Below are 57,671 nucleotides of genomic sequence, written 5' to 3' on the forward strand. Positions count from 1 at the left end.
TGACCAGGCATGCCCGCCGGCGACCAGTCTTTCCATCGTTCTGATCAACAACCCCGCCCCGGTGGCGAGGTTCGACGTGCTGACGTAACGACAGGGGGAAAAGGCGTGGACATCGAAGTACTGGGCACCCTGGCCGTGAAGGAGAACGGAGTCTCCATCACGCCCACCGCACCGAAGTCACGACAGGTACTCGCCCTGCTGGCGCTGCACGCCGACCAGGTCGTGCCCGTCTCCGCACTGATGGAGGAACTCTGGGCCGACCGGCCGCCGCGCAGCGCCCGCACCACCCTCCAGACGTACGTCCTCCAGCTCCGCGAGCTCATCACGGCCGCGCTGCCCGAACCGGCACCGGGCGAGGAGCCCGTATCCGCCAAGGACATCCTGATGACCTGCCCGGGCGGCTACCGCCTGAACACCAGGGGCGGCACCAGTGACGTGCGGGAGTTCGAGCGGCTCGCCGGCCTCGGCTACCGGGCCATGGACGCGGGCGACCACCCGGGCGCGGCGCGGCTGCTGCGCGAGGCCCTCGCCCTGTGGAGCAGGGCGCCGTTCGCCGACGTGCAGGCCGGCGCCCAACTGGAGATGGAGGCCAAGCGGCTGGAGGAGAGCCGGCTGTGCGCCCTCGACCAGCGCATAGAGGCAGACCTACGGCTGGGACGGCACCGGGAGCTGCTCGCGGAACTCACCGTCCTGGTCAACCGGTACCGCACCCACGAGAGCCTGTGCGGACAGTTCATGCTCGCCCTGCAGCGGTCCGGGCGGCGGAGCGAGGCCCTGGACGCCTTCCGCAAGCTGCGCGACACGCTCGTTCGCGAGTTGGGGCTCGAACCCTCCGCGGCGCTGCGCCAGTTGCAGCGCGCGATCCTGCTGGCCGGCTCGGAGAAGGCGTCCGGAGCCGCCGAGCCCGCGCCCGTCTGACCGGCGGGGCCAGAGCATTTCCGAGGGGTCGCGGCCGGCCGCGGCGTCTGCAAATCCCTTGTGACCATTGCGTCTTACGCAACCGATATGCCCGCGGACGACGACGGGCGGAGCCGGGGTGGAGACGTGCTCGACAAGGGCTCAAGGAACCCGGGGTGGCCGTTTCCCGGCAGCTACGGTGGCCGAAGTCGTACATATCTTCGGGCAAGGATTCGAGAAGACTTCGACGAGTCAAAGGGGGAAACAGCCATGAGAATTCAGGCTCTGGGTCAATTGAATGCCGAGATCAATGGTGTCTCCATTGTTCCGACGGCGGGAAAGCCGCGGCAGATCCTGTCACTGCTCGCGCTTTACCCGGGTCGTGTGATGCCCGTTCCGACACTGATGGAAGAGATCTGGGACGCCGATCCCCCGAACAGCGCGCTCACCACGCTGCAGACCTACATATTGCAGCTGCGGCGCAGGCTCGGCACCGCCATGGGGCCCGATTCCCCGTGCACCGCCAAGGACGTACTCGCCACCCGGCACGGCGGATATGTGCTGCAGATACCGCCGGAGAGCACCGATGTGCACCAGTACGAGCGGCTGGTGGCGGCGGGCCAGGCGGCCTTCGAGGCCGGCGAGGACGGACGTGCCGCCGACACCCTGCGCCAGGCCCTGGACCTCTGGCAGGGCACCGCGCTGGTCGACGTACGCGTGGGCCCCGTTCTGGCCATCGAGGTGCTGCGTCTGGAGGAGAGCAGGCTGGTCACCGTGGAGCGGCGCATCGACGCCGATCTGCGCCTGGGGCGGCATGCCGAACTGATCGTGGAACTCATGGACCTGATCGCACGGCACCCGCAGCACGAAGGTCTGCATTCCCAGGCCATGGTGGCGCTCTACCGGTCGGGCCGGCAGGCCGCGGCCCTCGACGTCTACCGCAAGCTGCGCATGCGGCTGATCGAGGAGCTGGGGGTCGAACCGTCGCCACAGTTGCAGCGACTGCATCAGGCGCTGCTCACCGTGGATCCCGCGCTCGACGTGGCCGCGAGCCCCCGGCGCAGCTCGACCTTCGACCTCTACGCCGCCTGATCCGTCCCGCTGTCGTGATCGCTTCGAGCCCGCCTCTAGGGCCGTCGGCGAGCCTGATGAGGCCCGCGCAACGACAGGGGGCCGAGGAGGGCGGAGATGGCGGACACAGCACCACCCGTACGGCTGTACTGCTTCGCGCACGCGGGGGCGGGAGTCTCCGCGTTCCGCCGCTGGGCGCACAGCACAGGGCCGGGTGTCGAGCCGGTGCCGGTGCTTCTGCCGGGCCGTGAGGGCCGGCGCCGCGAACCGCGTCTGACGGACCGCGAAGCGCTGGTCGCGGATCTGCTGGAGCGCGTCCGTGCCGAGGACGGGCGGCCGTTCGTCATGTACGGGCACAGCCTCGGCGCCCTGGTGGTCCACACCCTCGTGCGGGCCATGCAGGAAACGGGACGGCCGCTGCCCGCGCTCGTCGCCGTCGGTGCCTGCCCGCCACCCGACGAGGCCAGTGAGCTCTCCGATGCCTGCGAGAGCTTCGACGAGGAGCTGATGGACCTGCTCCGCACCCTGGGGGCCTCGCCCGAGGGGACGGTGCCCGACGGGTACTGGCGCCGGGCCGTGCTGCCCGTGCTCCGCGACGACCTGCGGCTGGCACACGCACTGCGCGCCGCCGCCCGCGGAGCCGCGGCCGCGCACGGGCCGCTGCCGGTACCGCTGCTCGCGGTCTCCGGGGACCGCGACCCGCTGGCGCCGCGCGCGACGGTCGCCGGCTGGCGCCGGTGGAGCGCCGGACCGGTGGTGACCCGCACCGTGCCCGGCGACCACTTCTTCGTACGGGGCACCGCACTGCCCCGCCTGCTGGGCCGCGCCTGCCGTGTCGTACAGCGGTCGGGGAGCGGCCAGGAAACCCGCGAACCGGCCCTGATCCCAGGAGCACGGCGGTGAGCCGCGTCGACACGGGCGACGCGACCTCACCGGACCGATCCACCGCCCGAACATGCCGAGCACGAAAAGAGAGGCATCACATGCAACAGATCGACATCACCACCCTGGTCACCCTGCTGCGCAGCAGCGCGGGCGACAGCGACACCCATGACCTGGACGGTGACGTGCTGGACGTCCCGTTCGCCGAACTCGGCTACGACTCCCTGGCGCTGCTCCAGGTCACCGGGACCGTCGAGCGTGATTCCGGCGTCCCGCTCGACGAGGAGGCGCTGGACGAGGCGGAGACCCCGCGCCAGTACCTCGAGGTCGTCAACCGGGTGCTCTCCGCCCGCACGGCAGCCTGATCTCCGGCATCCGCAGGGATGCCCGCGTCATCGGGGGCGGGTCCGTCGGGCCCGCCCCCGCGTGTCGTTCCACCGGACCACGTGCGGGGCCTTTCCGGGTCGTCGCACGTGTCAGAGAAGAGGGGTGAACCGCCGATGCCCGTAACGGCCCTGCACCGCACATCGCATCAGATCGACGTGGCCGCGCCCGCCGGAGTCGTCTACGGACTCATCGCGGACGCGGTGCGCTGGCCGCTTTTCCTCGCCCCGAACGTGCATGTGGAGCCGCTGGATCTGGAGGGCTCCGAGCAGCGCCTGCGGGTGTGGACGCTCGCCAACGGCCGGGTCACGTCGTGGGTCACCCGGCGCAGACTCGACCCCTGCGCCCGTCGGATCGACTTCCGCCAGGAGATGTCCGCGCCGCCCGTGGAGAGCATGTCCGGCACCTGGAGCGTCGAGCAACTCCCGGACGGCTCCGCGCGGTTGACCCTGCTGCACGCGTTCTCGGTGGCCGGCGACCGGGCCGAGGACGTCGCCTGGGTGGAGCGCGCCCGGGACGCCAACACCCGCGCCCAGCTGGCGAACCTCAAGGAGTTGGCCGAACGCTGGACCGTCCTCGACGACCTCGTTCTCACCTTCGAGGACGCGGTGCGCGTGAACGGACCCGCCGAACTCGTCTACGACTTCCTGTACCGGGCAGGGGACTGGCCCGAAGTCCTGCCGCACCTGAAGCGCGTCGACCTCGTGGAGGACGTGTCCGGCATCCAGATGCTGAGCGCCGACACGGTCATGGCCGACGGCCGCGAGCACACCATCAGGTCCGTGCGGGTGTGCTTCCCGCACGGGGGCCGGATCGTGCACAAGCTGACCGAGCCCCCCGCGCTGATCGCCGCGCACGCCGGGGAATGGTCGGTCGAGCCCGACGAGACGGGTGTGACGGTCATCGCGCAGCACCATGTCGTGCTCCGCGAGCAGGACATCGCACCGGTGCTGGGCGAGGGCGCCGGTCTCGCCGCCGCCCGCCGGTATGTGCGCCACACGCTCGGCCGTGCGAGCACCACCATCCTGGGCCTGGCCAAGCGGCATGCGGAGAGCGCCGTCCGCCTGCCGCTGCGGGGCTGACCGGAGCCGCCATGACCCTCACCGCGGACACCGGCGCGGACGAGTGCACCACCGCACGACGCCGCGCCACGCGCCTCGACGCGCTGCTCGGTGACCCGTACGACCCGGTCAACCCGCACGGTTTCGCGGCGTTCGCCGCCGCCGACCGGGACCGCCGCCCGCCACGGGACACCGAGCTGCTGCTCGCCGAGGCGGGGCTGGCGGCCGAGTTCGTCCCCGCCCGGTACGGTGGCGCGCTGACCCGCGCCGACCTGCTGATGCGGGTGCTGCGGCCGGTCTTCCGGCGCGATGTGGCCCTCGGCTTCGGGTGCGGCGTCACCTCGCTGTTCGCCGCCTCCGCGGTGTGGACCGCCGGCAGCGACGCACAGCGGCGCGCCACCGCCGGGCTGCTGCTGCGCGGCGGCCGCGCCACCGTCGTACACCCCGGGCTCACCACGGGCGGCGGAGTCCTGCGCGACGGGTTCACCGTGCGGCGGCCGGCCGGTGGGGGCCTGTCGCTCAGCGGCCGCAAGGACGTGATCATCGATGCGGGGCGGGCGGACGCCTATGTCGTCCACGCGCGCACCGCCGCCCCCGGCCCCCGCGACCACTCCGTGCTGCTCCTCGACCCCGCCCGGCTCCCGGACGAACGGGCGCACCGGCTGCCCCGGGTCGCGACCACGGGGATGCGCGGCGCGGTCTTCTCCGGGCTGCGGTTCGCCGACTGCCCGGTGCCGGACGACGCGCTCGTGGGCCGCCCCGGCGAGGGCGCCACGCTGGCCCTGCGCACCAACCAGGTCAACCGGTGCCTCGTCGCCGGTGCGGTGCTCGCGGCCGTCGACCCGGTGCTGCGGGCCGCCGTGCGCGCCGCCACCGAAGGACGCACCGGGCCACCGGCCCGTCGCTGGCACCGGCCGCTCGCCGGGGTCTTCACCGACCTGCTCGCCTGCGACGCCATGGCGACGGTGTGCCTGCGGGCGACGAGCCTGCTGCCCGACCGCGCCCATGTCCCGGCCGTGGCCGCCACGTACGTGGTACCGACCCTGCTGGCGGACGCACTGGAGGAGCTCTCCACCCTCCTCGGCGCACCCGGCGGTCGGGCCGGCGACCTCTCCCACGGCACGCTCGCCAAGCTGGTGCGCGACCTGCCGGCCGCGGGTCTCGGGCCCGCCGGCGCCGCCGCCTGCCAGGCGGTGATCGTCCCGCAGCTGCGCGCCCTGGCGACCCGCTCCTGGTTCGCCGAGGCCGAACCGCCGCCCGGACTGTTCCGCGCCCTGGCCGAACTGCCCCCGCTGGACCACAGCTTGCTGACGTTCGCGGAGGGCGGCGACTTCCTGGCCGCGTCCCTGGCCGGCTCCGCCGAGCGGCTCGCCCGCGCCCGGTCCGCCGGCGGCCCGATCGCCCTGCTCGGGCGGCTCGCCGACGCCTTCCTCGGCGAACTGCGCCTGCTGCGCGAGCAGTGCGCCGCGCTGCCCGGACGCTTCGGCGCCGCCCTGTCGGGACCGGCGGCCAGTGCGCTGAGCGACCGCTACGGGCTGGTGGTCACGGCGGCCGCCGTCCTCGGCGTCTGGGAAGGGCAAGAACAAGAAGGGGATGCCCCGTTCCTCGCCGACCCCGGCTGGGCCGTGCTGGCCCTGTCCCGGCTCGGCCGACGGCTGGGAATCGCGGTGCCGGACGTGCCGGCGGACTGCGTCGCAGGCGTCGTCGACGAACTGCTGCGGCGGCACCGCACAGGACGTGGCCTCGACCTCGACGGCATCGAACTCGCCCGGTGACGCGGCAGGAGGGGGCCCGGATGACGCAGGCGCGGCGGATCACACCGCCCGTGCACGTCGGCGGTCCCGCCGGCCCCTGGCACGGCGTCCGCGACGGCATGGCACGGTGCGGCAACGCGGTCGTGTTCACCACCTGGGGGGAGTGGCTGACCGCTGTCGTCACCGAGCCCCGGCTGCGGCTGCTGCTCGGCCGCGACTGGCAGCGCTACCGGCGTACCGCCCATCCCCTGGTGCGCCACCGGTTCGCCGCCGCCCGGCTCGTCCTCAAGTACACGGCGGCGGCCGCGCTGGGCACCGAGGCCGCGGAACTGGACCTCGCGTACAAGATCGGCGGGCGGCCGCATCTGCGCGGTCTGCGGCAGGTCGAGGTGAGTCTCACCCATACCGGTGACCTCATCGTGGTGGGCGTCAGCCGCACCGGAAGGATCGGCGTCGACACCGAACCGCTGTCCCGCGGCCTCTCCTTCGACGTGCTGCGCGACCGCATGTGCACGCCCGCGGAACAGGCCGCGCTGGACGGCCTCGACGGCCCGGAACAGACGGCCGCCCTGCTGCGCCTGTGGACCCTGAAGGAGGCCTACACCAAGGCGCTGGGGCAGGGACTGCGGCTGGCCTTCACCGAGTTCGGCTTCGCTCCCGGCGCCGAGGGGGAGATGCCGCCGGGCCGGGACCACGGCCTGCTCGCACCGGACGGCACCCCGGCCGCCCACGGCGCCTGGGCCTTCGGCACCTACCGGGCACTGGGCCGGTATCTGGTCAGCGTGGCCTGCCACGGCACAGGTCCCGGGCCGGGACCCGGGGCCGCCGCCGGCGACCTGTGCGACGAGCGGTCCATGAGTCTGGTGTCACAACTGTTACCGCGGGAAACATTCCTGCCGTAGAGCCGCATCAGCGCCGCTCAGAGGCGGCTCCAGGATGTCTGGAGGCCGCGGGCGCCGGCTCGGGCACGCGACTAACGTGCCCGATGCACACATCTGCGATCGGGAGCGCGAGGAGGTACGCCGGGCTTCCGCGCACAAGACAACAGGAGGGAGCGCCCATGACGAGCAGCCACTCCACAGACGGGTCGATGACCGTGGTCGCCGCAGGCCCGGTCCTCCAACTCCACGGCACCCTCGACCCCGCCGCGCTGGAGACCGCACTGGCCCGCTTCGTCGCGCGCCAACGGGACCTGCACACCTGGCGGATCGGCACCGACAGCGCCGAACACGCCGAACACCCCGAGGCGGAGGGCGTGCTGCGCGCCCGCCTCGAACGTCACGGCCCCGCGCACCACACCCTGCGCCTCACCGTCCAGCCCGCCGGAGAGCCCGCACGACCGGGCCAGGACCTGCCCGCCGGGCTCCTCGCCGACCTGCTGGCCGGGCCGGCAGGACCGGTACCGCTGAGCCCCTGCCAGCGCGACATCCTGCGTGCCGCGCCCGGCGACACGGCCCGTGCGCACCACGGCGTGCTGCTCCGGCTGCCAGGACCGGTCGACGGGGACACGCTACGGCGCGCCCTGCGCTCCGTCGTCGCCGCCCACCCGATGCTGTCCGCCCGCATCGTCCCGGCGCCCGGGGAGCGGATGCTGCTCACCGCCGAAATGGCCCGCGAGGCCGGACGGTACGACCCGCTGCGCACCGCGGAGTTCACCGACCGCGCCGCATTCGACCAGGCCGTCGCCGAGACCCGGCGCGGCCTCGACCCGCACGCCGGGGTGCTGCTGCGCGCGCTGCACGCCCGGGGCGGCGGTGCCGGATTCCCGGCCGGCGACCTGCTGTTCCTCGCCGTGCACGACCTCGCCGCCGACACCGCCTCCTGGCCCGTCCTCCTGGAGGACCTGGAACGGGCACTGGACGCGCTCACCGCCGGCACGCCGCCCCGCCTGACGAGCGACGCGGGCCGGTTCGAGGAGTGGACCGAGCGGCTGCGCGCGATGACCGCGGACGCCGACGAAGCCGCCCACCGGCGCGGTGCCGCCGGCGACCGGTCCGCCGCCGGGCCGCGGCCGCCCGCGTCCGGGCCCGACGGGCCGCAGGTGCGCCACACCCGCTTCGCCCTGCCGGTGACCGAGACCAGCATGCTCACCGGAGTCCTCCCGGCCCGCTACGGGCTCTCCGTCGCCGAACTGCTCGCAGGGGCGGTCGGCCAGGCGCTGGCCCGCTGGCGCGGGACCCACGACCTCGCCTTCGACCTGCGCACCGACGGGCGCGACGGCCTCCCCGGATACGCGCGCGCCGTCGGCCCGTACACCCGCGTCCGCCGTATCCGGCTCGACAGCAATCGGCATCTGACGCCCGACCGCTATCTCGCCGCCGTCGCGCCCGCGCTCACCGGTGACGCCGACCCCGCGCCGCCCGGCGGGCCGCGCGCGGCGGCCTGCTTCACCCACCATCCGTCGGCCGAACTCCTGCCGGGTTCCAGCCGTTTCACCCTCGCCGGACCCGCCCCCAGCAGACTGCCCCAGCCGGCCGGCGGCGCCTCCCCGTACGGGGTGCAGGTCCGCAGCCATATCGAGCACGGCAGGCTGCACGTACAGGCCGAGTGGTGCCCCGGTGCCGCCGACGGCGTCGACGAGACCTCCGTGGACGCGCTGTGCGGCCGGCTGCGCTCCGTACTGGAGTCGTTGGCGGACTCGGGCGCGGACGACACGCCCGTACCGTCCGCCGGGCCGACCGTCGCCGCCACGCCCCGCCAGCGTGAACTGCTCGCCCAGTCGCCGGCCCACCCCGGCGCCGGACACCACGTCGAACAGCTCCACTGGACCTGGCACGGGCCGCTGGACAGCGAGCGGTTCACCGCCGCGTGGCAGGCGGTCTTCGAGCGGGAAACGCTGCTGCGCGCCGCCTTCGACCGCCACGACCACTCCCGGATCGTGCTGCACGACCGGGCCACCGCGCAGGTCGTCCGCCTGGCGCACACCGACATGAGCTGGGCCCGGCTGCGGGAACGCGACCGCCGCCGCGGCATCGACCTGTACCGGCCGGGAGCGCTGCGGGTCACCCTGCTCGACGGCCCCCCGGGCGACGGCGAAGCGGCGGACACCACGCGGGTCCTGCTCACCTACCACCACGCCCTCGTCGACACCTGGAGCGTCCGGGTGCTGCTGCGCGAGTTCTACCGCGCCTATCTCCACGACGGCTCCCTCGGGGGCGGCGAGCGCCGCCCCGACCTGCGCGACTACACGAGCTGGCTGGGCGACCAGGACCCGTCCCCGGCACGGGACTTCTGGAGCCGCGCGGCCGCCCGTCCCGGCACGGCACTCCAGCCGGCCCGTCCCGGCGCGCCCACCCGGCTCACCGGTTTCGGACGCACTTCGAGACGGCTGCCACAGCCCGAAGCGGCCCGGCTCGTCCACTGGGCGGCGTCCTGGGGCGTCACCGAGAGCACGGCGGTGCAGGCCGCCTGGGCCCTGCTGCTGCACCGTGCCACCGGCGCCACCGGTCCGACCACGGTGACCTTCGGCGTCTCCGTCGACGGCCGGGGCATCCCCCTGGAAGGCGTCGAGCGGCTGCCAGGCCCGCTGTCCGGCGTCCTGCCGATGACCGTCGACGTCGATCCGGCGGCCACCGTGCCCCGGCTGCTGGCGGCACTACGGGACAGGACCCTCGACATGGCCGCGCACGACTGGATCGGCGCGGAGCACATACGCGCCTGGAGCGGCCGCCCCGCTGACGAGGCGCTCTTCGGCACCGCCGTCGACTTCGAGCCCCGCAAGCCCCCGCCGGACGATCTGGTGGCACAACTCGCCGCCCGGGGCGTCCGGGTCGATCCGCCGCAGAGCACCGGCGCCACCAGCACGCTGCCCGTCAGACTGGTCGTCCGCTACGACCACCTCGGCGGCCTGCTGCTGACCGCGGTCCACGACCGCGGGCGCCTCGCCGACGCCGAGGCGGCGAAGATCCTCGCGCAGAGCAGACAGCTGCTGCGCGCGTTCGTGGACGGTGCCGACGCCACCAGGCCCGTCGCCGAGGTGCTGAACGCACTGCCCGGCGCCGACGTGCCGAGGATGGCGGCGGAACCGGGGCCCGACCGGGGTGTGCTGACCGAGTTGCGCCGGGCCGAGCGGCCCGACGCCGGGGCCGTGTGTCTCGTCCCGCCGCCGGGTGCCACGCCCGCCGGCTACCGCGCCCTCGTGGCGAGCCACACCGGGCCGGAACAGCTGCTCGCCGTGCGCTCCGCCACCGAGGCGCCCGACCGGGCGGCACGCGAACTGCGCACCGCATGTGCCCTGGGCCACCGCCTCGTACTGGCCGGCTGGTCGGGCAGCGGACGTCTCGCGCACGAGATCGCCCGGCGCGTCGGCAGCGACGACGGGACCTGCCCGCTCGTGGTGACGCAGGGCGCGGGACCCGCCGACGCCGACGGCCTGGCCCACACACTCAGCCACCTGGGCAGCGGGCCGGACGAGGAGGTCCGACCGGACGACCGCGGCCCCGGTCCGTCCTCGGTCGAGCATCTCTCCAAAGACTCTTGAGGCCGCCGTGTGACCGTGTGCCGATCCGCATCACGTATCGGGAAGTGAGGAGGACGGTCCATGCCCGTACAGACGACCAGGTCCTCGGTAACAGGGGGGCACGTGGATTCCTGGCCCAGAACCACCGCATTTCTGCGGTGGGTCGGCCGGTCGCTGATCGCGGTCGGCGCCATATGGGTTTACGTTCCCCCGCTCGACGATCCGGCCGAGGAGTGGGGGCTGGACCGGCCCCCGCCCGGCCACCCGGAGCAGCTTCGCCCCGACATCCCGCTCAGCGCGGTCGAACAGGACCTGGCACGCCGGCTGTCGAACCCGGAGGGGATCGCATGACCACCGACACCGCGGCTCCCGCGGGAGACCGACTGGCCGAACTGGCCCGGCTCAAGGAACTGGCCGCCCAGGGCCCCGACGAGCAGGCCACCGCCCGGCAGCACGCCAAGGGAAAACTGACCGCCCGCGAGCGCATCGACCTGCTGCTGGACGAGGGGTCGTTCCACGAGATCGAGGCCCTGCGCAGGCACCGCGCGACCGGTTTCGGACTGGAGCACAAGCGCCCGCACACCGACGGTGTGATCACGGGGTGGGGCACCGTCCACGGCCGCACCGTCTTCGTCTACGCCCACGACTTCCGGATCTTCGGCGGCGCCCTCGGCGAGGCGCACGCCCAGAAGATCCACAAGGTGATGGATCTGGCGCTGGCCGCCGGAGCGCCCCTGGTCTCCCTCAACGACGGCGCGGGAGCCCGCATCCAGGAGGGCGTCACCGCGCTCGCCGGATACGGCGGCATCTTCCAGCGCAACACCCGCGCCTCGGGCGTGATCCCGCAGATCTCCGTGATGCTCGGCCCGTGCGCGGGCGGCGCCGCCTACTCGCCCGCGCTCACCGACTTCGTGTTCATGGTGCGCGAGACCTCGCAGATGTTCATCACCGGACCGGACGTCGTCAAGGCCGTCACCGGTGAGGAGATCACCCAGAACGGGCTCGGCGGCGCCGATGTCCACGCCGGCGTCTCCGGCGTCGCGGCCCTCGCCTACGACGACGAGGCCGCCTGCCTGGAGGACGTACGTTTTCTGCTCTCCCTGCTGCCGTCCAACAACCGCGAGACGGCGCCCCACCAGCCCTCGGCCGACCCGGCCGACCGGCTCACCGAGGCGCTCCAGGAGATCGTCCCGGCCAACGCCAACCAGGCGTACGACATCCGCTCGGTGATCGAGGAGATCGTCGACGACGGCGAGTACTTCGAGACCCAGCCGGGCTGGGCGACCAACATCGTGTGCGCACTGGTCCGCCTCGACGGCCATGTCACGGGCATCGTCGCCAACCAGCCCGCCGCCTTCGCCGGGGTGCTCGACATCCACGCCAGCGAAAAGGCCGCGCGCTTCGTGCAGTTCTGCGACGCCTTCGCCATCCCCCTGGTGACCCTCGTCGACGTCCCCGGCTTCCTGCCGGGCGTGGACCAGGAGCACGGCGGCATCATCCGGCACGGCGCCAAGCTGCTCTACGCCTACTGCAACGCGACCGTCCCGCGGGTGCAGCTGATCCTGCGCAAGGCGTACGGCGGCGCGTACATCGTCATGGACTCTCGCTCCATCGGCGCGGACCTGTCGCTGGCGTGGCCGACCAATGAGATCGCGGTCATGGGCGCCGAGGGAGCCGCCAACGTGATCTTCCGCCGGGAGATCGCCGCGGCCGACGACCCGGACGCGGTGCGGGCCCAGAAGATCAAGGAATACCAGGCCGAGCTGATGAACCCCTACTACGCCGCCGAGCGCGGTCTGGTGGACGACGTCATCGATCCCGCCGAGACCCGCTCGGCGCTCATCGGCGCGCTCACGATGCTGCGGAGCAAGTACGCGGACCTCCCCTCCCGCAAGCACGGCAACCCGCCGGTATGACGGGCGAGGAGCAAGAGGCGGAGGCAGCGGCAGGGGTAGAGGCGGCCGAAGCTGCCGTGACCGCCTGGCAGATCACCGGTGGCGCCCCGTCGGCGGAGGAGGCCGCCGCCCTCACCGTGGTCCTGACGGCCCTGCTGGCCCAGCGGGCCGCCGCGGCGCGGGCCGCGGCCGCGGCGGCGGACGGGAAGCCCACCGGCTCCGGCTGGTACCGGGCGCACCGCAATCCGCACACGCCCGCCGGGGCGTGGCGCGGCAGGTGACCGCCGGCCACCGAGGCCCGCTTCAGGGGCGGTTCAAGTACCGCTCCAGCACGGGACGGAACCGTGATGGCGCACAGCACGCACATCCCGCACACCGCGCAGACACGCGCACACGCACACCGTGCACACCGAAACCCACGTCAGGAGAGGCACCATGACGGACGCGAGGCTGGTCGGAACCTGGACCACGGAGCTGGAGGACGACGGAAAGTCCGTGTTCGGGCTGGCATCGTTCACCGGTGACGGCGGCGTCACCTGCTACCAGGTCAACGCCAAGAACATCGGCCTGGGCAACTGGGAGTCCACCGGAAAGGACTCCTTCCAGTACAACTTCCACATCCTCGCGGTCAGCCCGGAGGGCGAACACGTCGGCGAGGCTCATGTCTTCGTGAACGGCGACTTCGTCTCCGACGACCGCTGGGAGGGCACCGGCGGCGCCAACTTCTACTCGCCCAAGGGCGAGTTGCTGCGCGGCCACGAGGGCTCCAAGGTCATCGCCCGCAAGTTCGGCATCGACAAGTAGGCACGAGCCGCGCCGGGTGCCCGCCCGACGGCGCACCCGCCCCGTACCCCCGGACCGGGAACTCACGGAGGAAAGAACCTCATGCTGCGCGATCAACTCAAGGGTGAGCTCGTTCTCCCGTCCGATCCGGGGTACCGGCTCGCCAGGCAACTGCAGAACACCGAGTACGACACGGTCGCCCCGTCGGGCGTCGCCTACTGCGAGTCCCCCGAGGACGTCGTCGCCTGCGTGCGGCACGCACGGGAGACCGGCATCCCGGCGCACATCCGCGGCGCCGGCCACAGCTTCAACGGCTGGTCCACCGGAACCGGCCTGGTCATCGACCTGTCGCGGATGAACCACGCCGTCGCCGACGGCCCCACCGTGCGCATCGGAGCCGGCATCCAGTCCCTCGACGCGCTGGACGCCCTCAAGTCGCAGGGCCGCCAGATCGTCACCGGCACCTTCCCCACCGTCAGCCAGGGCGGTTTCCTGACGGGCGGCGGACTGGGCTGGCAGACCCGCAAGTTCGGCGTCGGCAGCGACCGGATCGTCTCCGCCCGGGTCGTCCTCGCCGACGGCCGGACCGTCCGCGCGTCCGCCGACGAGCACCCTGACCTGTACTGGGCGCTGCGCGGCGGTGGCGGCGGGACCTTCGGCATCGTCACCGAGTTCGCGCTGCGGCCCGTCGACGCCCCGCGGCTGACCGGCTTCGAGACCCTGTGGCCCTACGACGACGCCGCCGACGTGCTGGCCGCCTGGCAGTCCTGGGCCGTCGACGCCGCCGAGGACCTCGGCACCTCCCTGGTCGTACTGCCCGGCATCTTCGGGCCCGACGGCAAGCCGATCGTCAAGATCTGGGGTGTGCACCACGGGGAGCCCGAGGAGCTGGCACGCGCCCTGGACGAGCTCACCGAGCGCACCGGCACCAAGCCCGTGCACCGCGAGGCCGGGGCGCCGGGAGCCTACGCCGACGTGATGCACGAGGTGCTGTGCGGTTCCAAGACCGTCCAGCAGTGCCACCGCACCGGCACCCACCCCGACGCGATCGGCCACCGCCACCCCTACACCCGGCAGGCCTACCGGCTCACCGGCAGGGCCGTGACCCGCGCCGAGGCCGACTCCCTGCTGCGGGCGTGGAACCCGGACCTGGACGACGAGCGCTATCTGCTGTGCATCGCGCTCGGTGGTGCCGCCAACCGCGTCGGCCGCACCGAGACCGCGTATGTGCACCGGGACGCCCAGTTCCTGACGGGCTATCAGATAGCCACCCGTGACGAGGAGTCGGTGGCCCGGGGCCCGGTCGAGCTCGACGAGTGGGCCGACCGTTGCGGCGCGGCCCTCGCCCCGCTGGCCACCGGCTCGTACATCAACTTCCCCAGCTCGCGGGTACCGGCGGACTGGGAGCGCGACCACTACGGGGAGAACACCCCCCGGCTGCGCGAGATCAAGCGGGCCTACGACCCCGACGGCTTCTTCCGGCACGGGCAGAGCATCGACGGGGCGGCGCCGGCCGACCGGTGACGGGGAACGCCGCCCGGCAAGGTCGGCTCGGGCCCGGGGAAGGTGCGGTCCCCGGGCTCGAGTCATGCTCGACGGCCGTACGACCTCCGGCGGAAACCCTGCTCCTATGGACATTCGCAGCCTAGACGGCGACGACCCGGCCACCATCGCCCTCCTCCTCCCGGGCTTCCAGGAGACGATGAGCCGGGAACTGCCCGGCGACCCACCGGTTTCGGAGGCCCTGCTGGCCCGGCTGCTGCAGCGCCGGCACGGCGCCGACCGGATCGTGCTGGCCGCCTTCGACGGCGACCGGCCCGCCGGGTGCACCAAGCTCGGCCTCGACCTCGGCGACCCGGCAGGACCCGGGCACGGCTCGCTGTGGGTCTTCCCCTCCTTCCGCCGCCGCGGCGCCGGCGCCGCCCTGGTGGACGCCGCCCGCGCCGAACTCCGTGCCCGCGGCCGCGGCCACCTCATGGTCGACGCCCCCCGCACCCCCGCCGCCGAGGCCTTCGCCGCCGTCTGCGGCGCGGAACTCCGCGGCACCAACCTGCGCAACCGCCTCTTCCTGCGCGGCCCGGTCCGCGCCGGACTCGACGAGCCGGCCGCCCGTGCGGTCGAGGGGCACCGCCTGGTGCAGTGGACCGACCGCTGCCCGGACGAGCTCGTCGACTCCTACGCACGGGCCTGGGGCACCCTCGACGCGCCGGTCAACGGCCAGGCCGAGGTGCGTACTCCCACCGCCGAGGACGTCCGGCTGCGCGAGGCCGAGGCCGGGCGGGCCGGACACCGGCAGTACGTGAGCGCCGCCGTCGACACGGACACCGGCGAGGTCGCCGGGTACGCCACCCTCTTCGTCCGGGACAGCCCGATGGCCGACGCGGGGGAGACCCTGGTGCTCGCCGGCCGGCGCCGCCGCGGTCTGGGGACCTGGCTCAAGGCCGGCCTGCTGGTCCGGGCCGCCGACGAGAACCCGCGGCTGGCCCTGGTGCAGGCCTGGAACGACGTACACAACGAGGCCGTCGTGGCCCTCAACCGCCGCCTCGGGTTCCAGGCGGACAGCTCCTGGTCGACGTATTCCGTCAAGGCATGACCGCCCGAGCCGGGTTCGAGTCCAGGTCCACCGGCCGTTGCCACGATCCGCGCAGACGGTCACCTTGAGAGGGGTTCCTTGTGAGTAACAGCGGCACACGCGTACTGATCGCCGGCGGCAGCCTCGTCGGCCTGTCCACGGCGGTGTTCCTCGCCCATCACAACGTGCCCTGCACCCTGGTCGAGCGGCACCCCGGCACCTCCATCCACCCCCGCGCCGTCGGCTACTACCCGCGCACCGCCGAACTCCTGCGCACGGTGGGCGTCGAGGAGGCGGCCAAGGCGGCCGCGGCCGGCTTCGAGCAGCACAAGACCCGCGCCGGTGTCGTTTCACTGGCCGGCGAGGTCCTCTTCAGCAAGGAGGAGCTGGCGGGCGGCGACGAGCTCACGGACCTGACCCCCGCCAAGCTTCTGCTGCTGCCGCAGGACCGGCTGGAGCCGATCCTCCGGGCCCGCGCCGAGAAGCTCGGCGCCGATCTGCGGTTCAGCACCGAGCTGGTCTCCTTCGCCCAGGACGCGAACGGCGTCACCGCCGTCGTCAAGGACGCGGACGGCACCGAGAGCACCCTGCAAGCCGACTACCTGGTGGCCGCCGACGGGCCGCGCAGCGCAGTCCGGGAGTCCCTCGGCATCCGGCGCGAAGGCCGCGGGGTGCTCTCCCGGCATGTCAGCATCGCCTTCGGCGCCGACTTCGGCGCGGTCCTCGGGGACCGCCGCTACAGCGTCGTCCACGTCAAGAACGACACGGTCACCGGCATCCTTGTGCACGACGACACCCTCACCGAGGGCACCCTGATCGTCGGCTACGACCCCGAGAAGGGCGAGAGCCTCGACGACTTCACCGACGCCCGCTGCGCCGAGCTGGTCTCCGCAGCGATCGGCTCGGACGCGGTCGAGGTCACCATCCGCTCCCGCTTCCCGTGGGACATGGCCGAGCTCGTCAGCGAGACCTTCGTCCAGGACCGGGTGCTGATCGCCGGCGACGCCGCCCACCAGATCCCGCCCACCGGCGGCTACGGCGCCAACACCGGTATCGCCGACGCCTTCAACCTGGCCTGGAAGCTGGCCCTGGTGCTGGCCGGCACCGCGGGCAGCGCCCTGCTCGACAGCTACCAGGAAGAGCGCGGCCCGGTCGGCACGTACACCGCGCAGCAGGGCTCCCTCCAGCTCGCCCTGCGCTCGGGCACGGCCACCGAGGAGCAGCGTGCCGCCACGGACGACGCGATGACCGTGACCATGGGCCAGGCCTACCGCTCCGGGGCCTTCATCCCCGAGGCCGGCGCGCAGCGGCTGCCGCTGACCTCCGACCCGCGCACCCTGCGCGGCGAGCCCGGCACCCGCGCCCCGCACGTGGTGGTGGAGCGCGACGGCACCCCGGTGACCACGCTGGACCTGTTCGGCAGCGGCTTCGTGCTGCTCGCCGGGGCGGACGGCGGCTCCTGGGCAGCGGCGGCCGCGGCCGCCGGCTCCGCGCTCGGGACGGACCTCGCCTTCCACCGCATCGCGCCGACCGCCGAGCGCGGGGCGCTGGCCGATCCGGACGGCCGCTGGGCCGATGCCTACGGGGTGGGCCCCGCGGGTGCCGTCCTGGTCCGCCCGGACGGGATCGTCGCCTGGCGTGTCACGGGCGCCGTCCCCTCCGGTGAGCAGGGCGCGGTGCTGGAGGCGGCGCTGCGCCGGATCCTGGCCCGCTGAGCGACGCGGGACGGCCGGCCGGCCGGCGGACGTATCCGGCGCCCGTCACGTCGTTCCGCACACCGGGCCCACCACTCCTTGCCAGACTGCACGCACAGATCCCCTCGAACGAGCCGAACGACCCACTTCTCGGAAGGACTTGCACATGCGGGACACCCAGGACTTCGACTTCGACGTCCTCATCGTCGGCGGAGGCCCGGTGGGCATGCTGCTCGCCTCCGAGCTCCGCATCGCCCGTGTCGACACGGTGGTGCTGGAGCGCCTCCCCGAGCGCACTCCGCACTCCAAGGCCTTCGGCCTGCACGCCCGTTCGCTGGAGTCGCTCGACCGCCGCGGCCTGGCCGAGCGTTTCCGCGACGGCGCCCGCTCGTGGAGCAACGGCCACTTCGCCGGCCTCGACGTCTGGGTCGACTTCTCCCTGCTCGACAGCGCCCACAACTACGCGCTGCTCTCCGAGCAGACCCGCACCGAGCGCCTGCTGGAGGAGCGCGCCCAGGAGTTCGGCTGCGAGATACGCCGCGGCCACGAGGTGACCGCCGTCCGCCAGGACGACAACGGCGCCGAGGTCGACGTCACCGGCCCCGACGGCGCGTACACCCTGCGGGGCCGCTATGTGGTGGGCACCGACGGCGGCCGCAGCCTGGTCCGCAAGTCCGCGGGCATCGGCTTCCCCGGCACCGGCGGCCGCGTCACCGCTCGCCTGGCCGACGTCGTCCTCGCCGACCGGGAGAACGCCCCGATGGGCATGGAGCGCACCCAGCGCGGACTGCTCTTCTGCGTCCCGCTCGACGAGACGTACCACCGTGTCGCCACCTTCGACTTCGAGCACGGCAAGGAGGCGGGTTCCGAGCTGACGCTGGAGGAGTTCACCGACAGCCTGCGCACGATCTGGGGCGACGACCTCGGCGCGAGCCGGCCGCGCTGGCTGTCCTGGTTCACCGACTCCGCCTGCCAGGCCGAGCGCTACCGCGAGGGCCGCGTCTTCCTCGCCGGCGACGCCGCGCACACCCACTTCCCGGTCGGCGGCCAGGGCGTCAACCTCGGCCTCCAGGACGCCTTCAACCTCGGCTGGAAGCTCGCCGCCGACATCCACGGCTGGGCGGCCGAGGGCCTGCTCGACACGTACGACCAGGAGCGGCAGGAGCCCGCCCGCAAGGTGCTGGCCAACACCCGCGCCCAGATCGCGCTGATGAACCCCGACCCGTACGTCACCCAGCTGCGCGAGCTGTTCCAGGACCTGATGGCCAAGGACCAGGTCAACCGGCATATCGCCGAGATGCTCAGCGGTGTCCGGGTCCGCTACGACCTCGCGGGACCCGAGCACCGGCTGCTCGGCGACTTCGCCCGTGATCTGCGGCTGAAGACCGACGAGGGCGACGAGACCCTTCCTGAGTTCCTGCACCGGGGCACCTTCGTCCTGCTCGACCTGGCCGGCATCCCGGAGGTGTCCGCGGTCCACGACGAGTGGGCCGCCGGTCAGGAGTGGGCCGGCCGCGTCCGGCACGTCGTGGCCGCCTGCGAGGACGAGCCGGGGCTGGCCGGTGTGCTGGTCCGCCCCGACGGCTACATCGCCTGGGCGGCGGACACGTCCGCGCCCGCCGCCGAGATCGCCGACGGCCTGCGTACGGCCCTGGCCACCTGGGCCGGCACCAGCGGGCGATAGGGCCTGAAAAAGCTCCCCCGAAGCGGCCCGGTCACGCCTTCCCCCGAGCGTGCCTCCCCGGCCGAAAGGGCCGCCTCACCCCCGCGAACCGCGGTGGGGAGGCGGCCCTTTGCCGTGCCGTCTGACCGCCCCTGAGGCCCGCTGCAGGCCGCTTCGAGTGGGACTCCACGCGAGGCGGCCATCGTCGGGACAGGACCTGTGCGGTCCTTCAGGTGAAGCTTGCTAGGAGGCTTGCGTGACAACGACGGATGACCGTACGACGGCCGCGGCGGTCGACCCCGGTCCGCTGATCAAGCTGACCATCGCGGACTGCGCGGCCAAGGTGCTGCACAGCGCCGTGACCCTCGGCGTGTTCGGCGCCCTCGCCGAGGGGCCCGCGGGCGCGGACCACATCGTCGCCGCGACCGGCTTGCACCGGCGCATGGCCGACGACTTCCTGGACGCACTGGCCGGCCTCGGCCTGCTCGAACGGTCCGGGGACCGGTACAGCAACGCCCCGCTGGCCCAGGCGTATCTCGTGCCCGGCACCGCCACCTACCTCGGCGGCTTCGTCGAGCTCACCAACGAGACCCTGTACGGCACTTGGGGCCGGCTCACCGAGGCGCTGACCACCGGCACCCCGCAGCACCTCGACCCCGACAAGGGCGGCTTCGTCGGGGACAAGCACAAGGACCCGGAGAAGATGAAGCGCTTCTTCGCCGGCCTCGACGCGTACAGCGACCGGATGGGCATCGAGCTCGCCGGCCGCATCGACTGGAGCCGCTACTCCTCCTTCGTCGACCTCGGCGGCGCGCGCGGCAACCTCGCGTCCGTCCTGGTCAAGGAGCACCCGCACCTGACGGCCGGGGTGTTCGACCTGGAGCGCACCCGCCCGCTGTTCACCGAGCACACCGGCCGCCTCGGCCTCGGCGACCGCATCGCGTTCACCGGCGGCGACTTCTTCACCGACGACATCCCCAAGGCCGATGTCATCGTGCTCGGCCACATCCTGCACGGCTTCGACACCGACCGCCGCCGCGAACTGCTGCGCCGCGTCCACGAGTCCGTCAACCCGGGCGGGCGGATCCTCGTCTACGACCGGATGATCGACGACGAGCGCCGCAACGCCGAGCGGCTGCTGTCCAGCCTCCACATGCGCCTGGTCAGCCCCGACGGCTCGGAGTACCGGACCGAGGACGTCCGCACCTGGCTGAGCGAGGCCGGCTTCACCGACAGCACCGCGGAGCCGCTGCTCGGCACGCACACGCTGGTCACCGCGGCCCGATGACCGCCCTGCCGAAGCCGCCCGCCCCGACCACCGTCCGACCACCGAAGGAATCAGCATGAGCCAGGAGAAGGTGCCCGTTCTCATCGTCGGCGGCGGCCTCGCGGGCCTGTCCGCCGCGGTGTTCCTCGCCCACCACGGGGTGCGGGCCACGCTGGTGGAGCGCCACCCCGGCACCTCCACCCACCCCAAGGCCCGCGCCATCAACCCGCGCACGATGGAGCTCTACCGCGCGGTGGGCATGGCAGAGCGGGTGACCGCCGGACGTTCACCGATCTCCGGCAACACCGACCTGGTGCACGTCGAGACCCTCGCCGGCAACGAGCGGGTCCGGATGCCCAACGCGTCCATCGAGGACATCAGCCGGATCAGCCCCGCCCAGTGGACCCTGATCGACCAGAACCAGCTCGAACCCATCCTGCGCAAACGGGCCGAGGAGGTCGGCGTCGACCTGCGCTTCCACACCCGGCTCGACGCCGCCGCCCAGGACCCGGACGGCGTGACCGCCACCCTGACCCACCTCGGCTCCGGCGAGACCTCCGAGCTGCGCGCCGAGTACGTCGTCGCCGCCGACGGCAGCCGCAGTCCGGTCCGCGAACTTCTGGGCATCGGCGCCCATGGCCGCGGCACCCTCACCAACCTGGTCAGCTTCTTCTTCGACGCCGACCTGACGGGTCCGCTGCGTGGCCGCAAGATCATCGCCGCCTACGTCAACAACCCCGAGGTGCGCGGCACGATCATCCCGCTCGACAACGACCGCAAGTGGGTCATCAACGTCTCCTTCTTCCCCGACAAGGGGCAGCGCGCCGAGGACTTCACCCAGGAGCGCTGTGTCGAACTGGTCCGGGCCGCCGTCGGCGTCCCCGACCTGCCGCTGACGATCGAGTCGGTCAACATGCCGGCCTGGGACATCTCGGCGCGCGTCGCCGACACCTTCACAGCGGGCCGCTTCCTCATCGCCGGCGACGCCGCGCACGTCATGCCGCCCACCGGCGCCTTCGGCGCCAGCACCGGCATCCAGGACGCCTACAACCTGGCCTGGAAGCTGGCCCTGGTGCTGGGCGGCAAGGCAGGCCCCGGGCTGCTCGCCTCGTACGACGCCGAGCGCCGCCCGGTCGCCGAGGAGACCGTGCGGCAGGCCATGCTGCGCTTCGCCGTCCGCGAGGGCAAGCAGTTCCAGGACGTCGCCGAGGACCTGGTCGACGAGACCACCATGACCTTCGGCTACGCCTACCCGGCGGGCGCGTTCGTCGGCGAGGACCCGGAACTGTGGACCGTCACCGAGGACCCGGACAAGCCCAGCGGCCGGCCCGGCTCGCGCGCCCCGCATGTGGTGGTCGAAGGTGAGCACGGCCCGTACTCCACCGTCGACCTCTTCCCGGTCGGCTTCACGCTGCTGACCGCCGGTCCCACCGCCCCGTGGGCCGCGGCCGCCGCGGCCGGCCGTGACCTCGGCCTGGTGCTGACCGTCCGCGGCATCGGCCGGGGTGGCGACTACGCCGACACGGAGGACGCCTTCAAGCAGCGGTACGGCATCGCCGACGGCGGCGCGGTCCTGGTCCGCCCCGACGGCTTCGTCGCCTGGCGCTCCCACGGCCGCCCCGCAGGGGACGTCGCGCAGACCCTGACCGGCGTGCTGCGACAGATCCTGTCCCTGGACTGACCGGCACCGCCGCCCGGCGGACACGACTCGGCGCGCCTCCCGGAGTCGGGAGGCGCGCCGAGTCGTGGTGCGCGGGATCCGGCCGGCTCAGACCGTGCGCGACAGCAGCCGGTGGACGACCGCCGACAGCTCGACGGCCGGGTCGGCGGGCTGCTCGGCGGTGCGCCAGGCCAGGAACCCGTCCGGGCGGACCAGCGCGGCACCGGAGGCGGTGATCCCGTACTTCTTCAGGAACTCCTCGACCACCTCGGCCGGTTCCTCGCCGCCCACCCGGTGGCAGACGAGATCGAGGCCGGTGAGCCGGGAGACACCGCCCGCGGCGCGCTCCCACAGGGCGCCGTCGGGGCCGGCCAGCAGTCGCCAGCCGCCGGTCAGCAGATCGTGCAGCGGGGTGTCGGTACCCCCGCTGCGCAGCTCGACGTGCGGGGCGCGGGTGCCCGGACGGCCCGAGGGCTGGGTGGGGTCCTCCACCGGGGCGCCGTCGTCCGCGCCCGGCTCGGACAGCACCGCGCCCGAACGGTAGACATGGCCGAACAGCACGGTGGTCTCCGGGCGGTGCCGGGCCGCGACCTCCTCGTCCAGGCCACTGCGCTGGAGGTAGCGGATCACCCCCTGCTCGACGGTGAACTCGGCGACCGGGACGCGCTCCTCCTCGTAGGTGTCCAGCAGCTCGGGCCCGGCCTGCCCGCGGAGCACCAGCGCCAGCTTCCACGCCAGGTTGTGCGCGTCCTGCACGCCCATGTTGCCGCCGAACCCGCCGGTGGGCGGCATGACATGGGCCGCGTCACCGGCCAGCAGCACCCGGCCCGAACGGAACCGGTCGGCGACCCGCGCGGCGATCTCCCAGCTGCTGCTCGTCTCGACGGCCACGTCCAGGTCCGGCACGCCGACCGCGGCCCGCACCATCTCGACGCAGTCCTCCTCGGAGTACTCGGTGTGGGTCTCCTCCGGCGGCAGGCTCGGCGCCAGCACCCAGCGGTCCGCGTCGTCGAGCCGGCCGAGCACGCCCTTGACCTTGTCGTTGCTGACGAAGCAGAGGAAGAACTCGCGGCCCGCGACGTACTCGTCGAGCGCGGCGTGGAAGATGACGTTCATCTGCCGGCCGAAGACACCCTGGCCGTGCGTGCCGATGCCCAGCCCCTCACGGATCGGGCTGCGGAACCCGTCCGCCGCGACCAGGTACGCGGCGCGGACCGTGGTCTCGGTGTCGTGCCGCAGGTCCCGCAGCACCGCGGTGACCCCGTCGGCGTCCTGCTCGTAGCTCACCAGCTCGGTGCCGAAGCGGATGTCGGCGCCCAGCTCCTCGGCCTTGGCGCGCAGCACCGGCTCGAAGCGGTCCTGGCCGATCAGGGTCCAGCCGGTCGTGCTGACCTCGTTCGGGTCATGGCGGAAGGGCCCGTCGAACCGGCCGAGTTCGGCCCCCGTCAGCGACTCCACCTGCAGGATGTCGCCGTACTGCGCATGCGGGTTCTCCTGCGCGCGTACCTTCCGCTCCAGGCCCAGGGCCCGGATCAGCTCCATCGTGCGAGGGCTGGCGGCCTGCGCCCGCGGATGCGCCGAGATGTGCGCGTGCCGCTCGACGAGGACCGGCCGTATGCCCTGCTGGGCGAGGAACAGGGACTGGGCCAGGCCCACCATGCTGCCGCCCACGATCAGTACGTCAGTTTGCTCCGTCACCGGATGCGCTCCTTGTCTCGATGCCGATCTGTCCCGATGGGGTTCTGTCCCGCTGCCGGTTCCGTCCCGATGCGGTTCCGGACACTCCCGGCCAGCCAACAGCGGTCGGCTAGAGAACCGCTCGCACTCCGAACGCGCCCTGTATCGCGGCGACTTGGGCGTCCGCTTCGTCCAGACCGCTTCGAGTGGCGCACGAGGCCCGGCTGAAATCTTCGAACCGCTGTTGACGTACCGCTGTTGACGATCCGCGCTGGACGGGAGGTCTCGGGCCGTGGTGGAAACCCTGAGTGTGCTGGTGCTGTTGGGCACCGGGCTGGTGGCGGGGGTGCTGTTCGCCGTGGCGATCAGCGTGATGCCCGCCCTGATCGCGATGACGCCCGATCGCTACGTCGACACCCACAAGCTGCTCGGCAAGCGCTACGACCGGATCATGCCGTTCATCGTGAGCGGCTCCGTCGTCATCGACGCGGCCTTCGCCGTGCGCGCCGAAGAGACAGGGCCCCGGGCGCTGTTCATCGCCGCCGCACTGGCCATGACCGGCGTCGCCGTGGTCTCCCAGACCCGGAACGTGCCCATCAACAACCGGGTGAAGAAGACCCGGCCCGAGGACCTCGGCCCCGGCTGGGAGGACCCGCGCGTGCAGTGGCGGGACTGGCATCTGCTGCGCACCTGCTTCGCCGTCGCCGGCTGCGCCCTGACCGCCGCCGCCGTGGTGCTGTCATGACCGCCGAGTCCGCGCAGTCCGCCCGGTCAGCGCAGTCCGCCGCGGCGGGACCGCGCATCACCCGCGCCCTGCCCGGCGCCGAGGACCGCGCCGCCGCCAATGCCCGCATGATCGCGATCCTCTCGAAGCCGGACCCGGGACCGGTCGCCGAACATCTGGCCCTGCTGCACTTCACCGGACGCCGCTCCGGCCGGCTGCTGGTGGTACCCGCCGGAGTGCACCGCCTCGACGGCCGGCTGGTCGTGGCGACCGGCAGCGCCTGGCGGCACAACTTCGCCGGCGGCGCCGACGGCGGGCTCACCTGGCGCGGCCGGCGCAGCCCGGCCCGCTTCGAGCTGATCACGGACCCCGAGCTGACCGCCCGCGGCTACCTGGAGCTGTACGAGCGCTACGGCCCCGAGGCCGGCCGGCGCCGCCTCGGCATCGCCGTCACCGCGCAGCCCACCCTGGACGACTTCCGCGCCGCCGTCGCCGACGCCCCGCTCGCCCTCGTCGCCGTATCGGCCGACCTCGGCGACACCACCGAACTCGCCATGAATGAGAGGACCTCCCGATGAGCGCAATCGCCGGCTGGGTCGACTTCGAGCGGGACCTGTCCCCGCAGGCCGACGTCGTCGAGGCCATGACGGCCGCCCTGGCCCACCGCGGCCCCGACGGCCAGGGCATCTGGGCCGAGGGCCATGCCGCGCTCGCCCACCGGCGGCTGGCCCTCCGCGACACCACGGAGACCGGCCGGCAGCCGGCCGTCCACACCACCGAGGGCGGCACCACCGTCGCGGTCCTCTCGCTCGACGGTGCTGTCACCAACCACGCCGAGCTGCGCGCCGAACTGGCCACCAGGGGCCACCGGTTCACCGGCGGCGGCGACGGCGAGACCGCCCTGCACGCCTACCTGGAGTGGGGCACCGACTTCCTCCCGCACCTCGAAGGACTCTTCGCGATCGCCCTGTGGGACGCCCGCCGCCAGGAGCTCCTGCTGGCCCGCGACCGCCTCGGCGTGAAGCCGCTCAGCTACTACCCGACCCCCACCGGCGTGCTGTTCGGCTCCGAGCCCAAGGCGATCCTCGCCCACCCCGACGTGGCGCCGGTCGTGGACGCCGACGGCCTGCGCGAACTGTTCGCGCACAGCCGCAAGCCCGGCACCTCCGTCTACCGCGGCATGCGCGAGGTCGTCCCCGGCCATGTGCTCGTCGTCCGCCGCCCCGGCAGCCGGGAGCAGCGCTACTGGTCGCTGCCCGCCCGGCAGCACACCGACAGCCTCCAGGACACCGTCGACACCGTCCGCGCTCTGCTCGCCGACGCGGTCGGCTCCCATCTGCGCGCCGACGTGCCGGTGGCCGCCATGCTCTCCGGCGGTATCGACTCCAGCGCCCTGACCGCCCTCGCCCACCGGACGCTGACCGCCGACGGCGCCGGCCCGCTGCGCAGCTTCTCGGTGAACTTCACCGGCTACACCGAGAACTTCGAGCCGCACCCCACGATGCGCGCCACACCCGACGCGCCCTTCGCGGCGCTCGCCTCGCAGCACATCGGCTCCCGGCACAGCGAGATCCTGCTGGACACGGCCGCCCTCACCGACCCCGAGGTGCACGCGGCAGCGCTGCGCGTCCAGGACGCCCCGTCCCCGCTCGGCGACATGGACGTCTCCCTCATCCAGTTCTTCGCCCGGCTCCGGGAGGCGGGCTTCGCCGCCGTGCTCTCCGGCGAGACCGCCGACGAGGTCTTCAACGGCTACTTCTGGGCGTACGACCCGAAGCACAGCAACTCGCAGACGTTCCCGTGGGTCTCCTTCGAGCGTGGCCACGACGCCGCCGCGGGCGGCCTGGGCACCTCCATGGTCGACCGGCAGCTGCGCAAGGAGCTCGACTTCCTCGGCTACGCCGACCAGCACTACCGCGACGCCCTCACCGAGGTCCCGCACCTCGACGGCGACTCCGCCGCCGAGCGCCGGGCCCGTGAGGTCACCTATCTCGCCCTCACCCGCTGGGCACCCACCCACCTCGACCGCGCCGACCGCATGAGCATGGCGCACGGCGTGCAGCTGCGGCCCCCGTTCTGCGACCGGGCGCTCGTCGAGTACGTCTACAACGTGCCGTCCACCATGAAGCGGGTGGCCGGCGTCGAGAAGAGCCTGCTGCGCTCCGCGGTCGCCGACCTGCTGCCCGAGGCCGTACTCCAGCGCAAGAAGAGCGCCTACCCCACCACCCAGGAAGCGGCCTACGGGGACTTCGTGCGCCGTCGGTTCGTCGAGCTGGCCACGGACCGCGACGCCGCCGTCGCCGGGCTGCTCGACACCTCGGCGTCGGCCGCTGCGCTGACCGCCGACGGCTCGCCGCAGGGCGCCTTCGCCTGGGTCGAGCGGGCCAGCATGGAAATGGTGCTGCAGCTGGAGACCTGGCTGACCGAGTACCGGATCGACCTGCGGATCTGACCCCGCGGGCCGCCGGTCCAGACCGTTTCAAGACACGTTCGAGAACCGCCCGCGAGGGTGGGACAACGACCGAAGAAGCCAGGAGGGCAACGTGCACCGCACACTGATCGTGGCGCGGATGGACCTCGCCGACGCCGAAGGCGTCGCCAAGGTCTTCGCGGATTCGGACAGCACCGACCTGCCGCACATGGTGGGCGTCTCCAGGCGGACCCTGTTCGCCTTCCACGACCTGTACTTCCACCTCGTAGAGGCGGAGCAGGACATCGGCCCCAACCTCTACAAGGCCCGCAGCCACCCGCTCTACAACGACATCAACACCCGGCTGCAGGAGTTCATCTCCCCCTACGACCCGAACTGGCGCGAGCCGCGTGACGCGATGGCCGTCCCGTTCTACTCATGGACCCCGCAGAGCGGGCCGGTCGTCACCCCGCCGTCCGCCCCGAACCTGGGCGGTGCCCGATGACCACCGCCGCGACCCCCAGCAAGGTCAACCTGGAAGAGGTGGCCGCCAACCGCAAGCGCGGCGGCGACATCCGGATCACCCTCAGCCCGCGCACCGTCGGCTGCACCTCAGGGTTCGGCGGCACGCTGCGCCTGGCCGAGGGCGAGTACGTCACCGAGCATCTGCACCCGTACTCCGAGGAGTTCCTGCACGTCATCTCCGGCGACCTGGAGATCACCCTCGACGACGAGCCCATACGCATCGGTCCCGGCGACTCGCTGCTCGTCCCGATCGGTGTCCGCCACCGCCTGGTCAACGCCGGGCAGCAGCCGGCGCAGGTGGTCTTCCATCTGTCCCCGCTGGCGCCCCGCCCGGAGCTCGGCCATGTCGACACCGAGGCCCCGCTCGTCGAGGGCGGCGCCAACCCGGACGTCGGAGGGGCCCGATGAGCCGTCGTGCCGTCATCACCGGGGTCGGCGCCGTCGCCCCCGGCGGCATCGGCCGGGACGCCTACTGGGACCTGCTCTCCAACGGCCGTACGGCCACCCGGGAGATCAGCCTGTTCGACGCGGCGAAGTTCCGCTCCCGGGTCGCCGCCGAGTGCGACTTCGACCCGGTGGCCGCGGGCCTGAGCCCCCAGGAAGTCCGCCGGATGGACCGGGCCGCCCAGTTCGCGGTGGTCGCGGCCCGAGAGGCCGTCGAGGACAGCGGCATCGACCTCGGAGCCGTCGACCCGGGCCTGATCGGTGTCAGCATCGGCAGTGCCGTCGGCTGCACCACCGGCCTGGAGGACGAGTACGCGGTCCTGTCGGACGGCGGCCGGAACTGGCTGGTCGACCACACCTACGGCGTCCCGCACCTGTACGGCTACATGGTCCCCAGCACGCTGGCGGCCGAAGTCGCCCGGCAGGGCGGGGCGGAGGGCCCGGTCGCACTGATCTCCACCGGCTGCACCTCCGGTCTCGACGCGGTCGCCCACGGCGTCCAGCTCATCGAGGAGGGCACCGCCGACATCGTCATCGCGGGGGCCACCGACGCCCCGCTGTCGCCGATCACCTCCGCCTGCTTCGACGCGATCAAGGCCACCACGCCCAACACCGACGACGACCCCGCCCACGCCTCCCGGCCCTTCGACGGGCGCCGCGACGGCTTCGTCCTCGGCGAGGGATCCGCGGTCATGGTGATCGAGGAGGCCGGGGCCGCCCGGCGCCGCGGCGCCACCGTCTACGCCGAGGTGGTCGGCTTCGCCAGCCGCTCCAACGCCTTCCACATGACCGGGCTCAAGCCCGACGGCCGCGAGATGGCCGAGGCCATCCGCGTCGCCCTGGACCGGGCCCGGCTCGACCCGGAGGACATCGACTACATCAACGCGCACGGCTCGGGCACCAAGCAGAACGACCGGCACGAGACGGCCGCGTTCAAGCGGAGCCTGGGGCAGCGCGCCTACGAGGTGCCGGTCAGTTCGATCAAGTCGATGATCGGGCACTCGCTGGGTGCGATCGGCTCCCTGGAGGTCGCCGCCTGCGCGCTGGCACTGCGCCACCAGGTCGTGCCGCCGACGGCGAACCTGTCGGTCCCCGACCCGCAGTGCGACCTCGACTATGTGCCGATGACCGCCCGCGAGCACCGCATGGACCACGTGCTGAGCGTCGGCAGCGGCTTCGGCGGCTTCCAGAGCGCCATGGTCCTCGGCCGCCCCGGGAGATCGGGGGAGGCGGCATGAGCGAGCGCAGCGAGCGAATCAACAAGAGGTGCGTGCCTCGCGAATGCGGGGCCGAGCGGAGCGAGGTTTCGGCATGAGTGCGCTCGGCATACCTGAGGGGCCGCGCCGGCCCGCTGTCGTCACCGGCATCGGGGTGGTCGCCCCGACCGGTATCGGGGTCCGCCGGCACTGGGAGTCGGTGCTGGCCGGCAAGAGCGGCCTGAGCCGCATCACCCGCTTCGACCCGTCCTCGTACCCGGTGAAGGTGGCCGGGGAGGTGCCCGGTTTCGAGGCCGGCGACCAGGTTCCCGGCCGGCTCGCCGTGCAGACCGACCGCTATACGCACTTCGCCCTGGCTGCCGCCCAGGCCGCCCTCGCCGACGCGGACGCCGACCCGGCGCAACTGCCCGAGTACGAGATGGCCGTGGTCACCGCGAGCTCCTCCGGCGGCACCGAGTTCGGCCAGCACGAGATGGAGCAGCTCTACCAGCGCGGCCCGGCGTGGGTCGGCGCCTACCAGTCGATCGCCTGGTTCTACGCGGCGACCACAGGACAGGTCTCCATCCGCCACGGCATGCGCGGCCCCTGCGGCGTGATCTGCGCCGAACAGGCCGGCGGACTGGACGCGTTGGGCCAGTCCCGGCGGCTGCTGGACACCGGCTCCCGGCTGGTGCTGGCCGGCGGTACGGACGCCTCGCTGTGCCCGTACGGCCTGACCGCCCAGCTGCCCACCGGCGCGCTGTCCACCGAGGACGATCCGACACGTGCCTACCTGCCGTTCGACGAGTCCGCCGGCGGCTACGCCCCGGGCGAGGGCGGGGCCATGCTGGTCGTCGAGACGGAGCAGGGCGCCCGCGAGCGGGGCGCCGGGCACTACGGCCGGATCCTCGGCTACGCCGCCGGGTTCGACCCGCCGGCCGGCTCCACGCGTCCGCCCGTGCTCGCCTCGGTGATCCGCCGGGCCCTCGCGGACGCCGGGGTCACCGCGGACGCCGTGGACGTGGTGTTCGCCGACGCCGTCGGCGTACCGGACCTCGACCGGGCCGAAGCCGGTGCGATCAACGAGGTGTTCGGAGCCGGCCGGGTGCCGGTGACCGCACCCAAGACCCTCACCGGCCGGTTGTACGCGGGCGGTGCGGCGCTGGACGTGGCGACCGCCCTGCTCAGCCTGAGCGCCGGCGTCATCCCGCACACCGCTGGCCCCGGCCGCCCCGCCCCCGGGCTGGACATCGACCTGGTCGTCGACCGCCCACGGCACACCGCACCCCGGATCGCCGTGGTCCTGGCCCGAGGGCACGGCGGCTTCACGTCCGCGCTGGTCGTGGACGCCGGGGACCGCACCGACCACATCAAGTGAGCCCTCATACGAGAAAGGCAGGAAGGCATGAGCGCATTCACCGTGGAGGCCCGATTCTGATGGCGGGCCACACCAGCAACTCCGTTGTCATCGACGCCCCGATGGACCTCGTCTGGGAGCGCACCAACGATGTGGCGTCCTGGACCGAGCTGTTCAGCGAGTACTCCGTCGCCGAGATCCTGGAGCAGGACGGCCCGACCGTCACCTTCCGGCTGGCCCTGCACCCCGACGAGAACGGCAAGGTGTGGAGCTGGGTCTCCCGGCGCACCACCGACGTCGCGACCCGTACCGTCCGCGCCCACCGCGTGGAGACCGGCCCGTTCGAGCACATGAACATCCACTGGGAGTACACCCAGACCGACGACGGCGTCCGGATGCAGTGGACCCAGGACTTCCACATGAAGGACGGGGCGCCGCTCGACGACGCGGGCATGACGGACCGCATCAACCGCAACACCGTGGTCCAGATGAACCTGATCAAGGAAAAGCTGGAGGCCGCCGCGCGCGCCGCCCTCACCGCCCGAACCCGCTGACGCAACAGGAGGCAAACACCGTGGAACTCGGACTGCGCGGCAAGAAGCTGCTCGTCACCGGAGGCACCCGGGGCATCGGCCGGGGCATCGTCCTGGCCGCCGCCCGCGCCGGCGCCGATGTGCTCACCTGCTACCGCCAGGAGAGCGAGTACGTCGAGAGCCTGCGCCGTGAACTCAAGGAGGCCGGCGGCGACCACCACGTCATCCGCGCCGACATCGGCGAGATCGCCGAGGTGGACCGGCTCGTCGAGGAGGCCGGAAACCGCTACGGGCGGCTCGACGGCGTCGTGAACAACGCCGGCACCATCACCCACATACCATTCGCCGAGCTGCCGGCCGACGAGTGGGCGCGGGTCATCGACACCAACCTCACCGCTTCGTACCGGGTCATCCAGCAGGCACTGCCGCTGCTCGGCCCCGGTGGCTCGGTCGTCAACATCGGCTCCCGCGGCGCCGCCGCCGGCATCCCGCTGCGCGCCCACTACACGGCCGCGAAGGCCGCGGTGATCGGCCTGACCCGCTCGCTGTCCAAGGAGCTGGGCGGCAAGGGCATCCGCGTCAACGTCGTCGCGCCCGGCGTCATCGAGACCGAGGCGTTCGCCGACATGCCGGCGGAGCGCGCCGAGGGCCTGCGTGCCACCTACTCGCAGAAGACCGCGCTCGCCCGCCTGGGCACCGTCGAGGAGCTGGCCGCACCGGTCCTCTTCCTGCTCAGCGATCTCTCCGCGTACGTCACCGGCGAGACGATCAATGTCGACGGAGGAATCTGACGTGTCCCAACCGGTATTCAGAGTCATGCTGCGCATGCAGATAAAACCCGGCATGGGCGCTGAATTCGAGCGGGTGTGGAAGGAAGTCGGCGAGTCCGTCACCAGCCACCCGGCCAATATCGGCCAATGGCTCTCCCGCGGCGCCGAACAGGGCGAGGAGGACGTCTACTACATCGTGAGCGACTGGGTCGACGAGCCGCAGTTCCGCGCGTTCGAGACCAGCGACCGCCACCTCGCGCACCGCACCAGGCTCCACCCGTACCGCAGCGGCGGCTCCATGACGACCATGCACGTCGTCGCCGGCCTCGCCGGAGCGGCCGCGTGACCGCCCCCGCCACCCCGTCCGTCGAGGTGGTGCTCTACCACCTCACCGACCGGGAGGCGGCCGTCGTGGCCGCGTACCACGAGGCCAGCCGCCGGATGGCCGGCACTCCCGGCCTCCTGGGCAACCAGCTGATGAACCAGGTGGGACGATCCGACAGCTATGTCGTGATCAGCCACTGGGACAGCTGGGAGTCCTTCGAGAAGTGGGAGCGCGGCGCGGGGCACAAGGACCAGACCGCCCCGCTGCGCGAGTTCCGGGACACCGGGCGCGAGCATCCCTTCGAGATCTACAAGGTCCTCGCGAGCTACTGACCCGCGCACGGACGCCGCCTGCCGGGCCGAGCCCGCGACGGCCCGGCGGGCGGCCGCCCGCCGCTCCCGTACGGAATCCGGAAAGCCGAATTCCATGGCAGGAAGCCGAGATCGGAATTCCGCTCGAAGCGGGGTCGAAGAACGCTGGACCCGGGTGGTAACTCCCCTTTCCCTGTGACTGAATGAGTTCCGAGAGAAATCTGATTTCGCGAACTGAACGATTGAATCCGCCCCGTCTTATGAGGGAGCCCCACGTGGCCAGTGCCGCGCCGACGAGCAAGATACTCGAGCTGTTCGACTCCGATTTCATAAGCGACCCGCACCCCACGCTCGCGAAGCTGCGCGAGGAGTCGCCCGCCCACCTCGTGGCCACTCCCAACGGCCTCAAGACATGGCTGGTGACCCGCTACGAGGACGCCAAGGCGCTGCTGACCGACCCTCGGGTGAGCAAGGACATGCGCGTCGGCTACGGCCTGGTCCCGCAGAACTTCGCGGACCCCGAGAAGCAGGCGCACTTCCAGGCACAGCGCGGAACCCGCAAGCAGTTCGCCACCGAACTGAGCACCACCATGCTGGACAGCGACCCGCCGGACCACACCCGCCTGCGCAAGCTCGTCGCCAAGGCGTTCACCATGCGTCAGGTCGAGGCACTCCGGCCGCGGATCACCGAGCTGGTGACCGAACTCCTGGACGCCATCGAGGACCGGGACGAGGTGGACCTGATGGACGCCCTCAGCTTCCCGGTCCCCTTCACCGTGATCTGCTGGCTGCTCGGCGTGCCGCCGGAGGACCGCGACAAGTTCCGCCGCTGGTCCAACCTGCTCACCTCGGGCCAGGGCAGCGAGGAAGCCCTCGACGCCAGCCAGGACATGGTCGGCTACCTGCGGGCGCTCATCGCGGACAAGCGGGAGAACCCGGCCGACGACATGCTGACCGCGCTCATCGAGGCGACCGACGAGGGCGAGAAGCTCGACGAGATCGAACTGATCTCGATGGCCTTCCTGCTCCTCGTCGCCGGCCACGAGACCACCGTCAACCTGCTCAACACCGGCACCCTGGCGCTGCTGACCAACCCGGACCAGCGCGCGCTGCTGGCGGCCGACGCCGGCCTCTGGGACAGCGCCATCGACGAGTTCCTGCGCATCGACGCGCCCCTGGCCAACGCCACCTGGCGGTTCACCCTGGAGCCGATCCGGCTGGGCGACGTACTGATCCCCAAGGGCGAGTTCATCACCATCTCGCTGAGCGCCGCGGGCCGCGACCCGAAGCGCTACACCGACCCGGACCGTGTCGACATCACCCGCAAGAACTCCGGACACCTGGCGTTCGGGCACGGCATCCACCACTGCATCGGCGCGCCCCTGGCCCGGCTCGAAGGCCGCATCGTGCTCGGCGAGTTGTTCCGCCGGTTCCCCCGGCTGAGCCTCGCCACGCCCAAGGACGAGCTGTCCTGGCGGCCGAGCTTCAACCTGCGCGGGCTCGCCTCCCTGCCGGTCCGGCTGCGCTGACCCGCGCGGCCACCCGCCCCTCCGCACAACCAGCCGTCCGCAACACCAGCCGACCGCAACACCCGTCGCAGTAAGGAGACTTCCGTGAACCGTCCGTCCTGGGCACCGCCCGAGGTCGACATAGAAAAGCCGAGCATCGCCCGGGTCTACGACTACTGGGTCGGCGGCACGCACAACTTCCCCGCCGACGTCGCGGTCGCCAAGTCCATCGCGGACAAGAACCCGCTGCTGCCCCGCACCCTGCGCTCCAACCGGGCCTTTCTGCGCCGCGCCGTGAGCGAGCTGACCACGCTGGGCATCGACCAGTTCCTCGACGTCGGCTCAGGCATACCGACCGAGGGCAACGTGCACGAGATCGCCTTCGAGAACAACCCCGACAGCCGGGTGCTGTACGTGGACATCGACCCGGTCGCGGTGGCCCACGGCAAGGCCATCCTCGCCGGCAACACCCAGGCCGCGTCCCTCCTCGGCGACCTGCGCAAGCCCGGCGACATCTTCGCCGCGCAGGAGACCAGGGACCTGATCGACTTCTCGCGTCCGGTCGCACTGATCCTCGCCGCCGTCCTGCACTTCGTCAGCGACGCGGACGACCCGAAGGCCATGCTGCGGGAGTTCACCGACAAGCTCGCCCCGGGCAGCTATGTCGTCATCTCGCACGCCGGCATGGAGAAGAAGCCGGCGCCCGAGGAGGTTCCGGCCTCCGCCTCGCAGACCTACCAGGAGAACGTCAGCGAGGTCTACTGGCGCGACATCAACGAGGTCACCGCACTGTTCGAGGGCCTTGAGCTCATCGAGCCCGGCGTGGTCCCGGTTCCGCTGTGGCGCATCGGCCCGGAGGGCGACCCCGAGGGCTTCGGCGCCGAGGCACACGCGCTGGCCGGTGTGGCGAAAAAGGTCTGAGCCGCCGGGCGTCCGCACCACCGAACCGACGATCTGGCGGGAATGGAGCAACTGATGAAGACCGATCTGCACAACAAAGTAGTGCTGGTGACGGGGGCTTCCTCGGGCATCGGACGGGCCACGGCCCTCGCCTACGGCGCGGACGGCGCGCGCGTGGCGATCACCTACCACAACAACAAGGAAGGCGCGGAGGAGACCGCCCGGCTCGCCCGGGAGGCCGGCGCCGCCGACACCCTGACGGTCCGTTACGACCTCAACGACGAGACCGTCATCCGGGACTCGGTCAAGACCGTCGCCGACACCTGGGGCGGAATCGACGTCCTGGTCAGCAACGCCGTGGTGTGGTCCGAGGGCATCCCGCGCCCCGGCCGGGTGATGCCCGCCTTCGAGGACGCCGACCCGAAGCTGTGGCAGGAGGTGCTGCGCAGCACCGTCGACGCGACCTTCCACACGATCGCCGCCGCGCTGCCGGCCATGCGCGGCCGCGAGTGGGGCCGCATCGTCATGGTGTCCTCCGGCCTCGCGGACTACGGCATGGTCGGAGGCGCTGCCTACGGTGCCTCCAAGGCCGGCCTGCTGGGCATCGCGCGAAGCCTCACCTGGGAGCTCGCCTCGGAGAACATCCTGGTCAACGTGGTCGCCCCGGGCCAGACCATGACCGAGAACGTGCGCCGGATCGCCCCGGCGGCGGCGCTGGAGGCCAAGGCGAAGACCCTCCCGTCGGGCCGGCTCTCGGTGCCCGAGGACGTGGCCAACACGATCGTGTTCCTCGGCTCCCGCGCCAACGGCAACATCAACGGCCAGACCATCCGGGTCACCGGCGGAGCCTGACACCCGCCGCGGCCCACCGCCGCCGCGTCCGGGGACGGGCGCGGCGGCCCGGCTGCGCCCCCGGTTTCCCGGCCGGTGACCTCGACCATCAGAAACGAAGAGACTCCGATGACCGAAGAAACACCGAAGTTCACCTTTCCCTTCCACCGGGACTACCCGACGCGCTGCCCGGTCGACTTCGCCGCGCTGCGCGAGGAGCGCGTGGCCGAGCTGACGATGCCCAGCGGCTCGCCCGGCTACATGGTCGGCCGTTACGAGGACGTCCGCCGGGTTCTGCTCGACCCCCGTTGCAGCGCCGATCTGCACCGCCCCGGCGTACCGCTGATGACCAACTGGCCGCCGCTGGAGAGCCTCAACTTCACCGACCCACCGCAGCACACCCGACTGCGGCGGCTGGTCGCGAAGGCGTTCACCCCCGAGCTGGTGGAGAGCTTCCGCCCGCGCATCCACCAGCTCACCAACGAACTCCTCGACGAGATGGAGCAGGGCGGCGACTCGGCCGACATCGTCGAGGCGTACGCGCATCCGCTGCCGATCAACATGATCTGCGACCTGCTGGGCGTACCGCGCGGCGACCGGTCCCAGTTCCGCAAGTGGTCCGAGGCGTTTCTCGTCCTGGAGAACAATCCGGTCGACGAGATCCAGGCCGCCGCCGGGGAACTCCGCGAGTACCTCGGTTCCCTCGTCGCCGACAAGCGGCGGGCCCCCGGCGACGACGTCCTCAGCGCGCTGGTCGCGGCGCGGGACGTCGACGACCAGCTCAGCGAGGGCGAGCTGGTGTCCACCGCCACCCAGCTGCTCATGGCCGGCCACGAGACGACGTTCCTGCAGATCGGGCTGTGTGTCGCCACGCTGCTGCTGCACCCGGAGCAGCTCGCCGACCTGCGCGAGCACCCGGAGCTGATGCCCAACGCGGTCGAGGAGCTCATGCGCTACCAGGGTCCGGGCGACGGCGCCGCCTACCGGATCCTGCTGGAGGACATGACCTTCGGGGACACCACCATCCCCGCGGGCAGCGGAGTCCTCGCCGCGATCAGCGCCGCCAACCGGGACGAGGAGCGCTTCCCGGACGCCGGACGGCTCGACATCCGCCGCGAGGACCCCCGCCACCTCACCCTCGGCCACGGCATCCACCACTGCCTGGGCGCCCCGCTGGTCCGCATGGAGATGCAGATCGCCCTGACCAACCTGTTCGACCGGTTCCCCACGCTGAAGCTCGCGTGCACCGAGGACGAACTCGAATGGATGCCCGGACGGCTGCTCAGCGGCTTCCGCACCGTCCCCGTCACCTGGTGACCGCCAACCCCGATTCCCGTGGAGGAACCATGCGCGTCGTCCGCTACTACGAGCACGGCGACCCGAACGTGCTGCGCCTCGAGGAGGCGCCCAAGCCGGAGCCCAAGCCCGGCGAGGTGCTGATCCGCGCCGAGGCGATCGGCGTCAACTTCGCCGACGTCCAGAAGCGCCAGGGCCTGCCGATCGGCGGCCCCGCCACCCTGCCCGCCGCGCCCGCCGGTGACGTGGCCGGCGTCGTCGAGGCGGTCGGCGCGGGCGTGACCCACGTGTCCGAGGGTGACCGCGTCGTCGCCCCGGTGCGCTACGGCGCCTACGCGGAGTACGCGACCGCCTACGCGGCCACGGTGTTCCCGATCCCCGGGGCCATCGACGCCGCGCAGGCCACCGCGCTGCCGAGCCCCGGTGAGACCGCCTACCACGTGCTCACGACGGTGGGACGGCTCAAGGCCGGCGAGACCGTCCTGATCAACGCGGCCTCCGGCGGCATCGGCCACCTGCTGGTGCAGCTCGCCCGTGCCCGCGGCGCGGGCCGCATCATCGGCACGGTCGGTTCGCCCGCCAAGCTCGATTTCATCCGCTCCATCGGCGCCGACGTCGCGGTGTGCTACGGGCACGAGGACTGGGTGGACGAGGTCCGCGCGGCGACCGGCGACAAGGGTGCCGACCTCGTGCTGGAGACCGTCGGGAACGAGGTCCTGGCCCAGAGCATCCGGCTGGCCGCCCGCTTCGGCCGCATCGTCTGCTACGGCGGCGCGTCCGGCGAGCGTCCGCCGGCCATCTCGCCCTGGGACTTCATCGACATGAAGTCGCTGCACGGCTTCAACCTCTACGCGCTCTTCCAGGACCGTCCCGAGGTGATCGCCGAGGGCCGCAGGGAACTGCTCGGGTATGTGGAGTCGGGCCAGGTCACGCCCGTAGTGCACAGCCGCCTTCCGCTCGAAGAGGCGGTCAAGGCACACGAGTTGATGGAGGCTCGGCTGCACACCGGGAAGGTCGTGCTGGTTCCCTGACCGCCCGGCGGTCGGGCCCGGATCGACCCGAACATGCTTGCACCGTTCCTGGATCTTCCGCTAAGGTGCTGGGTATCTGTAATCGACACAGAGGAGTGGCGAGAGCAAAACGAACACCGAAGAACCGTGATCAGCATCGAGCTGACGACTGATCAACGGTTGAGAGGGCCGAAAGGCCGGAGTCGGACAGGATCCGACCACCCCATCTCCGCTGCTGGTGACAGGCAGCGTTCTTCATCGATTTCGTTCTGCGTACTCCCACTGTGGGCGATGCCCCGTATCACGGCACCGCTCCTCGATTACAAGGATTCCTCATGGCTTCCCGCTCATCCGAGCCTGCCGTCGACGCTCCTTCCGCACCGGCTCCGTCGACCAAGACCAACGCGGTGGTCCTCACCCTCATGGTGGCGGTCTTCCTCTCCCTGCTCGACTCCCAGATCGTCGCCACCGCACTGCCCCGCGTCGTGAGTGACCTGGGCGGACTCGACCAGTTCGCCTGGGTCACCACCGGCTATCTCATCGGCGGCAGCGCCGCCGTCCCCGTGTACGGCAAACTCGGAGACCTCTTCGGACGCAAGCGCGTCTTCATGGCCTCCATCATCGTGTTCCTCGCCGGATCGGCGCTCTGCGGCATCGCCCAGACGATGCCTCAGCTCATCGCCTTCCGCGTCATCCAAGGCATCGGCAGCGGCGGCGTGTTCATCTGCGTCCTCGCCCTCATCGGCGAGATGTTCTCGCCACGTGAAGGCGCCCGCTACTACGGCTGGTTCTCCGTCACCTTCGGCGCCGCCTCGCTCGCCGGCCCCACCCTCGGCGGCATCCTCACCGAACTCGCCAGCTGGCGCTGGGTGTTCTTCGTCAACCTGCCGGTCGGCGCCGTGGTCCTGGTCGTCGTCTCCTCGCTGCTGCGCCTGCCCGTCCAGTCCAAGAAGGCCCACATCGACTACGCCGGCGTCGTCCTGCTCGTCGTCGCGATCGTCGGCCTGAACCTGCTCACCGGCTGGGCCGGCGTCAAGTACGCCTGGAGCTCGCCGGTCATCCTCGGCCTCGCCGCCGGATCCGTCCTCGCGGTAGTGCTGTTCATCCTCTCGCAGCGCCGCGCGGTGGACCCCGTCGTGCCGCTCCGGCTCTTCGCCAACCAGACCTTCAGCATCGTCGTCGTCCTCGGCTTCATCGCCGGATTCGTCGGCCTGGGCCTGATCAACTACCTGGTCCTGTGGCTCCAGACGGTCCTCGGTCTCGACGTCCAGAAGTCCGGCTACATCCTCACCGCGATGATGCTCGGCGTCGTACTGACCTCCTGGATCAGCGCCAAGGTCATCGGGCACACCGGCTCCTACCGCTGGTTCCCGGTGCTCAGCATGGCCGTGTTCGCCGTCGCCGCCGTGCTGTTCTCCACCGCGGGACCCGAGACCGGTGTCGCCCTCGCGATCGGCTACGTCCTGCTCTTCGGGATCGCCGGCGGCCTCAACTCCCAGGCCCTGAGCCTGGCCGCCCGCAACACCGCGAGCATGCAGGACATCGGCGCCGTGCAGGGCACCGCCACCCTCATGCGGCAGCTCGGCACCGGCCTCGGTGTCTCGTTCTTCGCCGCCCTGATGACCGCGCGCCTGGGCACCCGGCTCCAGGAACGCCTCAGCGGCGAATCCGGCGTCCACATCGACAAGGACGGCTCGCTGTCGCCCGAGGTGCTCGGCCGCCTCTCCGACTCCGTCCGCCTCGAACTCGCCGACATCTACGCGGACTCGCTCCGCCCCATCTTCTACGCGGTGATCCCGATCGTCCTCGTCGGACTGGTCGCCGCGCTCTTCCTCAAGGACATCAAGCTCGCCGGCGGCCACGGCCACGGCGGCGCCGGATCCGAACAGGCCGGCGACGACGCCACGGCCGACTCCTCCGCCGCCCGCGGCGAATCCTGACTCTCCCACTCACTTCACGAGTGGCTTCCCCGCACGGCGTCCGCCGTGTCGCACATCCCAAGGAGATACACGCATGATTCTGGTAACCGGCGCCACCGGCAATGTCGGCAGCGAACTCGTCGCCCAGCTCGCCGCCGAAGGCGTGCCCGTGCGGGCCATGACCCGTTCGCCCGAGAAGGCCAAGTTCCCCGCGGGCGTCGAGGTCGTCGCCGGCGACTTCGACAAGCCCGAGACCCTCCCCGCCGCCCTCGACGGCGTCGACCGGGTCTTCGTCGTCCCGCCGGGCTACGGCCCCGAGGGCCCCGTCCAGGAGCGCACCCTCGTCGCCGCCGCCCGCGAGGCCGGCGTCAAGCACATGGTCAAGCTCTCCACCAGCGGCGTCGGCTTCGACGCCACCGACCCGCTGACCTCCGGGCACCGCCAGGGCGAGCAGGTCATCCGGGAATCCGGCCTGGCGTGGACCATCCTGCGCCCCGGCACCTTCATGGTCTACCTCTACGGATACGCCGACACCATCGGCAAGGAGCGGACCATGTACGTCACCGAGGGCGACCCGGTCTCCGCGATGATCCACCCGCGGGACATCGCCTCCGTGGCGGCCAAGGTCCTCACCACCACCGGCCACGAGGGCCAGTCCTACACACTCACCGGCGGCGAGGCCCTCAGCCCGCAGCGCCAGGGCGAGATCGTCGGCGAGGCCCTCGGCCAGGAGGTCAAGGTCGTCGAGCGCACCAAGGCCGAGACCCAGGCCGAGTTCGACCGCCTGGGCTGGGGCGGCCCCCGCCTGGAGGCCCTGCTGGAGCTCAAGCGCCAGTCGGCCGCCTGGGACTGGAAGATCTCCGACTCCGTCGAGAAGATCACCGGAAAGGCACCGCTGACCCTGCGCAACTGGGTCGACGAGAACATCCACATCTTCGGCTGAGCCGACCCGCACCACGTGGGGCCGGTGTGCCCGGGACTTCCCGGGCGCACCGGCCCCACGCCGTTTCGGCACTCCGGCGGGGTCCAGCCGAACACCAGGCCCGTTCGAGACGGCCTCTCCATGCTGAGACCCACAGCGCAAGGGCCCTCGACGCAGTGGGGAGTACGACAGATGACGCGCAGCCCGCTTCACACCCGGCTGGGCCGGACGGGGCTGGAGATCAGCAGACTCGCCTTCGGCACCGTCAACTTCGGCGGCCGACTGGACGAGCCAGGTGCACACCGGCTGCTCGACCACGCCGTCGCACAGGGCATCACCTTCCTCGACACCGCCAACACCTATGGCTGGCGCGTCCACAAAGGCCACGCCGAGGAGGTCATCGGCACCTGGCTGGCGGCCCGCACGGGCCGGCGCGACGAGGTCGTCCTCGCGACCAAGGTGGGCGACCCCATGGGCGAGGGCCCCAACCGGCAGGGGCTGTCGGTCCGGAACATCGTGTCCGCCTGCGAGGCGTCCCTGCGGCGGCTCGGCACCGACTGGATCGACCTGTACCAGATCCACCACGTGGACCGCAGCGTCCACTGGGACGAGGTATGGCAGGCCATGGAGATCCTCGTCGCCCAGGGCAAGGTCCGCTACGTCGGATCCTCGAACTTCGCCGGCTGGGACATCGCCTCCGCCCAGGAGGCCGCCCGGCAGCGCCACTTCCTGGGCCTCGCCTCCGAGCAGTGCGTGTACAACCTCGTGACCCGCCATGCCGAACTCGAGGTGATTCCCGCGGCGCAGGCCTACGGACTCGGCGTCCTCGCCTGGTCGCCCCTGCACGGCGGCCTGCTCAGCGGCGTACTGCGCAAGCTGCGGGAGAACACCGCGGTCAAATCGGGGCAGGGCCGTGCGATGGAGGCGCTGGAACACCACCGCGACATCATCGACGCCTACGAGAAGCTCTGCGCCGGCCTCGGGCGTGACCCCGCGGAGGTCGGCATGGCCTGGGCCCTGTCCCGCCCTGGTGTGACCGGGCTGGTCATCGGGCCCCGCACCGAAGCACATGTCGACGGCGCCCTCGCCGCCCTGCACGCACCGCTGCCCCAGGACGTACTGGACCGGCTCGACGGTCTCTTCCCCCCGGTCGGCCGCGGCGGACCGGCGCCCGACGCCTGGCTTTCTTGACCCACCGACGAAAGGAACGGCCCTCTCATGGCCAAGGACGGATTCACCGACCCGCGGATTGTTCCCCACGAGTCGGACCAGGAACGCGACGCCCGTGAGCGGCTGACGAAGCTCCTCGTGGAAAGCCCCATCCCGCCCAAGTACCTGATCGACAACCTGCCCGTCTACATGCGCCGCCACCAGCTCGCCGACCTGCTCTCCATGGACGCGCTGTACCGCATGCTGCCCGAAGTCCCGGGCACCATCATGGAGTTCGGCGTGCTGCACGGCCGTCACCTGGCCACGCTCACCGCCCTGCGGAGCATCTACGAGCCGTACAACTCGCTGCGCCGCATCGTCGGCTTCGACACCTTCACCGGCTTCCCCGAGGACATCGAGGACGTCGACAAGGTCAGCACCAGCGCCGTCCCGGGGCGTTTCGCCGTACCGGACGGCGAGGTCGACCATCTGCGTGAGGTCCTCGCGGCCCACGAGGCCACCGAGCCGTTCGGGCACACACAGCGCTCGTTCGTCATCCAGGGCGACGTCCGCGAGACCGTTCCGCAGTACCTGGAGGAGAACCCCGAGACGGTCATCGCCCTGGCCTACTTCGACCTGGACCTCTACCAGCCGACCAAGGAACTGCTGGAGGCGATCCGGCCGCACCTGACCAAGGGCAGCATCCTCGCCTTCGACGAGCTGGCCCACCCCAAGTGGCCGGGCGAGACCACCGCACTGCGCGAGGTGTTCGGCCTCGACCACGCCCCGCTCCGCCAGCTGCCGGGCCGGGAGCCGCCGGTCATCTACATGAAGTGGGGCGAGTGACCGGACGACTGACGAGGACGAGCCGATGCCGACCACATCAACGCTCAGCGCGCGTGAGGACGTCGGGCTGCCGGCCCGGCTGGCCCGCTCCGCCGCGAGCCACGCCGGATCCCGGATATCCGTCGACGACTTCACCAGCTGGCTCGCGTACCGGTCCATGGTGAACCGGTTCCGGGTGGAGCGGATCCCGTTCGCCGACATGAACGCCTGGTCGTTCCACCCGGACACCGGGAACCTGGTCCATGACACGGGCCGGTTCTTCAGCGTCGAAGGCCTGCACGTCACCGTGGGGGAGGGCCCCTTCCCCGAGTGGCAGCAGCCGATCATCAACCAGCCCGAGGTCGGCATCCTCGGCATCCTCGCCAAGGAGTTCGACGGCGTCCTGCACTTCCTGATGCAGGCCAAGATGGAGCCGGGCAACACCAACCTGATCCAGCTGTCGCCGACGGTGCAGGCCACCCGCAGCAACTACACCAAGGTGCACAAGGGCGCCGACGTGAAGTACCTGGAGTACTTCACGGGGGTGGCCGAGGCGACGGTGCTGGTCGATGTGCTGCAGTCCGAGCACGGTGCCTGGTTCTACCGGAAGTTCAACCGCAACGTGGTCGTCGAGACCACCGAGGACGTCGCCCTCGACGACGACTTCTGCTGGCTGACGCTGGGTCAGATCGGCGAGCTGCTGCGCCGTGACGACGTGGTCAACATGGACTCGCGGACCGTCCTCGCCTGCCTCCCGGTCCCCTTCGACGAGGCCGGCGCCCTGCACACCGACGCCGAACTGCTGTCGTGGTACGCGGCGGAGCGCTCCCGCCACTCCGTCGACGTCCGCAGGATCTCGCTGGCCGGAGTGTCCGGCTGGCGGCGCGGCGCGGACTCCATCGACCACGAACTCGACTGGTACTTCCGGGTGGTCGCGGTGCGGGTGCAGGCGTCCAACCGCGAGGTCGGCGCCTGGACACAGCCGCTGTTCGAACCCCGGGGCTCCGGCGTCATCGCGTTCGTCACCCGAAGGATCGGCGGCGTCCCGCACCTGCTGGCGCACGCCAGGGTGGAGGCCGGCTTCATCGACTCCATCGAGCTCGCGCCGACCGTCCAGTACACACCGCGGCACTACGCACACCTCACCGGGGACGCCCGGCCCCCCTTCCTCGACCTGGTGCTCGCGGCCGGTCGGGACCGGATCCGGTACGAGGCCGTCCACTCGGAGGAGGGCGGCCGCTTCCGCAACGCGCAGGCGCGCTACCTGATCGTCGAGGCCGACGAGAGCGAGGCGCCCGACGAGCCGCCGCCGGGCTACCGCTGGCTCACCGCCGGGCAGCTGAACACGCTGCTGCGGTACGGCCGCTATGTGAACGTGCAGGCCCGCACGCTCATGGCCCTTCTCAACTCACACTCCGTCAAGCTGTGACGACCCAGGGAACCCGGTGATGACGACCCAACCACCCGAACAGACCGGTACAACTGACGTGCCCGCCAGGGAACTTGCCGTCAAGGGCGCCTACGTGTTCACCCCGAGGGTGTTCCCCGACGACCGCGGCCTGTTCGTGGCCACCTATCAGCGACCGCTGTTCGCCGCCGCGACCGGGCACCCCTTCCCCGTCTTCCAGGCCAGCCAGAGCCACTCCCGCCGCGGCGTGGTGCGCGGTGTGCACTTCACCTCGACCCCGCCGGGCACGGCCAAGCACGTCTACTGCGCACGGGGCCGGGCGCTCGACTTCGTCGTCGACCTCCGGGTGGGCTCGCCGACCTTCGGCCGGTGGGACTCGGTCCTGCTCGACCAGGAGCACTTCCGCTCGACGTATCTGCCCGTCGGGGTGGGGCACGCGTTCGTCGCCCTCGACGACGACACCGCGATGGTGTACCTGATGTCCGGGCCGTTCGTCACCGAGAACGAGCACGCCATCTCCCCGCTGGACCCGGCGCTCGGCCTGCCGGTCACGCTCGACGGGATCGAGCCGGTCCTGTCCGAACGCGACATCGTGGCCCCCACCCTGGAGCAGGCGCTGGACCTGGGCCTGCTGCCGGACTACGAGACCAGCCTCGCCCTGGAGGCGGCGCTGTGACCGCCCCCGCCGCCCGGCCGCTGGTCGTCGTCCTCGGCGCTTCCGGCTACCTGGGCACCGCCGTCACCCGCGAACTCGCCGCGCGGGACATCCGGCTCCGCCTGGTCTCCCGCCGCCCGGCGGGTGTGCCCGAGGGCGCCCGCGCCGTGATCGAGGAGTTCGGCGCCGACCTGACCGACCGGGCGCGGCTCGCCGCGGCCGTCGAGGGAGCGGACGTCGTCGTCCACCTGGTGGCCCGGATCGCCGGTGCGACCTCGTGGCGCGGCGCCGCCGCCGACCCCGCCATCGAGCGGGTCAACGTCGGCCTCGTCCACGACCTCGTGGACGTGCTCAGGGAGAACGCCGTGCCGGGCCGTCGCCCCGCGGTGCTCTTCGCCGGGACGGTGGCATCGGTCGGCGTCCCCGGCAAGGTCCGTATCGACGGTTCGGAGCCGGACGACCCCAGGAGCGCCTACCCCCGGCAGAAGCTGGCGGCCGAGCGGGCGCTCAAGGCCGCCGGCGAGGAAGGCCTGCTCCGGGCCGTCTCGCTGCGCATGCCGACCATCTTCGGCCCGGGGCCGAAGGACACCGCCGCCGAGCGGGGCGTGGTGGTCACCATGATCCGGCGCGCCCTCCAGGGCAGCCGCCTGGAGCTGTGGGACCGCACCGTGCGCCGGGAGATGATCCATGTGACGGATGTGGCCCGTGCCTTCGCCGCCGCACTCGACCACGTCGACGCGCTCGCCGGACGCCACTGGCTGATCGGGACCGGGCGCAGCGAGCCGCTCGGCGACATGTTCACGGCGATCGCCGCGGCCGTGGCGGACCACACCGGCGCGGAACCCGTCCCGGTGGTCGAGGTCCCGCCACCCGCCGAGGCCGAGGCCACCGACCTCCAGGGCATGGAGGTGGACGCGTCCGCCTTCACCCGGATCACCGGCTGGCACCCGGTGGCGGAACGGTCCGTCGCGCTGCCCGCCCTGGTCGCCGAGGTCGCCGCCCGCGCCGTCCCGAGCCGGGTCCGAACGGGGAATCCGATGACCGCAAACGCCGGCCGACCGGGCCGTTGAATCGAGAGGTTGATCATGCGAGTACTCCTGGCCTGTGCCGGCATCAAGACGCACTTCTACAAGGTGGTCACCACCGCCTGGGCGCTGCAGAACGCCGGGCACGAGGTGCTGGTCGCCAGCCACCCCGTCCTGGTCGACGACATCGTCCAGGCGGGCCTGTCCGCCGTCGCGGTGGGCACCGACCACACCATGTTCGCCCCGGCACCCGCCGGCACCACCTCCTACAGCCGCGAATGGGACTTCACGTTCTCCACCCCCGAGACCCTGACCTGGGAATATCTGCACGAACTGCATGAGTCGCTGGTCGGCAGGTTCCACACCACGCTCAACAACGACACCTTCGTCGACGGGATGGTGGACTTCGCCCGCCGGTGGCAGCCCGACCTGGTGCTGTGGGAGCTCGGCACCTACGCGGGCGCCCTCGCCGCGCGCGCGGTCGGCGCGGCGCACGCCCGTATCGTCTGGGGCCAGGACGTGACCATGCGGGCCCGCGAGGAGTTCCTCGCACTCAACCGCGCGCGCCCGGCGGACCAGCAGAGCGATCCGCTCGCCGACTGGCTGGGCGAGGTCGCCGCCCGCTTCGGCGACACCTTCGACGAGGAACTCGTCACCGGCCAGTGGACGGTGGATCTGCTGCCCGAGAGCGCCCGGCTGAAAACCAGCCTCAAGATCGTCCCCAGCCGCTATGTGCCGTACAACGGCCCCTCGGTCGTCCCCACCTGGGTGTACGAGCCCCCCGAGCGCCCCCGCGTCTGCCTCACCCTCGGAGTCGCCGGACGCGAGCGCGGCCTGGACTACATCTCGCAGGCCGACCTGCTCGACGCCGTCGCCGACCTCGACATCGACATCGTCGCCACGATGGACAGCCTCCAGCGCGAGAACCTGCGGCAGGTGCCGGACAACACCCGCCTGGTCGACTTCATCCCGCTCCAGGCCCTCCTGCCGAGCTGCTCCGCCATCGTCCACCACGGCGGATCGGGCACCTGGGGCACGGCCATGCTCTACGGCGTCCCGCAGGTCGTGATCGCCGCCACCTGGGACACCCCGGTCAAGGGCCGGCACCTGGAGCGCGTCGGCGCCGGGCTCTACATCCCGGCGGGCGAACTCAAGCCGGACCGCCTGCGCGAGAACCTCGTCCGGGTCCTGGAGGAGCCCTCCTTCCGTGCAGCGGCGGAACGCCTCCGCCAGGAAGCCCTCGCCGAACCCAGCCCCAACGAGACGGTCCCGGCCCTCGAACGCCTGACGGCCCAGCACCGCGCCCGGTGACACCCGGCCGGGCCTCTCCCACCCACCTTGCCGGCGAAGCGCCGCAAACCCACGGAGCGAACACGTGAAGGCACTCGTCCTGTCCGGAGGTTCGGGGACCCGGCTGCGGCCGATCACCCACACCTCGGCGAAGCAGATGGTCCCCGTAGCGAACAAACCCGTCCTCTTCTACGGCCTCGAAGCCATCGCGGACGCCGGGATCGAGGACGTCGGCATCATCGTCGGCGAGACCGCCCAGGAGATCCGGGATGCGGTGGGAGACGGCTCGAAGCTGGGGCTGCGCGTCACCTACATCCCGCAGGAGGAGCCGCTGGGCCTCGCCCACGCGGTGCTGATCGCCCGGGACTTCCTCGGCGACGACGATTTCGTGATGTATCTCGGCGACAACTTCATCCTGGGCGGCATCACCGGGCTCGTCGACGAGTTCCGCAGGGAACGCCCCGACGCGCAGATCCTGCTGACCCAGGTCCCCGATCCCCGGGCCTTCGGTGTCGCCGAACTCGACGACCGCGGCCGGGTGATCGGCCTGGAGGAGAAGCCGACCCACCCCAAGAGCGATCTCGCTCTGGTCGGCGTCTACCTCTTCACCCCCGCCGTGCACGCGGCGGTCCGGGCCATCAAGCCGTCGTGGCGCGACGAACTCGAAATCACCCATGCCATCGAGTGGCTGATCCACCACGGCAGGAACGTCCGCTCCACGACGATCACCGGCTACTGGAAGGACACCGGCGGAGTCGAGGACATGCTGGAGGCCAACCGCACCGTTCTGGAGACGCTGGCCACCCGGATCGAGGGCGAGGTGGACGACACCAGCGAGATCACCGGACGGGTGGAGATCTGCGAAGGCGCCGTCGTCCGCGGCTCGCGCATCGTCGGCCCCGCCATCATCGGCGCCGGCACCGCGGTCACCGACTCCTACGTCGGCCCGTTCACCTCGATCTCCGAGAACTGCCGTGTGGAGGACAGCGAGATCGAGTTCTCCATCGTCCTCGGCGATTCCTCCATCACCGGCGTCCGCCGGCTGGAGTCCTCCCTCGTGGGACGCAATGTGCAGGTCACCCCCGCGCCCCGGACCCGTGCGGCGCACCGTCTCATCCTCGGCGACAACAGCAAGGTACAGATCTCGTCATGACGAACAGGATCCTGGTAACCGGAGGAGCCGGCTTCATCGGCTCGCACTACGTCCGCACGCTGCTCGGCGCCACCGGCCCGGGCGATGTCCGCGTCACCGTCCTCGACAAACTCACCTACGCGGGGAACCCGGCCAATCTCGACGCGGTACGCGGCAGCGCCGCATTCGCCTTCCAGCGGGGCGACATCTGCGACGCCGCGCTCGTGGACCGGCTGGTCGCGGACCACGACCAGATCGTCCACTTCGCGGCCGAGACCCACGTCGACCGCTCGATCACCGGCGCGGACCCGTTCATACGCACCAACGTCGTGGGGACGCAGATCCTTCTCGACGCGGCCCTGCGGCACGGCACCGAAACCTTCGTCCACATCTCCACGGACGAGGTCTACGGCTCCGTGGACCACGGCTGCCTGGAGACCGAACCGCTGAACCCGAGCTCCCCGTACTCGGCCTCCAAGGCCGCCAGCGACCTGCTCGTCCGCTCCTACCACCAGACCCACGGCCTGGACACCCGAGTGCTGCGCTGCACCAACAACTTCGGGCACCACCAGTTCCCGGAGAAAGTCATCCCGCTGTTCATCACCAACCTCCTCCAGGGCCGCAGCGTGCCGCTGTACGGCGACGGCGGCAACATCCGGGAGTGGCTGCACATCGACGACCATGTGCGCGGCATCGAGCTGGTACGCGCCCAGGGCAGGCCCGGTGAGATCTACAACATCGGCGGCGGCACCGAGCTGTCGAACCGGGAGCTGACCGAGCGGCTGCTCGCCGCCTGCGGTGTCGGCTGGGAGAGGGTCGACTTCGTCGCGGACCGCAAGGGCCACGACCGGCGCTACTCCGTCGACTTCAGCAAGATCCGTACGGAGCTCGGATACCGGCCGGAGCGGGACTTCGACGCGGCCCTGGCCCGGACCGTCGCCTGGTACCGCGAGAACCGGGCCTGGTGGGAGCCGCTGCGCGCACACGAGCCGGCAGCCGCCTGACCGCCAACCGACCGGGGACCGTACGAAGGAGAGAGCCGTGGGAAGCCCGAGCAGGTCGCACGACCGCGGTGCCGCGCCGCCGCGCGAGGACACCCGGAACCGGAAGGACCGTGCCGGGCGGAGGTATGTGCCCCCCATGCCGGACGGCGGCGCCCCCGGCCCCGGAGCCCGGCGCGGTTTCGTCACGCTGCTCGGCGTCGACCTCTGGGAGCGGTTCAGCTTCTACGGGATGGCCGCGATCCTGGTGCTCTACCTCACCGCGGCCCCCGCCGACGGCGGCCTGGGCATGGCCCCGCAGACCGCCACCGCGCTGTTCGCCGCGTATATGTCCCTGAACTTCATGGCCGGACTGCCCGGCGGCTGGCTGGCCGACCGGGTGCTCGGCGCCCGCCGCGCGGTACTCCTGGGCGGCGCTCTCATCGCCACCGGGCACGCCGTCCTCTCCCTCACCTCCGCTCCCGCGCTCTACGCCGGGCTCGCGCTCATCGTCGCGGGCACCGGCCTGACCAAGCCCGCGCTGGCCGCGATGGTCGCCGCCGTCAGCGGTGCCGGAAAGCGGGAGGAGGCGTTCTCCCGCTTCTACATGTGCATCCAGTTCTCCGCGCTGCTCGCCCCCGTCGTCACCGGGCTGCTCGCCGAGAAGGTCGCCTGGCATCTCGGCTTCGCCGCGGCGGCCTTCGGCATGGTGGTGGGCCTGGGCCAGTTCGGTTTCGGCCTGCGCGCCTTCGCGGAGGTCGGCCGCCGGCCGCCGCGCCCGGTCTCGCGCGCGGAGGCGCGTACGGCGGTCCGGCGAGCGTCCGTGGTCCTCGCGGTCGCCGCCGCCGCGGTCACCGCGGTCGCCCTCGGCGTGCTGCCGCTGACCGCGGTGCTGGCGCTGCTGGGCCTGCCCACCCTGACCCTGCCGTTCGTCTATCTGCGCACGCTGAGCCGCCGTACACCCGTCGACGGCAACCGGCTCTCGGCGTTCACCGCCGTGATGGGGGCCTCCGCCGCGTTCTGGATGATCTTCGCGCAGAGCGGCTCCGTGCTCTCCCTGTTCGCGGAGCGCCACACCGACCGCGCCGCCCTCGGCTTCGACATACCCGCGAGCTGGTTCCAGTCGGTGCACCCGCTGTTCGTGCTGCTGCTGGCCCCGTTCGTGACGCGGCTGCGCGGGGCGGTGACCACGAAGTTCGCGGGCGCGCTGGTCGCGGCGGGACTGAGCTTCGTCATCATGGCCGCGGCCACCGTCGCGGCCCAGGACGGCCCGGTCTCCATGGGCTGGCTGATGGGGGTCTATCTGCTGTATTCCTTCGGCGAGATCGTGCTCGCCCCGGCCGGGCTGGCGCTCGCCGCCGCCGTCGCACCGGCCGGTTTCACCAGCCGCTTCCTCGCCCTCAACGGCATGTTCGCCGCGGTCGGTGTGGTGCTGGGCGGCCAGCTCTACCGGCTGACCGCGGTTCTCCCGCTGTCCGTCTACTTCCTGCTCATGGGCACCGCCGTGCTCGCCGTCGGTGCCGCCGTGGCCGCCACCGCGCGACGCCTGCGCCCGCACCTGCCGTGACCGGATCGCTGTCCGTGGCCGGTGGGGACTGGAACACTTCGGCCAGGTGCTGATCTGACGGACGGACAGGGGGCGTGGCGTCGCGTGAACGCGGTGAACGGCGGCAGCGGTGGCAGGGACGGCATCGGCGGAAGCGTCGACAACAGCATTTCCGGTGGCACCTTCGGGCCCGTTGTCCAGGCCGGGCAGGCCACCGTGCACTTCCACGGGATCACGCCGCCGAGGGTGCCCCGTATGCGGCCGCCCTCGCCGGAGGGGTTCGTGGACCGGGAAGGTGTTCGCGCGAGGCTGGACGCGTTGTGCGGCGCGCGTGACGGGCGGACTTCGGCGCAGATCGCGGTGATCAGCGGGCCGCCGGGGATGGGCAAGACGGGCTTGTTGGTGCACTGGGCGGCCGGGCGGGAGGCGGAGTTTCCCGGCGGAGTCTTCTACGCGGATCTGAGTCCTCGGGGGAGTCTGTCGCCGTGCGATCCCGCCGGCGTGCTGGAGGCCTTCATCGGGGCGCTGGGGACGCCGCGGGCCGAAATGCCGGCCGGAACCGCGAACTTGGCGGCGTACTTCACCTCGCTCACGGCCGGGGCGCCCTGTCTGGTGCTGCTGGACGGTGTGGTCAACCCGGCTCAGGTGGTGCCGCTGCTGCCGGGGCACCCGGCGAGCATGGTGGTGCTCACCAGCCGGCAACGGCTCAGTGGGCTAAGGGCCCTTGCCCCGTCCCGGCCCAGGTACTTCCCGCTCGCGGGCCTTGATGACGCCGCCTGCACCCAGCTCTTCAGACGGGCCTCCGAGATGGACGAGCCGGAGGAGATGGGCGGGACGGAGGAGCTGGACGAGACGGGTGCGGTACGGGCCGAGAGCGAGCCCGACGCGTTGCGTGTGGTGATTCCCGCGCTGGGCGGGCTGCCGCTCGCGGCGCGTATAGCGGGGGCGCGTGCGGCGGATCCGTTCGGTGGCGGGGTTCGCGAGCTGGCCCGGCAACTGACCATGCAGCGACCGCTTTTGGAGGCGCTCACCGTGCCCGACGACTACCCGGCCGCCCTTCGCGTCGCCTTCGGCGGTCTGTATCATAGCCTCGACGCGGAAACGGCGTATGTGTTCCGTGCGCTGGGCTCGCATCCCACGCCGGAGTTCGCCGACGGGTTGGTGGAGGCGCTGGCCGGTGGGGGCATGGCGGGTGCACGCGCCAGACGGGCTCTGCTGGAGGCGAATCTGCTGGATCCGGCGGGGGAGGGGCGCTGCCGGATGAATCGCCTGGTGCATGAATACGCCCGTGAGTTGGCGGGTGCGGAGGGAGCGGAGCCGGACGGCGCGGGGAGTGTCGTCGACTGGTATGTGCGGCGGGCCGCGGCCACCGAGGCGCTGGTGTCGCAGCGGTGGCGGTTCGGCCCGATGTTCGCCCATCCCGCGCTGCTCGCCGCCGTCTTCGACAGCAGGGAGCAGGCCCTCGACGCGATGGAGGCGGACCGTGAGAACCTCGCGGCCGTCGTCGAACTCGCCTATGGGAAGCGGCGATACGACATCGTCTGCCAGCTGGTCGAGGCGCTGCACGGCTTCTTCTTCCGGCGCAAGCACCACGTTCTCTGGATCGAGGTGTGCGGCCGGGGCGTGCGGGCCGCCGAGCGTCTGGGGAACGACGGCGTGCTCGTGGCGGCTCGTATGCACTACGAGATGGGCTTCGCGTTGATCGACCGGGGGTCCGACGAGGACCTCGCGGCGGCTCGGGAGCACTACGGGCGGGCGTTGGCGCTGGCCCGGGAGGCGGCCCACCCCCGCACCGAGTCCTCCGCCCTGGAGGGGCTCGGGCAGATCGCCTCGCGCCAGGGACGCCCCCTGGAGGCCCTCGATCTGTTCGGGCAGGCGCTGCGGGCGCTGGGCAGCCTCGACCATCCGCGCGGACGCGCCCTGCTGGAGCTGCACCGGGGTGTTGCCGCCGGTGCTGCCGGGGAGCACGAGGAAGCCGCGGGACTGCTGCTGTCGGCGCGTCGCCAGTTCGCCGGGCTCCCGGAACCGGATCGGTTCAACGAGGCGAAGAGCCTCACCCGTTACGCCCAGGCCCGCCTTGCGGCGGATCGTCCCGATGAGGCGCTGGCGCGGATCGAGGAGGCACTGCGACTGTTCGCGGAGAGGGCGGTCGACGCGCCCAAGGAGCGGGCGGACGCCCTTCTCGTGCGGGGCGACGCGCTCGGCGCGCAGGGGGAGCGCGAGCGGGCCAGAGCTGACTGGGAGTCAGCTCTGGCCGTCTACCGGCGGCTGGGGAGTCTCCAGGCGGAGCAAGCGCTGCGCCGGCTGGCCGGGACGACTCCCGGGCAGGGGCGGGACCAGGGGCAGCGATAGGGACAGCGACAGGGGCAGAGGCGCGGGCGACTCGCCGGCATCGGCATCGGAGCCGGCGGGCTCGGGGCCGATGGCGACATCGATCGTGACCTCGGCGGCGTCGTCCTCCTCGTCGCGGGTCAGCCAGGCGTGGAGCGCGGAGGCGGCCACGGCGGGCTCCGTCCACCAGGCGCTGCCGCCCCAGCGGGCCGTGAACTCGCGTCCGTCGCGCAGGTGGAGCGTGCAGTCGCCGGCGGAGCCGGCAGGGGCGGGGACGGCCACGACGATGCAGCCGGGATGGCGGGTGAACAGCCGCTCGGGCGCCGGCGTCGGCCCCCGCGGCGTCGACCTGCGGATCACCACGATGTCGGCCACGCCCGCCCAGCGCTCTTCGGGTTCACCTTCCTCGACAACGACATGAGGGTCCGTCAGGTGAGTTCCGCGCTCCCCCTGAAGGGCCGCCGGATAGCGCCGGACGGTCACCTGGGGGCGTCCGGGTCCCTCCTCGCCCGCTTCGGCATCGGTGAACCGCGTCGCCACGAACAACGGCTGGGCGAGCGGAGTGCGACGGGGCGCGGTCCGCTCAACCGGCAGCGCGACGGGGCGCGGCACGACAGGATCCACCGGTTCGGCGAGTCCCAGATGGGCGTAACAGAGCTCGCGCAGCCGGGAAAGCGCCTCGCCGGGGCGGGAGGTGACCTGGGCGGCGGCCCGCGCGATCCGGGCGTCGCCGGGCTGCCGGCGGGCGGCGTGCGCGAGCTGCTGCCGGAGCGGCAGGGACGGCGATACGCGCGGCAGCAACTCGCCGAGCCGTGCCATGGGCGAGCCGGCGGCCACGCAGTCGTCGTCGAAGGAGGCGAGCAGACCGGGGAGCCCGTGCGCGGCCGCGTAGAGGGTCAGCGAACCGTGATCGCCTATGAACGCGTCGGCCGCGCAGATCGCGGCTTTCCAGCTATCGCTTTCCGGGGTGGGTACGAGGAGTCCCGCGCGGATATACGGTTCCAGCCAGGAGCGGATCTGCCAGCCGCCGTGCCAGTGCCAGGCGTTGGGGTGGATGGCGGCGAGGGCGCGGTATTCGTCGACGGGGAGTTCGGCGAGGGCGCGCCGGATGATTCCGGGATCGCTCGGGGCGCCGGGGGCGGGGCTGCGGCCCAGGAAAGAGCGCTCGCCCCATGTCGAGGTGAGCAGTACCAGCTTTTGGCCGGGGCGAATTCCGAGGGCCGTACGATATTCCTCGCGGAACGGGGCGGAAATCCGGATCTGGTCGGCACAGGGATCGCCGATCACATGGGATCGGGGGACGGCCTCGGGGCAGCCGCGGCGCAGCCGTTCGCGCTGCTCGTCATGGGACAGCACGATCGCGGCGGGAATCAACTCGCCCTCGTGCTTCAGCCACTCCGCCGCCAGCCCATAAGCCTCCGGCTCCCGGCTCCCGGCTCCCGGCTCCCGGCTCCCGGCTCCCGGCGGAGCGTTTTATTGTAGCCAGCGCCATGTGGCGTGCCAATGATCGGTGCCGATATTTGCTGGAGATCTCCACCCCGGCTGGTGCTTATCGCAAGGTCGAAGGTGGATTTCCGGACTTCGTCCCACGAGACATAGGGCAATTCATGGGCGGTGATGAATTCCGCGATACCGCCACCGAAAGGCGACGATCCGGTGCAGGTGAATTGCACCGCCACGCGCGGATCACCGTCGAAAACGGTGAGGAGATCGAGCAGCCGGGTCGCCGAGGTGACGTTGTGGATGACGCCCAGCACCGTACGTTCGGCGGCGACGGTGCCCCATCGGGACGGCGGGCCCGGGACGGCAGCCGGGAATGCGTTCAGCCGCCGTTCGTCCCACATATCGCCCGCCCCCATGATCCGTACTCCCGCGCGCTCACCCTACGCAGCGCCAGGAGCTCCGGGAAGCGAGCGACGCCCGCCCGGCAGGGGTGTGGGGGTGTGGGGGGTTGGTCGGACCGGGCCGGGTCAGCCGCCGAAGCCCCAGCTGACCGTGCCGTCCACCGCGGTGAGGATGGCGAGGATGATCAGGTCGGCGGTGCCGAGGGCGATGCCCAGGAGGGCGCGACCGCGTCGGTTGGTGCGGCGGACCAGGGCCAGGGCGCCGAGGATCAGGGCGCAGGGGCCCAGGACGAGGTTGAGCACCAGGGTGCCGAGCAGGCCGAGGACGAACGAGGCCACGGCCATGCCGTCGGCGTGCGGGCGGGCCCGGTCGAGGGGTTCGCTGAGCGTGGTCATCGGGAGGCTCCCTCGGCGTTGTGGTGGCGTTCGCGAACGGCGAAGACGAGCAGCCAGCCGGCGATGACGGCCGCGGCGACCAGGGTGAGAGGGAGGGGGAGGTGTGCCGCGGTGCCCAGCATGATCCCCATCAGGAGGAGGGCTGCGACGAGGAAGAGCATGATCTGCCTTTCCAGTTCGAAGGGACGGACGGGAGGATGGACAGGAGGTCGGTGAACGGTTCCGGACGGTTCGGCGAACGGTCCAGGACGCTGCTCCGAACACTTCAGAGGACAGTTGTTCACTGACACTCCTCAGTCTACGACTGCCCACGAGTGGAAGTGTTCGGAGAACGGTTGTTTACTGGATGACATGAGTCACACCCTTGGAGTCCGACAGGCCCAGAAGCAGAAAACCCGCCAGGCGTTGCTCGACGCGGCGCTCGGCCTCTTGGAGGAGCAGAGCCTGAGCAGCCTGGGACTGCGGGAGGTGACGCGGGTGGTGGGGGTCGCCCCGACCGCGTTCTACCGGCACTTCAGGGATATGGGCGAGCTGGGCGTCGCCCTCGTCGAGGAGGCGCTGGGCAGTCTGCATGCGATGGTGCGCGCGATCCTCGCCGAGCAGGCCGGCGCCGAGGAACGGATAGACCGGACCGTCGAGGTCGTCGAGCGGCATGTGCGCGAACACCCCGCGCACATACGGTTCGTGGCGCGCGAACGGCACGGCGGCGTACGCGCCGTACGGCAGGCCATCGCCGGCGAGCTGGACCGGTTCGCCGAGGAGGTCGCGGCGGCGCTCAAGACCCAGCCGGTGTCGGACGGTTGGCGCGACGACGACGTGTGGATGCTGGCCGAGCTGTATGTGGACCGGCTGGTGACGACGGCCGCCGCGCTGCTCGACGCGGAGGACGGGGAGCCGGGGGAGGCCGAGCGGGTGGTGCGGGTGGCCCGGCGGCAGCTGCGCCTGATCAGCATCGGGCGGCGGCACTGGATGGCGGCCGGCGGCGAATAGGCGCCCCGCGCGAGCGACGCCGGATCACGCACGCGGATCACGCACGCGGATCACGCACGCGGATCACGCGCCGCCGGGGATATTCGTACCCGGTACGTGCCGTCCGCCCGCTCCTCCAGGACGGTGACCGAGGCGCCGCTCGCGCGGTCCGTGTAGATGGCGCCCGGCCGGAATGTGGCATCGGTCAGCTCGGCGTCGACGTACTTGTTCGTGGTGAAGCAGCCCCTGCTGCGCGGGTTGGCGTCCACGACGCGCAGCGGGCCGTGCCCCGAGGGGACGTCGGTGGCGACGCGATAGATCAGCACGCCGGGGCGGCAGACTGCCGGGTCGCGCGGGCCGCGGCTGCGGGCCTCGACGACGAGGGCGGTGCGGGCGGCGGTCGGGATGACGACGATCTTGGTGCCGCCGACCGCGGCGGCCGGGCTGAGGGTGTGTTCGGCGGCCGGGCCGCCCCGCGGTGCGCAGCGCACCTGGTCCGCGGCGAGCCAGCCGAGTTTCCACTTGTGCCAGCCGAGGAAGTCGTTGCTCGGCCCCCAGTCCTCGTCCATCGGGTCCCAGTGACCGACCAGGGCCGGGGTGTCGCGGCCGTTGGCGTAGTAGAGGTCGGGGAGGCCGAAGGAGTGCGCGTTCTCATGGTTGAGGACGCGGAAGGCGCTGTCCCCGACCTGCCGGCTCCAGATGAAGGACGCGTTCCGGAACGGCACCCCGTCGGCGGTCCGCAGCCCCATGTCACCGCCGCTGAAGGTGACCGACAGGACCGTACGGGTCGCGGCCGGGCCCGCGTTGGGCGTGGCCAGGACGTTGATGATGTCGTATCCGCGGAAGTCGACCGAGGCGTCGACGGCGCGCACGAGGTCCCGTGAGAGGGCGTAATAGCCGGTGTCCGAATCCGGGTCGAAGGCGCCGCCGCGGGTGATGCCGTACGCGGAGACCGGCTGCGGCATGTGGATCCACCTCAGGAGGGGCTTGGGGTGGTAGCTGAGCCGGCCGTACGAGCTGGTGCGGAAGAAGTCCGTGGCGGCGGGGAAGAACTCGGCGAAGCGGGCGCGGGGGCTGAGGGTGGCGCGGGCGTCCGGGAAGTCGACGAAGAGGATGAGGGCCTTCACGGTCCCGTACGAGCGGGCGTAGCCGGCGGGGGTGGTCGCGGATTCGGAGACGTCGTCCCGGATGCCGGGGAGGGCGCACGGTCCGCTCGGGGGTGCGCCGACCGCCGGGGGTATGTCCGTGGTGGGAGGCGGCGAGCCCATCGCCATGGTGGCGGCCGCGGCGGCGGCGGTCGCCGCGCTGGCGGCCAGGGCCGCGGATATCTTCTGCCTCTGCCTCATATCGATCACCCTGTGTCGCCGGTTGATCGCCCGCGCGCCGGATTACGTCATCTGGAGGCACGCCCTGTCGCTCAA

The 57,671-nt window shown here is 71.9% G+C and carries 54 protein-coding genes (1 of these 54 running past the window's edge); 48 read left to right on the plus strand and 6 right to left on the minus strand.

Annotation, left to right across the window (positions count from 1 at the left end; translation table 11 throughout):
* The 19 genes from FCH28_RS20015 to FCH28_RS39730 all read left to right on the plus strand — a co-directional run.
* On the plus strand, window positions 1-3 hold the 3' end of the coding sequence (locus FCH28_RS20015; protein WP_136741412.1) for an IS701 family transposase. 1,203 nt of this gene lie to the left of the window's left edge; the window shows 3 of its 1,206 coding nt (coding positions 1,204-1,206); its start codon lies beyond the left edge, outside the window; its stop codon occupies window positions 1-3.
* 102 nt (window positions 4-105) lie between these two features.
* Window positions 106-918, plus strand: coding sequence for an AfsR/SARP family transcriptional regulator (locus FCH28_RS20020; RefSeq protein ID WP_136741413.1), 813 nt, complete (start codon window positions 106-108; stop codon window positions 916-918).
* Window positions 919-1,167: 249 nt separating this feature from the next.
* Window positions 1,168-1,989, plus strand: a complete 822-nt coding sequence (locus FCH28_RS20025) for an AfsR/SARP family transcriptional regulator (RefSeq protein WP_136741414.1) — start codon at window positions 1,168-1,170, stop codon at window positions 1,987-1,989.
* 96 nt (window positions 1,990-2,085) lie between these two features.
* Complete coding sequence (locus FCH28_RS20030) at window positions 2,086-2,871, plus strand: thioesterase II family protein (protein WP_136741415.1); 786 nt, start codon at window positions 2,086-2,088, stop codon at window positions 2,869-2,871.
* 80 nt (window positions 2,872-2,951) lie between these two features.
* On the plus strand, window positions 2,952-3,215 hold the full coding sequence (locus tag FCH28_RS20035) for an acyl carrier protein (RefSeq protein WP_136741416.1): 264 nt from the start codon (window positions 2,952-2,954) through the stop codon (window positions 3,213-3,215).
* 135 nt (window positions 3,216-3,350) lie between these two features.
* Window positions 3,351-4,316 (plus strand): aromatase/cyclase, encoded by a 966-nt coding sequence (locus tag FCH28_RS20040; protein ID WP_136741417.1) that lies wholly within the window; start codon window positions 3,351-3,353, stop codon window positions 4,314-4,316.
* Window positions 4,317-4,327: 11 nt separating this feature from the next.
* Window positions 4,328-6,070, plus strand: a complete 1,743-nt coding sequence (locus FCH28_RS20045; RefSeq protein WP_136741418.1) for an acyl-CoA dehydrogenase family protein — start codon at window positions 4,328-4,330, stop codon at window positions 6,068-6,070.
* A 20-nt stretch (window positions 6,071-6,090) separates the two neighbouring features.
* Window positions 6,091-6,951 carry a 4'-phosphopantetheinyl transferase family protein gene (locus FCH28_RS20050; RefSeq protein WP_136741419.1) on the plus strand — a complete coding sequence of 287 codons (861 nt, stop codon included), beginning with the start codon at window positions 6,091-6,093 and terminating at the stop codon, window positions 6,949-6,951.
* 158 nt (window positions 6,952-7,109) lie between these two features.
* Window positions 7,110-10,529, plus strand: a complete 3,420-nt coding sequence (locus tag FCH28_RS20055; protein WP_169314207.1) for a condensation domain-containing protein — start codon at window positions 7,110-7,112, stop codon at window positions 10,527-10,529.
* Window positions 10,530-10,589: 60 nt separating this feature from the next.
* A complete protein-coding gene (locus tag FCH28_RS20060) occupies window positions 10,590-10,859 on the plus strand; it encodes a DUF6059 family protein (RefSeq protein WP_222852442.1) in 270 nt (89 codons plus the stop codon).
* On the plus strand, window positions 10,856-12,424 hold the full coding sequence (locus FCH28_RS20065) for an acyl-CoA carboxylase subunit beta (RefSeq protein ID WP_136741421.1): 1,569 nt from the start codon (window positions 10,856-10,858) through the stop codon (window positions 12,422-12,424). Before FCH28_RS20060 ends, FCH28_RS20065 begins: the two co-directional genes overlap by 4 nt.
* 56 nt (window positions 12,425-12,480) lie before the next feature.
* Window positions 12,481-12,684: an acyl-CoA carboxylase subunit epsilon gene (locus FCH28_RS20070; protein ID WP_136741422.1), complete on the plus strand. Its 204-nt coding sequence runs from the start codon at window positions 12,481-12,483 to the stop codon at window positions 12,682-12,684.
* Between the two features lie 154 nt (window positions 12,685-12,838).
* Window positions 12,839-13,207, plus strand: a complete 369-nt coding sequence (locus FCH28_RS20075) for a hypothetical protein (protein ID WP_136741423.1) — start codon at window positions 12,839-12,841, stop codon at window positions 13,205-13,207.
* 81 nt (window positions 13,208-13,288) lie between these two features.
* Entirely contained in the window at window positions 13,289-14,710 is a 1,422-nt protein-coding gene (locus FCH28_RS20080) for an FAD-binding oxidoreductase (RefSeq protein ID WP_136741424.1), read from the plus strand.
* A 106-nt stretch (window positions 14,711-14,816) separates the two neighbouring features.
* Window positions 14,817-15,779: a GNAT family N-acetyltransferase gene (locus FCH28_RS20085; protein ID WP_169314208.1), complete on the plus strand. Its 963-nt coding sequence runs from the start codon at window positions 14,817-14,819 to the stop codon at window positions 15,777-15,779.
* 80 nt (window positions 15,780-15,859) lie between these two features.
* Window positions 15,860-17,473 carry an FAD-dependent oxidoreductase gene (locus FCH28_RS20090; RefSeq protein ID WP_136741426.1) on the plus strand — a complete coding sequence of 538 codons (1,614 nt, stop codon included), beginning with the start codon at window positions 15,860-15,862 and terminating at the stop codon, window positions 17,471-17,473.
* Window positions 17,474-17,618: 145 nt separating this feature from the next.
* The gene (locus FCH28_RS20095; protein WP_136741427.1) at window positions 17,619-19,136 is read left to right on the plus strand and encodes an FAD-dependent monooxygenase; all 1,518 of its coding nucleotides are present in this window, start codon (window positions 17,619-17,621) and stop codon (window positions 19,134-19,136) included.
* Between the two features lie 235 nt (window positions 19,137-19,371).
* Window positions 19,372-20,403 carry a methyltransferase gene (locus FCH28_RS20100; protein WP_136741428.1) on the plus strand — a complete coding sequence of 344 codons (1,032 nt, stop codon included), beginning with the start codon at window positions 19,372-19,374 and terminating at the stop codon, window positions 20,401-20,403.
* 55 nt (window positions 20,404-20,458) lie between these two features.
* A complete protein-coding gene (locus tag FCH28_RS39730; protein WP_136741429.1) occupies window positions 20,459-22,063 on the plus strand; it encodes an FAD-dependent oxidoreductase in 1,605 nt (534 codons plus the stop codon).
* Window positions 22,064-22,150: 87 nt separating this feature from the next.
* Here FCH28_RS39730 and FCH28_RS20110 read toward each other — a convergent pair whose 3' ends face one another.
* Window positions 22,151-23,740, minus strand: a complete 1,590-nt coding sequence (locus tag FCH28_RS20110; RefSeq protein WP_136741430.1) for an FAD-dependent monooxygenase — start codon at window positions 23,738-23,740, stop codon at window positions 22,151-22,153.
* Window positions 23,741-24,011: 271 nt separating this feature from the next.
* Between FCH28_RS20110 and FCH28_RS20115 the strand changes: the two genes are divergently transcribed.
* The 28 genes from FCH28_RS20115 (at window position 24,012) to FCH28_RS20250 (ending at window position 53,062) form a co-directional block, all read left to right on the plus strand.
* Window positions 24,012-24,464, plus strand: coding sequence for an anthrone oxygenase family protein (locus FCH28_RS20115; RefSeq protein WP_136741431.1), 453 nt, complete (start codon window positions 24,012-24,014; stop codon window positions 24,462-24,464).
* The gene (locus FCH28_RS20120) at window positions 24,461-25,021 is read left to right on the plus strand and encodes a hypothetical protein (protein WP_136741432.1); all 561 of its coding nucleotides are present in this window, start codon (window positions 24,461-24,463) and stop codon (window positions 25,019-25,021) included. The genes FCH28_RS20115 and FCH28_RS20120 overlap by 4 nt, the downstream gene beginning before the upstream one ends.
* Window positions 25,018-26,895 carry an asparagine synthase (glutamine-hydrolyzing) gene (asnB, locus tag FCH28_RS20125; RefSeq protein WP_136741433.1) on the plus strand — a complete coding sequence of 626 codons (1,878 nt, stop codon included), beginning with the start codon at window positions 25,018-25,020 and terminating at the stop codon, window positions 26,893-26,895. Before FCH28_RS20120 ends, asnB begins: the two co-directional genes overlap by 4 nt.
* Before the next feature lie 91 nt (window positions 26,896-26,986).
* Window positions 26,987-27,358 carry a TcmI family type II polyketide cyclase gene (locus tag FCH28_RS20130; RefSeq protein WP_136741434.1) on the plus strand — a complete coding sequence of 124 codons (372 nt, stop codon included), beginning with the start codon at window positions 26,987-26,989 and terminating at the stop codon, window positions 27,356-27,358.
* The gene (locus FCH28_RS20135) at window positions 27,355-27,786 is read left to right on the plus strand and encodes a cupin domain-containing protein (RefSeq protein WP_136741435.1); all 432 of its coding nucleotides are present in this window, start codon (window positions 27,355-27,357) and stop codon (window positions 27,784-27,786) included. The genes FCH28_RS20130 and FCH28_RS20135 overlap by 4 nt, the downstream gene beginning before the upstream one ends.
* A complete protein-coding gene (locus tag FCH28_RS20140; RefSeq protein ID WP_136741436.1) occupies window positions 27,783-29,060 on the plus strand; it encodes a beta-ketoacyl-[acyl-carrier-protein] synthase family protein in 1,278 nt (425 codons plus the stop codon). The genes FCH28_RS20135 and FCH28_RS20140 overlap by 4 nt, the downstream gene beginning before the upstream one ends.
* A gap of 73 nt (window positions 29,061-29,133) precedes the next feature.
* Window positions 29,134-30,396, plus strand: coding sequence for a ketosynthase chain-length factor (locus tag FCH28_RS20145; RefSeq protein WP_136741437.1), 1,263 nt, complete (start codon window positions 29,134-29,136; stop codon window positions 30,394-30,396).
* 59 nt (window positions 30,397-30,455) lie between these two features.
* Window positions 30,456-30,929: an SRPBCC family protein gene (locus FCH28_RS20150; protein ID WP_136741438.1), complete on the plus strand. Its 474-nt coding sequence runs from the start codon at window positions 30,456-30,458 to the stop codon at window positions 30,927-30,929.
* 20 nt (window positions 30,930-30,949) lie between these two features.
* Entirely contained in the window at window positions 30,950-31,699 is a 750-nt protein-coding gene (locus FCH28_RS20155) for an SDR family NAD(P)-dependent oxidoreductase (protein ID WP_136741439.1), read from the plus strand.
* Window positions 31,680-32,024 (plus strand): antibiotic biosynthesis monooxygenase family protein, encoded by a 345-nt coding sequence (locus tag FCH28_RS20160; RefSeq protein ID WP_136741440.1) that lies wholly within the window; start codon window positions 31,680-31,682, stop codon window positions 32,022-32,024. The genes FCH28_RS20155 and FCH28_RS20160 overlap by 20 nt, the downstream gene beginning before the upstream one ends.
* Window positions 32,021-32,335 (plus strand): antibiotic biosynthesis monooxygenase family protein, encoded by a 315-nt coding sequence (locus FCH28_RS20165; protein ID WP_246103031.1) that lies wholly within the window; start codon window positions 32,021-32,023, stop codon window positions 32,333-32,335. The genes FCH28_RS20160 and FCH28_RS20165 overlap by 4 nt, the downstream gene beginning before the upstream one ends.
* Window positions 32,336-32,589: 254 nt before the next feature.
* The gene (locus tag FCH28_RS20170; protein WP_246103033.1) at window positions 32,590-33,843 is read left to right on the plus strand and encodes a cytochrome P450 family protein; all 1,254 of its coding nucleotides are present in this window, start codon (window positions 32,590-32,592) and stop codon (window positions 33,841-33,843) included.
* 84 nt (window positions 33,844-33,927) lie between these two features.
* Complete coding sequence (locus FCH28_RS20175; protein WP_136741442.1) at window positions 33,928-34,743, plus strand: SAM-dependent methyltransferase; 816 nt, start codon at window positions 33,928-33,930, stop codon at window positions 34,741-34,743.
* Between the two features lie 54 nt (window positions 34,744-34,797).
* Entirely contained in the window at window positions 34,798-35,574 is a 777-nt protein-coding gene (locus FCH28_RS20180) for an SDR family NAD(P)-dependent oxidoreductase (protein ID WP_136741443.1), read from the plus strand.
* A 108-nt stretch (window positions 35,575-35,682) separates the two neighbouring features.
* The gene (locus tag FCH28_RS20185; RefSeq protein WP_136741444.1) at window positions 35,683-36,870 is read left to right on the plus strand and encodes a cytochrome P450; all 1,188 of its coding nucleotides are present in this window, start codon (window positions 35,683-35,685) and stop codon (window positions 36,868-36,870) included.
* A gap of 29 nt (window positions 36,871-36,899) precedes the next feature.
* Window positions 36,900-37,880 (plus strand): quinone oxidoreductase family protein, encoded by a 981-nt coding sequence (locus FCH28_RS20190; protein WP_136741445.1) that lies wholly within the window; start codon window positions 36,900-36,902, stop codon window positions 37,878-37,880.
* Between the two features lie 314 nt (window positions 37,881-38,194).
* On the plus strand, window positions 38,195-39,799 hold the full coding sequence (locus tag FCH28_RS20195; RefSeq protein WP_136741446.1) for an MDR family MFS transporter: 1,605 nt from the start codon (window positions 38,195-38,197) through the stop codon (window positions 39,797-39,799).
* Between the two features lie 73 nt (window positions 39,800-39,872).
* Window positions 39,873-40,721, plus strand: a complete 849-nt coding sequence (locus FCH28_RS20200) for an SDR family oxidoreductase (protein WP_136741447.1) — start codon at window positions 39,873-39,875, stop codon at window positions 40,719-40,721.
* 171 nt (window positions 40,722-40,892) lie between these two features.
* Entirely contained in the window at window positions 40,893-41,891 is a 999-nt protein-coding gene (locus FCH28_RS20205; protein WP_222852443.1) for an aldo/keto reductase, read from the plus strand.
* Window positions 41,892-41,918: 27 nt separating this feature from the next.
* Window positions 41,919-42,695, plus strand: a complete 777-nt coding sequence (locus FCH28_RS20210) for a class I SAM-dependent methyltransferase (RefSeq protein WP_136741449.1) — start codon at window positions 41,919-41,921, stop codon at window positions 42,693-42,695.
* 25 nt (window positions 42,696-42,720) lie between these two features.
* Window positions 42,721-44,103 carry an NDP-hexose 2,3-dehydratase family protein gene (locus FCH28_RS20215; protein ID WP_136741450.1) on the plus strand — a complete coding sequence of 461 codons (1,383 nt, stop codon included), beginning with the start codon at window positions 42,721-42,723 and terminating at the stop codon, window positions 44,101-44,103.
* A gap of 19 nt (window positions 44,104-44,122) precedes the next feature.
* Entirely contained in the window at window positions 44,123-44,758 is a 636-nt protein-coding gene (locus tag FCH28_RS20220) for a dTDP-4-dehydrorhamnose 3,5-epimerase family protein (protein ID WP_281289737.1), read from the plus strand.
* The gene (locus FCH28_RS20225; RefSeq protein ID WP_136741451.1) at window positions 44,755-45,807 is read left to right on the plus strand and encodes an NAD-dependent epimerase/dehydratase family protein; all 1,053 of its coding nucleotides are present in this window, start codon (window positions 44,755-44,757) and stop codon (window positions 45,805-45,807) included. Before FCH28_RS20220 ends, FCH28_RS20225 begins: the two co-directional genes overlap by 4 nt.
* Before the next feature lie 15 nt (window positions 45,808-45,822).
* Window positions 45,823-47,073, plus strand: a complete 1,251-nt coding sequence (locus tag FCH28_RS20230; protein ID WP_136741452.1) for an activator-dependent family glycosyltransferase — start codon at window positions 45,823-45,825, stop codon at window positions 47,071-47,073.
* 64 nt (window positions 47,074-47,137) lie between these two features.
* A complete protein-coding gene (locus FCH28_RS20235; RefSeq protein WP_136741453.1) occupies window positions 47,138-48,205 on the plus strand; it encodes a glucose-1-phosphate thymidylyltransferase in 1,068 nt (355 codons plus the stop codon).
* Window positions 48,202-49,188, plus strand: coding sequence for a dTDP-glucose 4,6-dehydratase (gene rfbB / locus FCH28_RS20240; RefSeq protein WP_136741454.1), 987 nt, complete (start codon window positions 48,202-48,204; stop codon window positions 49,186-49,188). Before FCH28_RS20235 ends, rfbB begins: the two co-directional genes overlap by 4 nt.
* Before the next feature lie 37 nt (window positions 49,189-49,225).
* Window positions 49,226-50,731 (plus strand): peptide MFS transporter, encoded by a 1,506-nt coding sequence (locus FCH28_RS20245; RefSeq protein ID WP_136741455.1) that lies wholly within the window; start codon window positions 49,226-49,228, stop codon window positions 50,729-50,731.
* Window positions 50,732-50,815: 84 nt separating this feature from the next.
* The gene (locus tag FCH28_RS20250; RefSeq protein ID WP_136741456.1) at window positions 50,816-53,062 is read left to right on the plus strand and encodes a tetratricopeptide repeat protein; all 2,247 of its coding nucleotides are present in this window, start codon (window positions 50,816-50,818) and stop codon (window positions 53,060-53,062) included.
* On the opposite strand, the gene FCH28_RS20255 is transcribed toward FCH28_RS20250, so the two are convergent.
* From FCH28_RS20255 to FCH28_RS38190, 4 genes are all read right to left on the minus strand, one after another.
* Window positions 52,955-54,415: a hypothetical protein gene (locus FCH28_RS20255; protein ID WP_136741457.1), complete on the minus strand. Its 1,461-nt coding sequence runs from the start codon at window positions 54,413-54,415 to the stop codon at window positions 52,955-52,957. The genes FCH28_RS20250 and FCH28_RS20255 overlap by 108 nt on opposite strands.
* 14 nt (window positions 54,416-54,429) lie before the next feature.
* Entirely contained in the window at window positions 54,430-54,900 is a 471-nt protein-coding gene (locus tag FCH28_RS20260; RefSeq protein ID WP_136741458.1) for a hypothetical protein, read from the minus strand.
* Between the two features lie 111 nt (window positions 54,901-55,011).
* Complete coding sequence (locus FCH28_RS20265; RefSeq protein ID WP_136741459.1) at window positions 55,012-55,281, minus strand: DUF4190 domain-containing protein; 270 nt, start codon at window positions 55,279-55,281, stop codon at window positions 55,012-55,014.
* Complete coding sequence (locus FCH28_RS38190) at window positions 55,278-55,442, minus strand: hypothetical protein (RefSeq protein ID WP_169314209.1); 165 nt, start codon at window positions 55,440-55,442, stop codon at window positions 55,278-55,280. Before FCH28_RS38190 ends, FCH28_RS20265 begins: the two co-directional genes overlap by 4 nt.
* A gap of 190 nt (window positions 55,443-55,632) precedes the next feature.
* On the opposite strand from FCH28_RS38190, the gene FCH28_RS20270 reads away from it, so the two are divergent.
* A complete protein-coding gene (locus FCH28_RS20270; RefSeq protein WP_136741460.1) occupies window positions 55,633-56,271 on the plus strand; it encodes a TetR family transcriptional regulator in 639 nt (212 codons plus the stop codon).
* Between the two features lie 50 nt (window positions 56,272-56,321).
* On the opposite strand, the gene FCH28_RS20275 is transcribed toward FCH28_RS20270, so the two are convergent.
* Complete coding sequence (locus FCH28_RS20275) at window positions 56,322-57,596, minus strand: M6 family metalloprotease domain-containing protein (RefSeq protein ID WP_136741461.1); 1,275 nt, start codon at window positions 57,594-57,596, stop codon at window positions 56,322-56,324.
* Window positions 57,597-57,671 lie beyond the last annotated feature (75 nt).

The sequence above is a fragment of the Streptomyces piniterrae genome (genome assembly GCF_005048155.1).
Taxonomy (GTDB): Bacteria; Actinomycetota; Actinomycetes; order Streptomycetales; family Streptomycetaceae; genus Streptomyces; species Streptomyces piniterrae.

What these genes read in the sequence shown, in the direction of transcription:
- FCH28_RS20085 (WP_169314208.1), top strand. Translation starts at nt 14,817, where the DNA reads ATGGACATTCGCAGCCTAGACGGCGACGACCCGGCCACCATCGCCCTC.
- FCH28_RS20055 (WP_169314207.1), top strand. Translation starts at nt 7,110, where the DNA reads ATGACGAGCAGCCACTCCACAGACGGGTCGATGACCGTGGTCGCCGCA.
- FCH28_RS20030 (WP_136741415.1), top strand. Translation starts at nt 2,086, where the DNA reads ATGGCGGACACAGCACCACCCGTACGGCTGTACTGCTTCGCGCACGCG.
- FCH28_RS20120 (WP_136741432.1), top strand. Translation starts at nt 24,461, where the DNA reads ATGACCGCCGAGTCCGCGCAGTCCGCCCGGTCAGCGCAGTCCGCCGCG.
- FCH28_RS20080 (WP_136741424.1), top strand. Translation starts at nt 13,289, where the DNA reads ATGCTGCGCGATCAACTCAAGGGTGAGCTCGTTCTCCCGTCCGATCCG.
- FCH28_RS20270 (WP_136741460.1), top strand. Translation starts at nt 55,633, where the DNA reads ATGAGTCACACCCTTGGAGTCCGACAGGCCCAGAAGCAGAAAACCCGC.
- FCH28_RS20145 (WP_136741437.1), top strand. Translation starts at nt 29,134, where the DNA reads ATGAGTGCGCTCGGCATACCTGAGGGGCCGCGCCGGCCCGCTGTCGTC.
- FCH28_RS20060 (WP_222852442.1), top strand. Translation starts at nt 10,590, where the DNA reads ATGCCCGTACAGACGACCAGGTCCTCGGTAACAGGGGGGCACGTGGAT.
- FCH28_RS20050 (WP_136741419.1), top strand. Translation starts at nt 6,091, where the DNA reads ATGACGCAGGCGCGGCGGATCACACCGCCCGTGCACGTCGGCGGTCCC.
- FCH28_RS20200 (WP_136741447.1), top strand. Translation starts at nt 39,873, where the DNA reads ATGATTCTGGTAACCGGCGCCACCGGCAATGTCGGCAGCGAACTCGTC.
- FCH28_RS20045 (WP_136741418.1), top strand. Translation starts at nt 4,328, where the DNA reads ATGACCCTCACCGCGGACACCGGCGCGGACGAGTGCACCACCGCACGA.
- FCH28_RS20140 (WP_136741436.1), top strand. Translation starts at nt 27,783, where the DNA reads ATGAGCCGTCGTGCCGTCATCACCGGGGTCGGCGCCGTCGCCCCCGGC.
- FCH28_RS20040 (WP_136741417.1), top strand. Translation starts at nt 3,351, where the DNA reads ATGCCCGTAACGGCCCTGCACCGCACATCGCATCAGATCGACGTGGCC.
- FCH28_RS39730 (WP_136741429.1), top strand. Translation starts at nt 20,459, where the DNA reads ATGAGCCAGGAGAAGGTGCCCGTTCTCATCGTCGGCGGCGGCCTCGCG.
- FCH28_RS20135 (WP_136741435.1), top strand. Translation starts at nt 27,355, where the DNA reads ATGACCACCGCCGCGACCCCCAGCAAGGTCAACCTGGAAGAGGTGGCC.
- FCH28_RS20035 (WP_136741416.1), top strand. Translation starts at nt 2,952, where the DNA reads ATGCAACAGATCGACATCACCACCCTGGTCACCCTGCTGCGCAGCAGC.
- FCH28_RS38190 (WP_169314209.1), bottom strand. Translation starts at nt 55,442, where the DNA reads ATGCTCTTCCTCGTCGCAGCCCTCCTCCTGATGGGGATCATGCTGGGC.
- FCH28_RS20205 (WP_222852443.1), top strand. Translation starts at nt 40,893, where the DNA reads ATGACGCGCAGCCCGCTTCACACCCGGCTGGGCCGGACGGGGCTGGAG.
- FCH28_RS20220 (WP_281289737.1), top strand. Translation starts at nt 44,123, where the DNA reads ATGACGACCCAACCACCCGAACAGACCGGTACAACTGACGTGCCCGCC.
- FCH28_RS20095 (WP_136741427.1), top strand. Translation starts at nt 17,619, where the DNA reads ATGCGGGACACCCAGGACTTCGACTTCGACGTCCTCATCGTCGGCGGA.
- asnB (WP_136741433.1), top strand. Translation starts at nt 25,018, where the DNA reads ATGAGCGCAATCGCCGGCTGGGTCGACTTCGAGCGGGACCTGTCCCCG.
- FCH28_RS20075 (WP_136741423.1), top strand. Translation starts at nt 12,839, where the DNA reads ATGACGGACGCGAGGCTGGTCGGAACCTGGACCACGGAGCTGGAGGAC.
- FCH28_RS20150 (WP_136741438.1), top strand. Translation starts at nt 30,456, where the DNA reads ATGGCGGGCCACACCAGCAACTCCGTTGTCATCGACGCCCCGATGGAC.
- FCH28_RS20265 (WP_136741459.1), bottom strand. Translation starts at nt 55,281, where the DNA reads ATGACCACGCTCAGCGAACCCCTCGACCGGGCCCGCCCGCACGCCGAC.
- FCH28_RS20275 (WP_136741461.1), bottom strand. Translation starts at nt 57,596, where the DNA reads ATGAGGCAGAGGCAGAAGATATCCGCGGCCCTGGCCGCCAGCGCGGCG.
- FCH28_RS20190 (WP_136741445.1), top strand. Translation starts at nt 36,900, where the DNA reads ATGCGCGTCGTCCGCTACTACGAGCACGGCGACCCGAACGTGCTGCGC.
- FCH28_RS20230 (WP_136741452.1), top strand. Translation starts at nt 45,823, where the DNA reads ATGCGAGTACTCCTGGCCTGTGCCGGCATCAAGACGCACTTCTACAAG.
- FCH28_RS20260 (WP_136741458.1), bottom strand. Translation starts at nt 54,900, where the DNA reads ATGGGGGCGGGCGATATGTGGGACGAACGGCGGCTGAACGCATTCCCG.
- rfbB (WP_136741454.1), top strand. Translation starts at nt 48,202, where the DNA reads ATGACGAACAGGATCCTGGTAACCGGAGGAGCCGGCTTCATCGGCTCG.
- FCH28_RS20180 (WP_136741443.1), top strand. Translation starts at nt 34,798, where the DNA reads ATGAAGACCGATCTGCACAACAAAGTAGTGCTGGTGACGGGGGCTTCC.
- FCH28_RS20210 (WP_136741449.1), top strand. Translation starts at nt 41,919, where the DNA reads ATGGCCAAGGACGGATTCACCGACCCGCGGATTGTTCCCCACGAGTCG.
- FCH28_RS20195 (WP_136741446.1), top strand. Translation starts at nt 38,195, where the DNA reads ATGGCTTCCCGCTCATCCGAGCCTGCCGTCGACGCTCCTTCCGCACCG.
- FCH28_RS20185 (WP_136741444.1), top strand. Translation starts at nt 35,683, where the DNA reads ATGACCGAAGAAACACCGAAGTTCACCTTTCCCTTCCACCGGGACTAC.
- FCH28_RS20065 (WP_136741421.1), top strand. Translation starts at nt 10,856, where the DNA reads ATGACCACCGACACCGCGGCTCCCGCGGGAGACCGACTGGCCGAACTG.
- FCH28_RS20215 (WP_136741450.1), top strand. Translation starts at nt 42,721, where the DNA reads ATGCCGACCACATCAACGCTCAGCGCGCGTGAGGACGTCGGGCTGCCG.
- FCH28_RS20160 (WP_136741440.1), top strand. Translation starts at nt 31,680, where the DNA reads ATGTCGACGGAGGAATCTGACGTGTCCCAACCGGTATTCAGAGTCATG.
- FCH28_RS20025 (WP_136741414.1), top strand. Translation starts at nt 1,168, where the DNA reads ATGAGAATTCAGGCTCTGGGTCAATTGAATGCCGAGATCAATGGTGTC.